General features: G+C 43.6%; 44 protein-coding genes, 1 tRNA gene and 2 pseudogenes (2 of these 47 cut by a window edge). 15 read left to right on the forward strand and 32 right to left on the reverse strand.

Features of this window, described 5'->3' with window-relative positions:
• On the forward strand, positions 1 to 170 hold the end of the coding sequence (locus ACM0OZ_RS13250) for a DnaJ C-terminal domain-containing protein (RefSeq protein WP_414583292.1). It extends 826 nt beyond the left edge of the window; 170 of the gene's 996 nt are visible here — the last part of the coding sequence; its start codon lies beyond the left edge, outside the window; it ends in the stop codon at positions 168 to 170.
• Positions 171 to 400: 230 nt separating this feature from the next.
• Positions 401 to 1,621, forward strand: coding sequence for a hypothetical protein (locus tag ACM0OZ_RS13255; RefSeq protein ID WP_414583293.1), 1,221 nt, complete (start codon positions 401 to 403; stop codon positions 1,619 to 1,621).
• A gap of 407 nt (positions 1,622 to 2,028) precedes the next feature.
• Here the strand turns inward: ACM0OZ_RS13255 and ACM0OZ_RS13260 are convergent, their stop codons facing one another.
• The gene (locus ACM0OZ_RS13260; RefSeq protein WP_414583294.1) at positions 2,029 to 2,565 is read right to left on the reverse strand and encodes a peroxiredoxin family protein; all 537 of its coding nucleotides are present in this window, start codon (positions 2,563 to 2,565) and stop codon (positions 2,029 to 2,031) included.
• 195 nt (positions 2,566 to 2,760) lie between these two features.
• The gene (locus ACM0OZ_RS13265) at positions 2,761 to 3,372 is read right to left on the reverse strand and encodes a peroxiredoxin (RefSeq protein WP_414583295.1); all 612 of its coding nucleotides are present in this window, start codon (positions 3,370 to 3,372) and stop codon (positions 2,761 to 2,763) included.
• Between the two features lie 475 nt (positions 3,373 to 3,847).
• On the opposite strand from ACM0OZ_RS13265, the gene ACM0OZ_RS13270 reads away from it, so the two are divergent.
• Positions 3,848 to 6,028: an amylo-alpha-1,6-glucosidase gene (locus ACM0OZ_RS13270; RefSeq protein ID WP_414583296.1), complete on the forward strand. Its 2,181-nt coding sequence runs from the start codon at positions 3,848 to 3,850 to the stop codon at positions 6,026 to 6,028.
• Between the two features lie 73 nt (positions 6,029 to 6,101).
• Here the strand turns inward: ACM0OZ_RS13270 and ACM0OZ_RS13275 are convergent.
• The 7 genes from ACM0OZ_RS13275 to ACM0OZ_RS13305 form a co-directional block, all read right to left on the reverse strand.
• Positions 6,102 to 6,175: transfer RNA gene (locus ACM0OZ_RS13275), tRNA-Met, on the reverse strand.
• 553 nt (positions 6,176 to 6,728) lie between these two features.
• The gene (locus ACM0OZ_RS13280; protein WP_414583297.1) at positions 6,729 to 9,053 is read right to left on the reverse strand and encodes a peptidoglycan DD-metalloendopeptidase family protein; all 2,325 of its coding nucleotides are present in this window, start codon (positions 9,051 to 9,053) and stop codon (positions 6,729 to 6,731) included.
• A 935-nt stretch (positions 9,054 to 9,988) separates the two neighbouring features.
• Positions 9,989 to 10,444 (reverse strand): tRNA (cytidine(34)-2'-O)-methyltransferase, encoded by a 456-nt coding sequence (locus ACM0OZ_RS13285; protein ID WP_332992620.1) that lies wholly within the window; start codon positions 10,442 to 10,444, stop codon positions 9,989 to 9,991.
• A gap of 266 nt (positions 10,445 to 10,710) precedes the next feature.
• Complete coding sequence (gshA, locus tag ACM0OZ_RS13290) at positions 10,711 to 11,847, reverse strand: glutamate--cysteine ligase (protein WP_414583339.1); 1,137 nt, start codon at positions 11,845 to 11,847, stop codon at positions 10,711 to 10,713.
• A 256-nt stretch (positions 11,848 to 12,103) separates the two neighbouring features.
• Positions 12,104 to 14,017 (reverse strand): hypothetical protein, encoded by a 1,914-nt coding sequence (locus ACM0OZ_RS13295; protein WP_414583298.1) that lies wholly within the window; start codon positions 14,015 to 14,017, stop codon positions 12,104 to 12,106.
• On the reverse strand, positions 13,995 to 18,491 hold the full coding sequence (locus ACM0OZ_RS13300; protein WP_414583299.1) for a translation initiation factor IF-2 N-terminal domain-containing protein: 4,497 nt from the start codon (positions 18,489 to 18,491) through the stop codon (positions 13,995 to 13,997). Before ACM0OZ_RS13300 ends, ACM0OZ_RS13295 begins: the two co-directional genes overlap by 23 nt.
• Positions 18,492 to 18,830: 339 nt before the next feature.
• Entirely contained in the window at positions 18,831 to 19,748 is a 918-nt protein-coding gene (locus ACM0OZ_RS13305) for a histone deacetylase (RefSeq protein WP_414583300.1), read from the reverse strand.
• A 462-nt stretch (positions 19,749 to 20,210) separates the two neighbouring features.
• Here ACM0OZ_RS13305 and ACM0OZ_RS13310 point away from each other — a divergent pair, with 462 nt between their 5' ends.
• Positions 20,211 to 21,251 carry a mechanosensitive ion channel family protein gene (locus ACM0OZ_RS13310; RefSeq protein WP_414583301.1) on the forward strand — a complete coding sequence of 347 codons (1,041 nt, stop codon included), beginning with the start codon at positions 20,211 to 20,213 and terminating at the stop codon, positions 21,249 to 21,251.
• Positions 21,252 to 21,612: 361 nt separating this feature from the next.
• Positions 21,613 to 22,503, forward strand: a complete 891-nt coding sequence (locus ACM0OZ_RS13315; RefSeq protein WP_414583302.1) for an alpha/beta fold hydrolase — start codon at positions 21,613 to 21,615, stop codon at positions 22,501 to 22,503.
• A gap of 78 nt (positions 22,504 to 22,581) precedes the next feature.
• On the opposite strand, the gene ACM0OZ_RS13320 is transcribed toward ACM0OZ_RS13315, so the two are convergent.
• Entirely contained in the window at positions 22,582 to 23,289 is a 708-nt protein-coding gene (locus tag ACM0OZ_RS13320) for a Uma2 family endonuclease (protein WP_414583303.1), read from the reverse strand.
• A 221-nt stretch (positions 23,290 to 23,510) separates the two neighbouring features.
• Here ACM0OZ_RS13320 and uvrA point away from each other — a divergent pair, with 221 nt between their 5' ends.
• Together uvrA and ACM0OZ_RS13330 are read left to right on the forward strand one after the other, a co-directional pair.
• A complete protein-coding gene (uvrA, locus tag ACM0OZ_RS13325; RefSeq protein ID WP_414583340.1) occupies positions 23,511 to 26,411 on the forward strand; it encodes an excinuclease ABC subunit UvrA in 2,901 nt (966 codons plus the stop codon).
• Positions 26,412 to 26,481: 70 nt separating this feature from the next.
• Positions 26,482 to 26,664: pseudogene (locus tag ACM0OZ_RS13330) on the forward strand (ISAs1 family transposase); the annotation flags it as partial.
• Between the two features lie 297 nt (positions 26,665 to 26,961).
• On the opposite strand, the gene ACM0OZ_RS13335 reads toward ACM0OZ_RS13330, so the two are convergent.
• The 3 genes from ACM0OZ_RS13335 to psb34 all read right to left on the reverse strand — a co-directional run bounded on the left by ACM0OZ_RS13335 (position 26,962) and on the right by psb34 (position 29,241).
• The gene (locus tag ACM0OZ_RS13335) at positions 26,962 to 28,347 is read right to left on the reverse strand and encodes a hypothetical protein (protein ID WP_414583304.1); all 1,386 of its coding nucleotides are present in this window, start codon (positions 28,345 to 28,347) and stop codon (positions 26,962 to 26,964) included.
• Between the two features lie 331 nt (positions 28,348 to 28,678).
• Entirely contained in the window at positions 28,679 to 28,873 is a 195-nt protein-coding gene (locus ACM0OZ_RS13340; protein WP_414583305.1) for a hypothetical protein, read from the reverse strand.
• A gap of 197 nt (positions 28,874 to 29,070) precedes the next feature.
• Positions 29,071 to 29,241 (reverse strand): photosystem II assembly protein Psb34, encoded by a 171-nt coding sequence (gene psb34 / locus ACM0OZ_RS13345; protein ID WP_414583306.1) that lies wholly within the window; start codon positions 29,239 to 29,241, stop codon positions 29,071 to 29,073.
• Positions 29,242 to 29,458: 217 nt separating this feature from the next.
• On the opposite strand from psb34, the gene ACM0OZ_RS13350 reads away from it, so the two are divergent.
• Entirely contained in the window at positions 29,459 to 29,620 is a 162-nt protein-coding gene (locus ACM0OZ_RS13350) for a hypothetical protein (protein ID WP_414583307.1), read from the forward strand.
• A 116-nt stretch (positions 29,621 to 29,736) separates the two neighbouring features.
• Complete coding sequence (locus ACM0OZ_RS13355) at positions 29,737 to 31,020, forward strand: sensor histidine kinase (RefSeq protein WP_414583308.1); 1,284 nt, start codon at positions 29,737 to 29,739, stop codon at positions 31,018 to 31,020.
• Here the strand turns inward: ACM0OZ_RS13355 and ACM0OZ_RS13360 are convergent.
• From ACM0OZ_RS13360 to ACM0OZ_RS13370, 3 genes are all read right to left on the reverse strand, one after another.
• Positions 31,013 to 31,717 (reverse strand): diacylglycerol/polyprenol kinase family protein, encoded by a 705-nt coding sequence (locus ACM0OZ_RS13360; protein ID WP_414583309.1) that lies wholly within the window; start codon positions 31,715 to 31,717, stop codon positions 31,013 to 31,015. The genes ACM0OZ_RS13355 and ACM0OZ_RS13360 overlap by 8 nt on opposite strands.
• A 1-nt stretch (position 31,718) precedes the next feature.
• The gene (locus tag ACM0OZ_RS13365) at positions 31,719 to 32,147 is read right to left on the reverse strand and encodes a DUF2358 domain-containing protein (protein WP_414583310.1); all 429 of its coding nucleotides are present in this window, start codon (positions 32,145 to 32,147) and stop codon (positions 31,719 to 31,721) included.
• A gap of 131 nt (positions 32,148 to 32,278) precedes the next feature.
• Positions 32,279 to 33,289, reverse strand: a complete 1,011-nt coding sequence (locus tag ACM0OZ_RS13370) for an AraC family transcriptional regulator (RefSeq protein ID WP_414583311.1) — start codon at positions 33,287 to 33,289, stop codon at positions 32,279 to 32,281.
• Between the two features lie 151 nt (positions 33,290 to 33,440).
• On the opposite strand from ACM0OZ_RS13370, the gene ACM0OZ_RS13375 reads away from it, so the two are divergent.
• Both ACM0OZ_RS13375 and ACM0OZ_RS13380 read left to right on the forward strand, forming a co-directional pair.
• Positions 33,441 to 34,070: a cupin domain-containing protein gene (locus ACM0OZ_RS13375; protein ID WP_414583312.1), complete on the forward strand. Its 630-nt coding sequence runs from the start codon at positions 33,441 to 33,443 to the stop codon at positions 34,068 to 34,070.
• A gap of 269 nt (positions 34,071 to 34,339) precedes the next feature.
• A complete protein-coding gene (locus ACM0OZ_RS13380; RefSeq protein ID WP_414583313.1) occupies positions 34,340 to 35,068 on the forward strand; it encodes a DUF4386 domain-containing protein in 729 nt (242 codons plus the stop codon).
• 609 nt (positions 35,069 to 35,677) lie between these two features.
• Here ACM0OZ_RS13380 and ACM0OZ_RS13385 read toward each other — a convergent pair.
• The 5 genes from ACM0OZ_RS13385 to tnpA form a co-directional block, all read right to left on the reverse strand.
• Positions 35,678 to 36,514, reverse strand: coding sequence for a LamG-like jellyroll fold domain-containing protein (locus tag ACM0OZ_RS13385; RefSeq protein ID WP_414583314.1), 837 nt, complete (start codon positions 36,512 to 36,514; stop codon positions 35,678 to 35,680).
• A 36-nt stretch (positions 36,515 to 36,550) separates the two neighbouring features.
• Entirely contained in the window at positions 36,551 to 37,930 is a 1,380-nt protein-coding gene (locus tag ACM0OZ_RS13390; RefSeq protein WP_414583315.1) for a SagB family peptide dehydrogenase, read from the reverse strand.
• A gap of 398 nt (positions 37,931 to 38,328) precedes the next feature.
• On the reverse strand, positions 38,329 to 38,589 hold the full coding sequence (locus ACM0OZ_RS13395; protein ID WP_414583316.1) for a YcaO-like family protein: 261 nt from the start codon (positions 38,587 to 38,589) through the stop codon (positions 38,329 to 38,331).
• 229 nt (positions 38,590 to 38,818) lie between these two features.
• Positions 38,819 to 39,976 carry a glycoside hydrolase family 10 protein gene (locus tag ACM0OZ_RS13400; protein WP_414583317.1) on the reverse strand — a complete coding sequence of 386 codons (1,158 nt, stop codon included), beginning with the start codon at positions 39,974 to 39,976 and terminating at the stop codon, positions 38,819 to 38,821.
• Positions 39,977 to 40,244: 268 nt separating this feature from the next.
• Positions 40,245 to 40,658 carry an IS200/IS605 family transposase gene (gene tnpA, locus ACM0OZ_RS13405; protein WP_096565616.1) on the reverse strand — a complete coding sequence of 138 codons (414 nt, stop codon included), beginning with the start codon at positions 40,656 to 40,658 and terminating at the stop codon, positions 40,245 to 40,247.
• A 56-nt stretch (positions 40,659 to 40,714) separates the two neighbouring features.
• Between tnpA and ACM0OZ_RS13410 the strand changes: the two genes are divergently transcribed.
• Positions 40,715 to 42,115, forward strand: coding sequence for an RNA-guided endonuclease InsQ/TnpB family protein (locus ACM0OZ_RS13410; protein ID WP_414583318.1), 1,401 nt, complete (start codon positions 40,715 to 40,717; stop codon positions 42,113 to 42,115).
• A 29-nt stretch (positions 42,116 to 42,144) separates the two neighbouring features.
• On the opposite strand, the gene ACM0OZ_RS13415 is transcribed toward ACM0OZ_RS13410, so the two are convergent.
• Complete coding sequence (locus tag ACM0OZ_RS13415) at positions 42,145 to 42,963, reverse strand: DUF1206 domain-containing protein (RefSeq protein WP_414583319.1); 819 nt, start codon at positions 42,961 to 42,963, stop codon at positions 42,145 to 42,147.
• A gap of 207 nt (positions 42,964 to 43,170) precedes the next feature.
• Between ACM0OZ_RS13415 and ACM0OZ_RS13420 the strand changes: the two genes are divergently transcribed.
• Entirely contained in the window at positions 43,171 to 44,034 is an 864-nt protein-coding gene (locus tag ACM0OZ_RS13420; RefSeq protein WP_414583320.1) for an alpha/beta fold hydrolase, read from the forward strand.
• 36 nt (positions 44,035 to 44,070) lie between these two features.
• On the opposite strand, the gene ACM0OZ_RS13425 is transcribed toward ACM0OZ_RS13420, so the two are convergent.
• The 8 genes and pseudogenes from ACM0OZ_RS13425 to mnmA form a co-directional block, all read right to left on the reverse strand.
• A complete protein-coding gene (locus ACM0OZ_RS13425; protein ID WP_414583321.1) occupies positions 44,071 to 44,307 on the reverse strand; it encodes a hypothetical protein in 237 nt (78 codons plus the stop codon).
• Positions 44,282 to 44,440, reverse strand: coding sequence for a hypothetical protein (locus tag ACM0OZ_RS13430; protein WP_414583322.1), 159 nt, complete (start codon positions 44,438 to 44,440; stop codon positions 44,282 to 44,284). Before ACM0OZ_RS13430 ends, ACM0OZ_RS13425 begins: the two co-directional genes overlap by 26 nt.
• 335 nt (positions 44,441 to 44,775) lie before the next feature.
• Positions 44,776 to 44,993: pseudogene (locus ACM0OZ_RS13435) on the reverse strand (zinc ribbon domain-containing protein); the annotation flags it as partial.
• A 353-nt stretch (positions 44,994 to 45,346) separates the two neighbouring features.
• A complete protein-coding gene (locus ACM0OZ_RS13440; RefSeq protein ID WP_414583323.1) occupies positions 45,347 to 45,493 on the reverse strand; it encodes a hypothetical protein in 147 nt (48 codons plus the stop codon).
• 312 nt (positions 45,494 to 45,805) lie between these two features.
• Positions 45,806 to 48,016, reverse strand: coding sequence for a caspase family protein (locus ACM0OZ_RS13445; RefSeq protein WP_414583324.1), 2,211 nt, complete (start codon positions 48,014 to 48,016; stop codon positions 45,806 to 45,808).
• A gap of 100 nt (positions 48,017 to 48,116) precedes the next feature.
• Positions 48,117 to 49,304 carry a sulfate adenylyltransferase gene (gene sat, locus ACM0OZ_RS13450; RefSeq protein ID WP_414583325.1) on the reverse strand — a complete coding sequence of 396 codons (1,188 nt, stop codon included), beginning with the start codon at positions 49,302 to 49,304 and terminating at the stop codon, positions 48,117 to 48,119.
• A 50-nt stretch (positions 49,305 to 49,354) separates the two neighbouring features.
• Positions 49,355 to 49,543: a hypothetical protein gene (locus ACM0OZ_RS13455; RefSeq protein WP_414583326.1), complete on the reverse strand. Its 189-nt coding sequence runs from the start codon at positions 49,541 to 49,543 to the stop codon at positions 49,355 to 49,357.
• A gap of 7 nt (positions 49,544 to 49,550) precedes the next feature.
• A complete protein-coding gene (mnmA, locus tag ACM0OZ_RS13460) occupies positions 49,551 to 50,606 on the reverse strand; it encodes a tRNA 2-thiouridine(34) synthase MnmA (protein WP_414583327.1) in 1,056 nt (351 codons plus the stop codon).
• A gap of 366 nt (positions 50,607 to 50,972) precedes the next feature.
• Here mnmA and ACM0OZ_RS13465 point away from each other — a divergent pair, with 366 nt between their 5' ends.
• Complete coding sequence (locus ACM0OZ_RS13465; RefSeq protein WP_414583328.1) at positions 50,973 to 51,845, forward strand: hypothetical protein; 873 nt, start codon at positions 50,973 to 50,975, stop codon at positions 51,843 to 51,845.
• Between the two features lie 51 nt (positions 51,846 to 51,896).
• On the opposite strand, the gene ACM0OZ_RS13470 is transcribed toward ACM0OZ_RS13465, so the two are convergent.
• Both ACM0OZ_RS13470 and ACM0OZ_RS13475 read right to left on the reverse strand, forming a co-directional pair.
• Complete coding sequence (locus tag ACM0OZ_RS13470; protein WP_414583329.1) at positions 51,897 to 53,561, reverse strand: Dyp-type peroxidase; 1,665 nt, start codon at positions 53,559 to 53,561, stop codon at positions 51,897 to 51,899.
• Positions 53,562 to 53,670: 109 nt separating this feature from the next.
• Positions 53,671 to 54,351 carry a hypothetical protein gene (locus ACM0OZ_RS13475; protein ID WP_414583330.1) on the reverse strand — a complete coding sequence of 227 codons (681 nt, stop codon included), beginning with the start codon at positions 54,349 to 54,351 and terminating at the stop codon, positions 53,671 to 53,673.
• Positions 54,352 to 56,116: 1,765 nt separating this feature from the next.
• On the opposite strand from ACM0OZ_RS13475, the gene ACM0OZ_RS13480 reads away from it, so the two are divergent.
• Positions 56,117 to 57,671: the 5' portion of an NAD(P)H-hydrate dehydratase gene (locus ACM0OZ_RS13480; protein WP_414583331.1), read on the forward strand. The gene runs 59 nt beyond the window's last position; 1,555 of the gene's 1,614 nt are visible here — the first part of the coding sequence; its start codon is at positions 56,117 to 56,119; its stop codon lies off the right edge, out of view.

Genomic DNA, 57,671 nt, shown 5'->3' on the forward strand with positions numbered 1-57,671 from the left:
TACGTGGCAAAGGCTGGCCTCAACCTCGCACTGGACGTGGTGACTTGTTGGCGAAGGTTGCAATTGTACCACCAAAAGACCTCAGTCCACAGGAGCGCGAATACTATGAAAAAATCCGCGCTGCGCGTACTTTCAATCCCCGCAGTCATTTACAGCAGGTGAAGCTTTAAGGATTTTGCATTGAGATTTGTTAGTTGTAGAGACGCGCCCTAACGCGTCTCTAAATTATTATTTATGAGTTTTTAAACTGGGATTAGGGATTAGGGATTAGGGTAAGGTGCGAGTATTGTCCAGTCCCGAGTCCCGAGTCCCCAGTACCTAGTAAAGAGTCAAGCGAGGGGCGTTCCTCCCCCAAGGGATGCGCGAATCTGGTTGGGGACTTCGAGGCGCGGGTGTTAATTTGGCTCCTACTTATGCGGTTTGTTATGCTGTGGCTGAACGGGGAAAAATGGCTAAGAATCATATAGAACTTAGAAGAAAGAGATACTTCAAGCTCAGTTCACAAATTGCTCAGTTGGATAATGCACAATTGCATTCTCTGTTTGATAAGAGTGAGTCGAATGAGTCAAGTACGGGTTGGGGAACAAATCACACCATCGTCCTTGGGCAGTCCAAGGTTTTTGTGAAACGTGTTCCAGTGACGAACATCGAATATGACAACCTGTTCTCCACCAGAAACCTCTATGACCTACCGACTTACTGTAATTACAACTTAGGTTCGACTGGTTTTGGGGTCTTCCGTGAACTCGTGACCCATATCAAGACCACCAACTGGGTATTGGAGGGGGCGATTGCGCAGAGCGCAGTGCCGAAGGCAATCGCCACCTTTCCACTGATGTACCATTATCGGATTATTCCGTTCTCTGGGCGGCGGGCGGAAGTGGATAGGTCGCGTCTAAAAGATTATGTGGAGTACTGGGGTAATAGTGCGAACGCCGGGAATTATGTGGTAGATAGAGCTCACGCCAACTATGAGTTGGTTCTGTTTATCGAGCATATACCGTATGTTCTGGAAACATGGCTGCGGGAAAACCCCAACAAACTTCAGAAACCCCTGGATGAGTTACGCACGACGATTGACTTTTTGAGGACGAAGGGAATCATCCACTTCGATACCCATTTTCGGAACGTCCTCACCGACGGCGAGCAGATATATTTGACTGATTTTGGTTTGGTACTTGACAAGAGTTTTACGTTGACGAAAGATGAAGAGTCTTTCTCTAAGCAGAACACATTTTACGACTACGGAGAAGTCCTGCGGAATCTTGGACACCTTATTGAACCGTCGTATGATTCATGTTCGGAGAACGATAAACGCAGGATAATGGAAAAATATGGCATAAAAGAAGGCTTACAGCCTTATGAACTGCGGTCTATATTACTCGACAACATCGAGCAGATATATGCTGATGAGGTGATGAAGTTAGATGAGTTCTATGTTGCCAGCATCATCAAATACCGCAGCATCATCGCGCTGATGCAAGACTTCTTTTCTGATATGTGGGGAAATAACAACAAGGACACGAAACTTGATCACGCAAAACTACGGCTGCTGCTCAAAGAGACGGGGTTTGTTCCTGATGCTGAATTCCACACACAACAAATAGATTCGCGATTATAACGGTTCTGTTGGCGAATTGCGATTGCCTTCTCCAGGTGCGCTCTGCGCAATCGCCCCAAAGCGGTGGGCACAAAGTGCTATTGCAGGAGCGGAAACCCTTGAAACCTCGTAGCTGATCACGTCGGAAATTGCCGATAAAATCAATCTGCCAACAGAGTCGCATCACTCGCGAATTATATGACAATACGGTTCAGTTAAGGATTTTTAGTGGGATTCGCTTATTTGTAGAGACGCGCCATGGCGCGTCTCTACATTATGTTCGTGATAAGGGATCTGGTCTTATCTGAACCGTATTGAATTATATGAGACTTTTTCTGGTCTTTTTTCAATAGACCTCTTGCAAAAGTCCATTTTTACTACGCTAAATTGATACTTTGAGAGCCGGATTTCGCATTTATGCAAGAGGTCTAATTGAATTGCTCTAGTAACTTCTCTACTCCAGCATTATGGTCAAGGAAGGAAAATAAATGCTTGTAGCGAAGTTTGCCCTGTTTCTCTAACACAAACTGTGCTGGCAAAGGCGCTCCTAATGCTTGCCCGACTTGATAAGTACGAAACACTCGGCAGGTCGGGTCACTCAACAACGGCATTTTTAAGCTCAAATCCCTCATAACGATTTGACTCTGCCGTTCGTCGGTACTCGTTATCATCAAAACTTCTATACCACGATTTTGAAATTGCTCGTAGTTTTCATTTAAGGATTTGATGTGAGGATAGCAAAAGGGGCAATAATTCTTTTCTGTAAAGATACGAGTAAAGGCAAGTAACACTGGTTTTTTGCCTCTATAATCCGATAACTTTACTACGGTTCCGTTGGTGATATCTGGCAGTTGAAAATCTGGTGTTGCATACCCCAATTCCAATGTATTTGATGCTGGTATTGGTAGAAAATTGCGGAAAAATCGTTCATTAAATAAGCCGCTAGAAGCGATTGAAGTAACCATCTGTTTATCCCTGCTATTATATGCTTATAAAAAAACACAGATAAACACGGAGAATAACCAAATAATTAGTAACTTTAACTCGAAATAAATGACGAATTATTAATTACGAATTTGATTTATCTGTGTTTATCTGTGAAGTTTGAGCCAGCTTGTAATAGCGCTTAAGCGCTACTACAAACCTACTACCTTTGAAACCTAAACAGCAGCGAAGTAAACTTTGGACTTCACGGGATCGGGAACCATTGTCTGGTCGCCTGGTTGCCAGCCAGCAGGACAAACTTCGTCCGGATGGGACTGAACGTATTGAATAGCTTGCAAAGTTCGTAGGGTTTCATCAACGTTGCGACCAAAAGCTAGGTTGTTGATGGTGGCGTGCTGTATGACACCCTCTTTGTCAATGAGGAACAGACCGCGTAAAGCAACGCCAGCTGCTGGATCAAGCACGTTGTAAGCTGCGCTGATCTCTTTTTTGATGTCCGAAACTAAGGGGTAGTTGAGGTCGCCCACTCCACCAGACTTGCGATCTGATTGAATCCATGCTAAGTGAGAAAACTCACTGTCAACGGAAACACCGAGGATTTCAGTGTTAATATTCTTAAATTCTTCGTGGCGATCGCTAAAGGCTGTGATTTCAGTGGGACAAACAAAGGTAAAGTCTAGAGGATAGAAAAACAGCACGACATACTTGCCGCGATAGTCGGAAAGTTTAATGGTTTTAAATTCCTGATCTACCACAGCGGTTGCTGTAAAGTCGGGAGCCTGTTGACCTACACGGAGGCATCCTTCTGATGAGTAAGACAGAGGCATTAACCTAATTCTCCTTCAACTTATATCGGTCTAGTAGCGTTGGAGTTCGGGTCAGGTAAATCTCACCCGTCCTCGTCATCACCCTTCGGGTATGCCAGTGGGTACGGCCACGGCTATCGCCGTTAGCGCAGCTCCTCCGGAGGAGGCACGGCACACCTATGGCTGACGCCACGGCTTCGCCGAACGGTGAACGCCAGTCCCCTGGGCGCGGGAAACCCCTTCGGATATGCCAGTGGGTACGGCCACGGCTATCGCCGTTAGCGCAGCTCCTCCGGAGGAGGCACGGCACACCTATGGCTGACGCCACGGCTTCGCCGAACGGTGTTAGCGAAGCTCCTCCCTTAGGAGGCACGCCAGTTGCGGCTCGGTCGGAAACCCTCCTGCAGCATTGGTCTCACCGCCTGCAGGGCTGGACTCACAGTTTAATTACGATCTGTTACGACTATATCATACTCATAACGATTTTGAGTAGCAAATGGTGGATTTAGATACAAGAGAATGGTTACTAACCAATGGCTTAGGAAGTTTTGCCAGTGGTACAGTTTCTGATGTCAGGACTCGCACTTACCACGGGTGGTTGTTTGCGGCGACTAGCCCGCCTTCTGGACGTACTCTGCTGCTTTCGCACTTAGAAGCTAGCCTAGAATTACCAAATCGAGTGATCGCACTAGGAACAAATTTGTGGGGTAGTGGACAGATAGAGCCAAAAGGTTACCAACAGCTGCGCTCTTTTGATATTAACCCAGTTCCAAAATGGATTTGGGGTGAGGATGAGTGGCAGTTGAGTAGGCTTTTAATCATGCCGTATGGGTTGGTGGAGAAAGGACAAGGAGAGGACACTTCCGTGCGGGGGTTCCCCCCGTTGAGGAATGTGTCCGTAGACAAGAAGCTTCCCCCGTTCTCCGCGTCTTCTTTCTGTCATCGGATTTTGGTTCAGTATCGTTATGAAGGTACAGATGCAGCTACCTTGAGGCTGCGATTGCTCATAGGCGATCGCGACTTTCACCATCAACAAAAGGTCCTTCCAGAACTACAATTCTCACAACTGCTGGGACAACAGCAAGTTTGCTTGCAAGCAATAACTTCTCACAACTTTGGAACACCTTGGCACTTGCGCTGGACGCAAGGAGAGTATCAACCAGACACGGTTTGGTACTGGAATTACGGATTAAGAGAAGAAAGTTTGCGGGGGTTGGGCGATCGCGAAGACCTGTATAGCCCTGGTTACATAACACTCACCCTTAAGCCAGGAGACGCAGTGACTCTGGAAGCGCGGGTGGGTTTTCCTAGCGAACTGCAAACTCCCCTAACCTCAGAAACCTTTGCAGAAGTTGTAGAAGCAGAGCAAGAGCGTCTGTCTCAAGTTTTTGGGTGGGGAGTCACGGAGGACATGGGGACAAATCAATTCAAAATTCAAAATTCAAAATTCAAAATTTGGAATTTCCCCTCATCTCCCTCACTCCCTCACTCTCTCACTCCCTCATCCCCCTCATCCCCCCTCTGGCGACGACTCCTGCAAGCAGCGGATCAGTTTGTTGTTTATCGTGCTTCTATTGCTGGTCCGACTGTGATTGCTGGATATCACTGGTTTAATGACTGGGGGCGCGATACCTTGATTGCCTTACCAGGGTTGGCGCTGATCCCGCAGCGCTTTGATTTGGCGAAAGGACTGCTACAAACCTTTGGGCGTTACTGTCGTTATGGTTTAATTCCCAATGCATTTCCTGACATTGGTGGCGAACCGTTTTATAACAGTATTGATGCAGCGCTGTGGTGGTTTGAAACTTTAGGGCTTTACTTAGAAGCCACTCAAGACTGGCAGTTTTTGGCAGAGCAATATCCAGTGGTGCAGCAAATTTACAAAGCTTTTCTTGGAGGCACGCGTTATAATATACACCTTGATGCTACCGATGGGCTCATTGGTTGGTATGCTCCTGGTGTAGCTCTTACCTGGATGGATGCGGTAGTAGAAGGACAGCCTGTGACTCCCCGTCGTGGTAAGCCAGTGGAAATTAACGCTTTGTGGTATTCCGCTTTATGTTGGGCAAGTCGATGGGCAGAAATTTTGAGCGAACAGGAAGTGGTTGCTGATCCAGGGCGTCTTGCTAAGCAGGCTCTGCGCTACGCCCAGCTAGCACAACAAGTGAAAGCTTCTATGCAACAGTTCTGGAATCCTCAACTGGGCTACTTGTACGACACGATTGAACCAGACGACCGTCGAAACTCTCAGATTCGTCCAAATGCAGTTTTGGCACTTTCGCTGTCGCATTGTGCGTTCTCTCAAAAGCAAGGGCAAAATGTTCTTGATCTAGCTCGTTCTTCGTTGCTCACTCCCTTTGGTCTTCGCAGTCTCGCTCCAACAGATCCAGAATATATTGGCAAATATAACGGCAACTCTGAAAAACGCGATCGCGCTTATCACCAAGGTACAGTCTGGAGTTGGTTGATTGGTCCTTTCATCCGCGGTTGGGAACGTTTTTACCCTGAACAACCATTGCCCTTTGATTGGCAACCCTTACTAGAACACTTTCTATCGGATGCCTGTATTGGCTCTATTTCCGAAATTTTTGATGGTGATCAACCCCATACACCTAGAGGGGCTATAGCTCAAGCTTGGTCTGTTGCCGAGGTTATTCGCCACGTAAAAATAAAATAATCAAAAAAGAAGAACGAAGAAAAAACTATCTCTTCAGTCTTCTTTTTTCTTTCTTTATTTTTGATTAGTTAAGTGGCTCAGGTCGGATTCGAACCAACGACCCCAGGCTTATGAGTCCCGTGCTCTAACCTACTGAGCTACTGAGCCAAAGATTTTTTTCGTCTTCCTAATATAGCATACAAAAATTTTGAAGTCAAAATTCAAGAGTCAACGAAGAAGAATTCAGAAATCAGAAGTCAGCAATGCTTGCAGTAGGGACTTATGACCCGCAACCTTATTGTTGACCACCAAATCAAAGATTTGCTGGAGGCACATTGCTCTACTCAACGCCCACGTCGCACACTTGCCCCAACCTGGCTGAGGCAGTGACTGACACCTGAGTTCTTTCTTGGTCAAAAGCCAAAAAAAGCAAAAGAGGGAGTTGCTGCTACATAGAACTTATTTATAGTTATCCAGGACAACTAGTTTGTCTACTTCCTGCTTCTACCAAGAGAGACGGCTCTTACTTGTCCACAGGCCTTACTTCGGAGCTAGCCGCTCCTACATATAAATTGAGAAAATTCTCAATTAATAATCCATGTTAGTCCGCTTGTTTTTCGCGCCTAATGATTAACTTTAAATAAGTATAGCAAAGAAATTGGCGACTTATTCAAGCTCCCTCCAAAGAATAAGCAATCATTGAGTGACAGATAGTCACCGACTACAGACGTGCTACTGCTGGCAGAAAGGCTATTGGGTTAACTGCGCCTTTGCCAGATGGATGGATTTCAAAGTGGGTGTGCGGACCAGTGCTAAAGCCAGTGCTACCCATTAAAGCAATTGTTTGACCTTGCTGTACCTGTTGACCAGCCTGCACCAAAAGCTTGCTATTGTGACCATAGCGAGTCATGCTGCCATCAGGATGGCGGATGTCCACAAGGTTGCCATAGCCACCACTGTTCCAGCCTGCCTTTTCTACGATACCGTCAGCTACTGCGTAAATCGGTGTACCAGTTGAGTTAGCAATGTCAATTCCTTTGTGCATTCTTCCCCAGCGCCAACCATAACCAGAGGTGAGGGTACCCTTTGCAGGCCAAATGTAACCTGTGGACGAGGTAGACGGGGTGGGTGTATTCTCGTCAATGATTTTAGGCAGGTATCTATCCACCGCTGCTAAAGGCGGTAACTGTGGAGAAACAGTTGATCCCTGTAAAGAACCGAGCGAACGCGAGGCGTCACTACCCATTGAAGGCGCTGCTACTGTTTGATTAGGTGGTAGCAGTTCTGGATTCATTGGTTCGTTTGCAGGTCTTTTAGCACGGTATATAGGCTTGCCTGGTTTGGTATTATAGTTGTTGGATCTTATTGGTCTAGGAACGGGTATTTGTATAGCAGCATTGTTCGATCCAGTCACAGGCATCTGCACTGCTGTGTCATTTGGTTTTGGCACAGCAATTGGCACGCCTGCATCATTTTGATTGGAAACAGGAACCGTCACCGAGGTATTATTGGTTTGGGAACCCTCTGGAACAACGATGTTACCAGCCTCTTGAGAGCGGTATTTCTCCCGCAATTTCTCAATTTCCGCTTGTAAGCTGCGCAGACGTTGACTATTTTTTACTTGTTTTGTTGTCGTAGCAGGTGGTTTGTTTGCTAGTTGAATTTCTGTAAAAACTTTTGGCACTGGGGAATCACCACCAACACCATTAGCAGCATAAGATGTGACAGTACCAGAGGTCGTTTGGGAAGTTGTAATAGTATTTTCTGCTGAGTTACCAGTAGTTGCTTCAATGTAAGTTTGAAACTGTTTGTCCGTAAGTACTGGTGTCGGGACAGTCACAGTCCTGTTGTTGGCAATGACTGAGTTGGCACTGATTTCGCCAAGGTTGGTAGTACCACTAGCTACGACAGTTGGCTGGGTAGTACTGCGGTTCTCAGTCACGGGAACGGACAGTTTTTGGTTGATTTGCAGCTGATAGGGATTGCTGAGATTATTCGCCTTGAGTAGTTGTGAGACTGAAATTCCGTAATGGTTGGCGATCGCCGTTAGTGTTTCTCCAGGCTTAACTTCGTGTGTTATCGCAGCTGCCGTTTGTGTGGTCGGCGCTACAACTGCGGCTGTTGCTGGTGCGGCTGTTGGCATTGGTGCTGGTAACACCTGCGCCTCTAACCTTTGCTTTAACTTGGACACAAGCTTTGTTCTGCTGACATCGCTGTTTGTTTCCAGCTGTTGACTAGCAGTGATATTTGTGCTTGTCTTTTGCATTTGTTCCGCCACAGTCATTGGCTGTGCGAACCGAGTCACTGCTTGTTGTGATAAATCTTTGGTTTCCTTAGATTGCCAATCAGCCAGACTCTTTCTTAAAGTGTTCGATTTTTCTTGTAATCTGTTGAGCGCATATTCTTGCTGCGCTTTCAATTGAGCATTGACTTCCGCATCCAGTGTGTTGTTTGCTTCTGCTGTTTTTGGTTCAGCAGACACCGAGGACACGCTTTGCACACCAGCAATACCATCAGCATGAGAGAGTGTTTGTACTCCTAGCTTTTTGGACTGCTGCAGGTTGTTTTTTTTCCAGGCAATGCTTTGTTCCTCTGATCCTTTGGGCGAACTTGGAACTACTACTGGTGCAGAGGCTGGGACAGACATCCTGCTTGCCGCGACTTGCCATTTCGCTCTCAGCCCGGGTAGCTGTGAAATTGCTGTTGGTTCAACTACAGCAGGACTTTCAGGCACACTTACTGATGAAACGGCTGGCAACTTTAGTTTTTTTGTGGAAGTATATTTTACTTCGGCATCAGAAGCAGGAACCGTTGAAGCTGTATTTTGGTTACCCAACGCTTCTGCTGCGGTGGCTTGGTCGCTTTGTCGAGTCACCAAAACGCTGGTTGCTCCCATTGATATTGCCAAGCCAATCATTGCGGCTGTTGTTGGCACCCGGCAAGAGTTAACCCTTGGATTAACGATGTCTATGTGTTCCACCGGAGCATCATCGCCTAGGGCTTTGTCCAACTCAGCTTTTACTTTCTTCTTCAATGCTCGTTTCAAAGACGACCTCCTATGATCACTAGCGCTTAACTGAGCTCATTTTTTCAGTCTGATACTAGTCAATGATTTAGATCACTATCAAGAATAGATCAAGATCACACCTATCAGAGATACTTAGGCAAGATTAACCTGGTTCTCTGATTTAGACAAGTTCACACCATTCAATTCTTAAAAATTAAATTTACGCGTTGACTTGTCCTGTTCACACTTCACACCTTAAGGCACTTACATCAAATAAGTTTTCTTCTTTACAGTTTGCGCCTTGGTCGCTTTAGCAGCCCGACTGACAATCACACTTTTGCCAAGTCTTGTCTTGCTTTCAGCAATCAGATGCTACGACTAAGAGCGAATAGCACTACACCCTGCTGTAGATCTCTTCAAAGTTTTTCTACCCCATCCGTCTTACCCACACGAGACTTTACGTTGATTATTCCCCAAAAAACAACCGTGTTAACTCGCAGTTTCTTCTAGCCAAGATTAAAATGACACCTGGGTTCCAAATAGCTTAAACTCCTGATTTGACTGACTCAGAACGTTTTTGTTCCCCGACTGAGAGAAAATTCAAATTCACGAAAATCTATCATTCAGTTTTGGTTGTTTCTCACATCATCTATAGAAATTTCTTATATCAATATATCTTTAGCCTTCAGTAATTGTCCTTAGATTTTACTATGGGTATCATAAATAGTGTATAAGATAAATCAGTAATCCTGAGAAAACCAAAAAAAAATTTTCGGAATAACCGCAATTATCAAGTCAGAATTTTTATTTCTCATCTCAGTAGATGTACAAAAAAGGCTATAGGGTATAAGGAGGAAGAAGGTCTTCTTCCTTCTGACCAAAGGGGGGGGAAACACCACACGCCTCTTAAAAATTCGTGGTCTACAATTGTGTCTGTGATTAAAACCCCCATTCATCGTCTTCTTCCTTCGAGTTTAATACCCTAATTGACGGCGAGCTTCAAACAGACCTACTGCCACACTCACAGAAAGATTTAAGCTACGAACATTCGGTTCGCTCATGGCAATGTAAAGTGTAGCATCACAAGCTGATATAACCTCAGGTGGCAAGCCAGTCGTTTCACTACCAAATAGTAACCAGTCATCAGGTTGAAACTGAAAATCTACGTGCTTGCAAGTGCCTTTGACACTAAAACCTAACCATCTTCCGCCACGCGCCTGATGTATCAACTTAAAAGCTTCCAAAGATTCGTGATAGTGCAGCTTCACATACGGCCAGTAATCTAAGCCGGCTCTTTTGAGGTAGCGATCGCTAATTTCAAACCCCAAAGGTCCTACTAAATGTAATTCCGTGCTTGTAGCAGCACAAGTGCGAGCAATATTACCTGTATTTGGGGGAATAAGCGGGTTAACTAAAACAACCTGCGGCATTTGCTCTGGAATAAATATGTTTAAATAAGCAATTTATGGCTTTTTTCAAATCTATCTTAAGGGTGAGGTGATTTATAGATTTTCTTAATGTTCTTTGCCTCAAGCCATTGATTAGAAATTTAAAAGAGACATGAAATATATCTCAGAATATCTGAGAGATGCTCTGAGATATGTAACGATTTTTTAAATGCTGTATACTTGCATCACACAACACTTGCGCTTTGCAGAATATGTGTTGTTGCTAAGTGGCAATGAATGACTTGAGATTAAGCAACGAGCGAACACAATTTATCTTCGAGTTCGATTTCGCGTTCTCGTGTTGCACTAATCGCTTGAGTGAGAACGTGTCTTGGACTCAAACCGAGTGCGTGCAGTTGCAGCCACCCTTGAGCTTCATTACCTTCGCGCAGGATTTTTTGCAGTGGTGAAAGGAAACAAGCGAAGCCGTGCTGCTTGGCGATCGCCCAGACATCTTGATATATTTCGGCAATCCAATCTCTCGCTAAAATACTTCTGCCATCTTGCCAATGCCTCAGTTGAGCATCGAGACTAGAAGTCGCCGCTGCAGCTTCGTTAGCATAGGTGAGGGAGACAAGTTCGTCTGGGGAGAACGTACTTTGGGTTAACGGATCGAGGTCAGGATTATCGATAAGTTGCTGAATACGCGCCTCTAATAGGGCTGTTATCGCCAGTAAGGCGATGGGATCTATGACTAAATCACAAATTCGCAGTTCTAGGCGATTTAAGTCATACGGACGGCGATCGCCATTTGGGCGCACTGATACCCAAAGATGACGAACATTTTGCATTGTTCCGGCTGCGAGCTGGCTTTCCACCCAATCAATGTGGTGGGCGTGGCTTTCAAATAACGGCACTTGAGAAGGCGTTTGCGGAAAAACACTCCAGCGTGTGGAATGATAGCCGGTTGCTTTGCCATTGAGGAAGGGGGACGCAGCACTCAAGGCAAGGAACAAAGGTGCTTCTACCCTTATAAGCCGACACGCCCGCATTAAAACTTCTGGATCGCTAATACCGACGTTGATGTGAACGCTGGCTGTCACGACTTTTGTGCCGTATGTTTGCTCAATGTAGGCATGATAAGGGTTTGTTGGATCCGAGCGAAAAAAGCGATCGCTCCCACCTAACGACAGAGTGCTTCCTGGAATCAGTGTGTAATCGCCCAATTGCTGAATAAAGTTTCGCAATTTCAGCCGAGGACGCAGCAAAGCACATAAAAGCTGGTCGTAATTTCGCTCTGGTGCAGTTGTGTATTCTACGTTTCGATTATCTGGCTCCCAGACAAATCCATCCAAAGACGTAACTATCTTGTCGGAGAGTCCGACGATATCACCACTAGGGGTGCCAGTGTACATCTCAATTTCAAAGCCTTTCAATAGCACCAGTCTGTTCTCCTCGGCTCTCCTTACTTCATAGATTGTATCGAAGGCGACGAAATTCTGCTTGTGACGTTAGAGTTAATTAACAGTTGACAAGGGGAGTATGGATGTGCAGTAATAGGGAGATTTTTTTTTGACTCTTGAGTGTTGACTTTTGACTGAAATTAGAGTAATGCTTTTTAATAAGCTGTTCCACATTTAACTTGCATGATTTGGGCGGGCAAGATGCCCACCCCACAAGAATTTGAAAAAATTTAGCTTATCAAGGGATTTTTCCTCTGCGCTTTTGAGGCTGTTTTGGCATATTTTGAGATGGAGTGTGTGCTGCTATAAATAGCTGAGGCGTGTTGAGAGTTGGTTGGGCAATGGCGAGACGCAGAAACTGTACCCACACTTCATCACTGAGTAAGTTTAAAGCTTGCTGAGGATTGTTAGTGGCGATTGCCTCCGGCACTGCGCTCTGCGCAATCGCGCCCATAACTTTACGCCATCCCTGACGCAATGACTCAATAAAAGCTGCTTCTGTGGATACCTCATTGAGCAAAGAAAGTGCAGTTCTAAAACTTGCTGAATCACCTGATACCTTTTTCGACTTTAGCCCTTGAAGTACTACATTCAGCCACACCGGAAGAAGTTCTAGCCAGTTATTTTGCTGTATGGTTGTGAGTGCCATTTCTTCCATACCCAGCGCACCCCACAAGCATAGAGTATCCGCAGCTAGTTCAGTATCACGGTTTTGTAGAGCATTGTTCCACAATTTTTCAGCATGGTTTTTGAAGCGATTAGCGAGAAATTCATAAGCTTCTTGAACTTCATGCAAAATTGTAACTTTATAAACCGATTCGCCTCGTGGTAAATAATCGCCGCCATAAGACAGCCAATTATGAACTCCACAAAGATAGATTTTCCCATCAACTATGACTTCTTTGACATGGGAATTTCCTAACCAAAAAACCTGTATACCTGGCAAGCCATCAGGCGTTTTCACTCCTCGAAGTTTTTCCTCCACTTGTGTTGATATTGGTTTGTCTTCATCTTCTTGTTGCTGGGCAATTCCATGTCCAATCAGAATCCAAACCCCACGATTTACCAATTTTTGCACCAAGTGAAGAAATTGTTCGTCTACAATTGCCTGATTTACCCAAGGAGAATAAATAAGAATCTGGTGCTGTGCCGAATTTAAAACTTCTGAGAAAGCTTGAGGAATTTGTCCATCGCGTAACTGTACAACTGTACCTGACGGGTTGATTTTTTTCTGTTTTCCACTTGCAAGTCTTGCAGTTTCCAGCGCCTTTTGATCAATCTTTTCCAGTCTAGCCTCAAGTTCTGCGTTTTTCTGATTCAAAGTTGCTTTGCGCTCAAAAGTGATAGTTTCGTCTGACAATTCACACAATGCTTGCAAAGAGACTTTCCCTTCAGCTTGGAGTGATTCTAGCCAGTTTGGTTCCGACTTTAAAATTTCCTTTCCCTTCCTGAGTTGGATGTTCAACTTATCTTCAAGTGCATCAAAGACAAGGAAAAGCGATATAGTTTTCCATTTTTTTTTGGTGGGAGCTATTACCTTATAGGAAATGACGATTTTTCCCTCTTCTGGCACATGAAATGCTAAACCTGAAGCCTGAATACTTTGTTGTAATTCTTCAAGCGATAAGGAAAAAATATCAATAATTATATTATCAATGGTGATAAAGTCTGCCAAATTAGGCAAGATAACCAGTTCATCATTAAATGGTTCAGAGGCAAAGGTAAGCTTTTCGCCCAAGGGATCTACAACCGCATAAATTTTTTCAGAGTATGGGGGCTGTGGTACAGTTCCTTTCTCATAAAATAAACGCCCTTCAGGAGTGACTGTAATTGCTGATGTCACTTCGAGAGTTTGTAACTTCTGAAGAGTCGCTATAGTACTTCGGACGAATATAGGATCAAGCCCAAGTATAGATGCTAATTCATCTGCTGTTGGCGGAGAGTCCAATTCAACACCAGCCCGGATGATAAACTCTTCGAGTACATTGAACTGGCGGGATTCCCTGATAGTAACTTCTACATGAGTTTGACACACACTATAACGGAATTGACGCGCTGCTAAAACCGATAAACCAAAGCTCTGTGCTTCAATTTCATTTACCAAATCTCTGAGATTATTATCAATAGGTTTAGCAGAAGACGCGAGAAACATCAACTAAACCTCCATGACGCTCTACAATGTTGGAAACTTCTGAGTACATACTTCCGATTTTGCCTGTTTGACGGGTAAATAAATCGTGACATCCCACAATTATCAGTAGTTCTTGAGCGCGAGAAAAAGCAACGTTAACCCTTTCTGGCTTCTTCGCAAAACCCACATCTCCCTTACTATTGTTACGAACCATACTAACAATTACAACAGGTCTTTCCATACCTTGAAATCGATCAACAGTTCCAGTACGAATTTGCAAAGAAGGATAAAGTTCAGGTTGAAGGCGCTCATCAATTTTTCTAAGTTGAGCGCCATAAAATGTAATCACGGCAATTTCTTTTTTCGGTTCACCATTAGCAACTCTAGCAGCCCAAGTATCCTCCATTTGCTGACACAGACGTTCAATAGCATCAATTTCCTGAATATTAAAGAATGAAGTTCCTTCACGTTGCTCTTTAAAATCATTTTCTGCTGGCATTTTTACCCAAAGAATATGGTGGTCTTTTTGAATTATTTTGCCTGCCAAATTATGTGCGCGTTTCGTGTCAGGTTGTAAAATTCCACATTCTAGTTTACCGTCATAAAACTGATTTATTGCCCCCATGATAAAGGGGTGCATTCGATACTGTGTAGTGAGCATCTGTTTGATGCTTTCATCAGCAGCTTCAAACTGACTTTTGAAAAGTGATTCTTCTAAGAATTGCAGTTCGTCTCGTGTACTACTTATTTCTTGAGCAACTTCTTCTAAAGTGCTAGTATCAAGCATGGGTGGTAATTGTCGATGGTCGCCAACCATGACTAACTTTTTGCCTTTCAAAGCTGGAATGAGTAATTCTGGTGGAGTACACTTACTCACCTCATCAATGATGACGACATCAAAGTTTTTGAATTCTTCAGAAAATTCTCGATTTGCTGCTTGAACACAGGTGATACCGAGGACGTTCGCGTTATCTAGGTAAATTCGCCTCAAATCGTTGCGATCGCCCTCTGAGGGGTTGCGTAGTTTTTCAATCCAATCTTGGACAAAGTTCTGATATCGATTGAGATAAGTTTCTTCATTTTGGAGTTGCTGTTGCCAAGATTCAAAGTGAGTTTTGATAGTGCGTAAAAAGTCTAGATGAAACAAGTCTGTAGGAATTTCCGGTTTAAATTTATCAGGTATTGTTTCCCATGTTTTCTGCCACCAGTTTCGCTCTGATCTTAAATTTTCTGACAACTCTGGTTGTATTTTTTGCTGTACTTCGCGTAGTTTTATTTCTAATTCTTCAAGTTGCTGTCGAGAAATTGTGTTTTCTTCTTTTAGCCGTGAAAGATGCTTATGCAGAGAGTTTTTGATATTTTCCAGTATAGCAAAATGTTCTAATGATGAAATTAAGGTTTCAAGCTGATTGATGCCATTTTCCCAATAATCCACTTGCTTTGAAAATTCTTGGGGTTGTTCCCAAATCTTTGATTGCTTGGCAAGATATTCTTCCGCTAGAATGCGTAATTGAGGAGGTAAGTGTTGCTGCCGAATCAGACCTTGCAGAATATTGATAACTCGTTCAAGTTTCAAACTACCATCTTGTCTGACTCTTTCTACCTGAGATTGATGGGCAGATATTTGCTCTTGGGTAATTCCATTTTTTTGAAGTTCATTGATTTGTATTTGTAAATTTTGAAGTTGTTGTTCGGTTTCCGTTTTGACTTGTAAAACGCATTGACGTGCATTTTTCAGGATGCTATCCAGTAATTCTTGTGTAATACGGGTGAGAGTAGACTCAATGTTATTCAATTCCCATGATGCACCATACTTCTGTTGCATTCTCATCAGAAAAAACTGTGTATTTTCAACCAGCAATTTTCGCTGACTAGGTTTGAGTTCTTGATAGTTATTAAACTGTTGGTAAAGTTCTTGCCATTGGATGCGATCGCTTGTTGACAGCACCATTGGACTTAGGCTCAAACTTTGCTGTAAAAAATAACTAAAATTATACTGTTTACCTCGTCGGTCAATAAAACCGCCGTCTATTTCATAGGCGATCGCCTTTGCTAATAACTCCCACTCTGGTAGCTTAAGTGTGTAACCTTTCGGCACAATTTCTAATTTGAATGTCTTCGCAAACATCAACAAACCTAGTGGTAAGTCCGCTAAATTCTCTGTTAATGGTTGCCTAGATTTCTGACAATCATTTAATACATGATACAGAAGAGAATATGCTGTAGACTTCCATTCCTTAACTGCTGTGATAATATAATCTATTTCCCGTTTGCGGTTTTCCCAACTCCGAATTGTTTGTTGTAAGTTTTGCTGCTTGGTAAGAAATTGCTGATAATCTGTTTGTAGCTGATTTAAATAAGTAGAATTCTGTCTAAATACCTGCACCGACGCCGCAACCTCCGACATGGCTACAGTTGCCTCTTGCGCAGAACTTAATGCTGTTTTAAATTCAGATATATCTGCTATAGTATCACGCAACCAAACCGCCAATCCAAATGCACCACGCTTAGGGCGAACAAAGCCAAGTTCATCAGTATATTTGATGGCTGTACGAACATCTGCCAAAAAGTTTTCTACTGTACTGTTACCTTCTGTGTAGGGTTTAAGAAGTGGCAAAAAATTTGTTACTTCTGGGTCTTCCCAGTTTACGTTCGGTGCAGCATTTAGCAGTTCCTCCAACTTTGCAATGAGGGGTTCGACCTCATTTTTCTCTGCTTCGGTTTTCTTGTAGGCTGTTTCTTGATTTTTGCAGTTTGCCTCTAAGCTTGCTTTGGTCTTGTTGAATTCATTTTGTGTCTGATAAAATTCTTCTTCTGCTTTTACGTATGCTGTGAATCGTTGTGATGATGTCAACAATTGACGCAAAATTTTTACATTTTCAAGGCGTTTAGTGAGATTGTTTTCGCAATCAGTCGCGGTATTTTGTAGCCATGTGCCAATCACTTGGTCTTCTAAAAATGGCTGTCCTTCTTCCCCAACTTTCTCGGGTCGTCCCTTTCGCACAGCCCGAATTACTGGGTTGTGAACTAATCGACTCAGCGCATTATCAACTGCTAAATTTGCTTGAGAGGCAATGAGGGTACGTCCACCCCGAAGAGCAACTTGATAGCAAATCTCGGCAATCACAGTCGTTTTACCTGTCCCTGGCGGACCTTGAATCAGGACAAGATCCTCAGCTGCAAGCACCGTTTCCACTGCTGCTTTCTGACCAGGATTAGCGGAAGATAATAACATATCCTCTGGTCGAAGTTGAACAGTTTTTTGGATAGGTCTTGCCTGGGAAGCCTCGAATAAGAAGTTACCCAAGTAGGGATTTTGGGTGTAACCATTATTCAAGTCGTCTAAAGCTTTTTTCTTGCGCTGAATTTGTTTGATGTCACCAACTGCCTCGAAACACAAAAATCCGGTGGCTGGCAGATGATAACGCCCTGCTGCCATGTATTCAGCTAAGTCGCGTTCTAGCCTTACGCTGATTATGTAACGGTTGGAGTCAACTTCTTCAACAGACCCGAGTTGGCGGCTGTTCTGCCAGTTTTTTCCTGCGGGTGCAGTCTCGAAAAGTTTCAGCTCTTCGTTTCTTGCCCGTTTTGCCCGTTCCCAAAAGTTTTGCACACCCAAAGAATTTTCAGGAGAACCGTCAAGGGTGGCTGAAGCGACATCAATTTCAAAACTGATCCGCCTTCTGGAGCTATAATTATGAGCCAAGTAACGCACACAAAACTGACGTGCCTTAGCAATGTTTTCCTCAATCTGCAAAAACGCTTTCCAAGCTTTGAGCTGATCTTCTGTGGGTACATAGTCACCGCAGGCTGGCGTAGCTGCTATGCGTGCCAATGCCTGTGACGGAATGCCGAGATGATGTTGGTGCTCGGGTAGCAAACACAAGCGACAAGGGACACCATAGCCATCAGCGTGTCCCCGTGAGAGTTGTAGGAACTGAACCGACAGTATCTTTAAACCACCGTATCCATTTTGTTGTACAGCTGCTATGAATCCTAACGTTTTTCCTAGCTTCTTAAGTTTTATGGGTAATTGAACATCCGAGTCTGTTGCGATTGTCAACTCCCAAATTTCTTGTTTTGGCTCTTTTCCAGCGCCCTTGCGACGAACATAAAACAGGCAAGGCTTTCGACCGACACATTCAAACATTAACTCGTTGGCACGCTCTCGCCGCTCCCGAAATTCGGGATATGATTCAAGGGCAGCATCACCTTCAAGATTGCGGAGCAATCGATCAATTGTCGAACCTACTAATACATAGCCCCAATTTTCGGAGTTTGTTTTAATATTTAAGGAATTTGTTTGGGAAGAGGTCGCAACGTTAGCAACTCGTTTCTTTGTCGCTTTACGAATGCGTTCTGCCTCGAATTCAGAGATTGTGCTGCTCTGACTTTTAGCTGCAATGTTAAGTTGGTCGCAAATTGCTAATAGCTTTTTGTTATCCAACTTCAATTCCTTTGATAGTTCGTAAATTCTGACTTTGCCGTTGTTCATCCACTGTTGCCCTTGCCCAGATTTTCTAAGTTTAGTTTTACTTAATAGACTTCTTACAAAAATACGATTTATGAATTTTTGAACCACAGATGGACACTGATGGACACTGATATTTATCTGTGTAGCCTAGGGCACGGCTTACGCCTACATCGGTGTACCCTGCGGGAAGCCCTTCGGGTATGTCCTTCGGACACGCTACGCGTTGGCGGAGCCTGCGCTTTGCGCTTACGCAGTAGCCTAGGTCGGGAAACCCTCCTGCAGCGCTGTCTCACCGCCTCCGGCGTCTACATCGGTGGTTTAATTTCAAAAAAAATGACTGCATGCAAGAGTTCTACTATATCAAAGTCCGTATTGCTGATAAACTTGACTGGCAGCGCGATGCACCAGAGAGTGACGATAAACAAGAGACTTCATATCATCAGCATAACCGCCGCCAATGACGCAACCGACGGGGTATCCGGCGGCAACACAGGTACTCAAAACCTGCATCTCACGACGGAAGATGCCTGTATCGGTTAGGGCTAATTTTCCCAGGCGATCGCCTATATGGGGATCAACACCAGCATCGTAGAAAATGATATCTGGCTTGACATTTGAAAGTAAATGTGGTAAAAAATTTGCTAAAGTTTGCAGATAGGCGTCATCTTCCATTCCCACAGGCAAGGGAACATCCAAATCGCTTTGTTGCTTTGTGCCAGGAAAATTGACTTCGCAGTGCATGGAGAAAGTGAAAACACTGTCGTCGTCTTGGAAGATGAAAGCGGTGCCATCCCCTTGATGGACATCCAAGTCCACAATTAGGATTTTTTGGACAAGTCCGAGTTTTTGTAGGACGCGGGAGGCGATCGCCAAATCATTGAAAATACAAAAACCAGATCCATAACTGGGAAAAGCATGATGAGTACCGCCTGCGGTATTGCAAGCCAAACCGTGCTTTAGTGCGAGTTGCGCGGTGAGAATTGTACCGCCTACAGCTACACAGGTACGATTCACCAGTGCTGGGCTCCAGGGTAATCCAATGCGCCGCTGTGCTTTGGCATCGAGAGTGCCCTCACAGTAAGCTTGAACGTACTCTGGGGTGTGAACTAACTCTATCAACTCTTGTGGTGGGCGTGTAGGCGTGTGAAATTGTTCTTTTTGCGCGACGCCATCTGCTAGTAGCAGTTCGTAGAGTTGCCTAAATTTTGGCATCGGGAAGCGATGACCTTCGGGTAGTGGGGCAACGTAATCAGGATGGTAAACAATTGGCAAGTCCATGTTATTTATTGAACCGCCAAGGTGCCAAGTACGCCAAGAAAGATTTTCTCGTTCCTACTTTTTGCGAACCCGGGAACAAATTAGCCATTTTATACGTCTGTTTAGAGGTTTAACCGACACAGATTCACCCAAGTTTTGTTGAACCACCAAACCAAACAGGGGAGAATAGCAAACAAGCCGAGAGCGCTTTTCACTGAATCATGGAACAGAAAACTATCTGGCAACAAGGATGTTACCCAAAGTTAGAGGGAAAAGTTACCCTAACTCCAGAAAATCTCAAGCAACTGCTTAGAGAATTCTCCAGGTAGAATTTTGTTGAACAGGGCGAAACATCTATGTACAGGTTTTTTATCACTTCGTCGCATTATTGCTTGTAGCTGCGATTCTGGTATCTTTTGCCGTGGAGTCTTATACTAGAAATTCCGTGAATCTCAAATCCAAAATCTAAAATAAAAAATTTTTATGATGCATTGGATTTTGCCAATTGTATTTATCCTGGCAGGCTTGTTTGGTGGAATCATAAGTGAAAAAATTATCTTCACAAGACTGAAAAAATTTGTTGCTAGCAGAAAACTTCCGGGAAGTGAAATTATATTTCGCTCCCTGAACCGTATGCCCTTCTTTTGGTGTCTGCTTGGCGGGTTTTATAGTGCAGTTATTAGTTACCATCCTGAGCCAAATGTTGCGGTATTACTGCAAAAAATTATTACTGGCGCTTTTTTATATACAGTTACTGTCGTCTTTGCCAGACTAACTGCTGGGTTTGTCAATTTATTTTTTCGCAGAACTAATGGTCTTTCGGCATCACTACTTTCTAATGTTGCCAAAACTGCTGTTTTGGTTTTGGGAACATTAATCCTATTGCAGACGCTAGGAATTGAAATTACACCAATACTGACAACGTTGGGAATTGGTGGTATAGCAGTTGGTTTAGCACTTCAAGATACACTAGCAAATTTGTTTTCTGGTTTTTATTTAATTATTTCCAAGCAAGTCAGAACAGGAGATTACGTTAAACTAGCTGATGGAAATCATGAGGGTTACGTTACAGATATAACATGGCGCAATACGACTATAAAAGAGCTTTCTAATAACGTCATAATAGTACCAAATTCTAAGCTAGCTTCCGCTATTTTCACTAACTATCATCTCCCAGTTAAGGAAATCACATTAACGATGACTGTAGGAGTTGGCTACGATAGCGACCTTGAGCAAGTTGAAAGAGTGACTGTAAAGGTTGCTAAGGAGGTTATGCAGGAAATTGCTCCTGAATTAATAGCAAATGAACCCTATATAAGATTTCATGAATTTGCTGATTTTAGTATAAATTTTACGCTTTATATGCGAGTCAATGAATTTTTTGACCAACGCATGGCTAGACATTTATTTATTAAGAAACTGCACAAACGCTATCAGAAAGAAGGAATTAAAATTCCCTTCCCAACCAGAGATATTTATGTGCAACATGATGGAAGCAAAAATGGAGCGATGACGCTGGAATAATTAAGTTGGGACGCATTAAAATACATCCTGTTTTTAACTATCACCACCTCTAGCAAATACCTCAAGTTCTTCTAGAGTCTGACTGACACCAACCTATGACGGCACGTTGCATAAACCGTGGAATAATCTTAATAACTTCTACATTAGGGAATGTAGGACTAGTCTGGGATTCAACATACTTGCCTTCTCGCAGTACATTAATTTTAAGCTTGCCATCTTCGTAGACCCTTCCTTGGGAGAAAGCGTCTTAGGGCAGAGACCTTAACCCGACTGGGACTGGTTCAACAATAGCATTTTGTGCCTAATTCTCTGAAATTAGAGAAAATGACTGTATGAGGACACACTTTAAGAATCTTAATCAATGACTGTAAGTATCCAGCAGCTACCAACGGCTACCTTTGAAAAACTCTTTTGGACTTGGCAAAGTTACAAAATTCAGTACACTGTCATGGGTACTGGACGCCCCCTAGTACTGGTTCACGGTTTTGGTGCTTCCATTGGACATTGGCGGAAAAATATCCCTGTTTTAGCAGCAGCTGGTTATCAGGTCTTTGCTCTTGACCTTTTGGGGTTTGGAGGTTCCGATAAGCCACCGTTAAATTACACTGTGGAAGTGTGGGTGGAACTGCTCAAGGATTTTTGCAAAGCACACATTCAAGAGCCTGCGATATTTATAGGTAACTCCATCGGCGGACTTCTGAGCTTAATGGTGGTGGCGCAACATCCAGAAATATCTGCTGGTGGTGTTTTGATTAACTGTGCTGGTGGTTTGAGTCATCGACCACACGAACTGAACCCGCCGTTACGCATCGCAATGGGAGCTTTTAACTCATTGGTGCGATCGCCCCTTGCAGGAGGATTCGTCTTTAACCGCGTCCGCCAAAAAGCCCAAATTCGCCGTACCCTATACCAGGTTTACCGCAACCGGGAAGCCGTCACTGATGAATTGGTAGATTTACTTTATGCTCCTTCTTGTGACCCAGGAGCGCAACAAGTTTTTGCCTCTATCCTCACTGCGCCTCCTGGTCCTTCTCCAGTGGAACTCTTGCCCAAAGTCGAGCGCCCGTTATTAGTCATTTGGGGTGCTGATGACCCTTGGACACCAATCACCGGGGCAAAAATTTACGAAAAAGCGGGGGAAAATGGGAAAGATATCCAAATTGTCCCAATTCCAGGTGCTGGACACTGTCCCCACGATGAAGTGCCAGATGTTGTAAATCAACAAATTGTAGACTGGCTAGCATCTCGTTAAAAACTGACGATCTTTCCCCCTGACTTTTTAAGGGGGGAAAGAACAAGAAAGAGAAAGCAATTGCCTTTCACCACGTCCTCAAACGTCTGGTTCTACTCCCAGTGATCGCAGTTGAGCTGCCAATCGTTCTGCCCGTTGCCGTTCCTTTGCTGCTAACTCCGAACCCCATAGCAAGAGTTCCCCACGTTCGTCCCACCAACGCAACCAATAACCCGTTCGATTTTCTCGGCTTCCCTGCCATATACCCAAAAACAAGTTCATTTGAGCAATCCAGTAACGGTTATTTTCATCTGGTGTTTGAAGTTGATAGTGCCCAGAATTATCTAGCTGATAGACTTCTAAGACTCCCGTTTCTGGTTCAAAAACGGCGTAGTTGGGAACTTTTAAAACTTGCTCATAATAAAACCATTTCCCAGGTGGATAGGTTGGTTTGCTAGAGTATTCTCCACCTTCAGTGTCCGAAAGAAATTCCATTACGATGACTGGAAAATCGCCTTGGAGTTGTGGAGTATAACTACGCTTAACCTCTTCTCGTGGCACGAGAATAGAAGGTACAAATCCCCAATCAGGAGCTTTAACCACGATTTTGTTATTTAAAGTGGCACAGATGCCGTAGTTAGTTATGGTTAAGGCGTTGGCTGGTAATCTGACCGCCAGTTCTAAGCTTTCTGTTAAAGCCGCAGCTAATAGTGGCTGATTAATGTTATCCACTGGCTCGTCATCTAAAACAAAATCATCTGGTAACTTTTCCCAAGTAATTTCATAAGTGGCTGCACTGGCTAGCATGGTAAGACTGCCTCATCAATGCCATCGATAAACCTAGCATAACTGTGGGTAATCGCCTTCAACTACTTATCTCAGGTCGCCTCTGGGGACAAGGGCAATTCCCCCAACAGCAGAAGGTACAATCACCACCTATAACAGTACGATTGTTCTACTATGGTAAGGGCGACAATGATAATATTAAGAACTGTTTCGCCCCCGCCGCTTTCTCTCAGTTCACCCATATGTCAAATAGCCAGCAGATAGCCGCATCCTTAAATGGACATCTTCCTAACTCCAACAACAACCAAAATACAATCCGCATTCGAGGTGCTAGGCAGCATAATCTCAAGAATATTGATTTAGAACTGCCACGCGATCGCCTGATTGTCTTTACTGGTGTTTCTGGTTCTGGCAAATCTTCCCTAGCATTTGACACCATCTTCGCCGAAGGGCAACGTCGCTACGTAGAATCCCTCAGCGCCTATGCACGGCAATTCTTAGGACAGGTAGAAAAACCTGATGTGGAGGCGATAGAGGGTTTAAGCCCGGCGATTTCCATTGACCAAAAATCTACCTCTCATAACCCCCGTTCTACGGTGGGGACGGTGACGGAGATTTACGATTATATGCGACTGTTGTTTGGACGGGCGGGTGAACCTCATTGTCCGATATGCGATCGCTGTATTGCCCCCCAAACTATCGATCAGATGTGCGATCGCATTCTGGAACTTCCTGATCGCACCCGCTTTCAAATCCTCGCCCCTGTCGTCCGGGGTAAAAAAGGGACTCACAACAAGCTGTTATCAAGTTTAGCTTCTCAAGGTTTTGTGCGTATCCGGGTGGATGGCGAGGTGCGAGAACTCTCTGATGCGATTGAATTAGATAAAAATGTTACGCATACAATCGAAGTGGTGATTGACCGCCTCGTGAAAAAGGCTGGTATGCAGGAGCGTTTGGTCGATTCTCTTGCGACTTGCTTGAAACAATCAAGTGGAATTGCGGTTATTGAAATTATAAAAGATACAAACAATCAAGAGTTACCCGCAGAATTGGTATTTTCCGAGAACTTTGCTTGTCCGGAACACGGGGCGGTTATGGAAGAATTATCGCCGCGCTTGTTTTCGTTTAATTCTCCTTATGGTGCTTGTCCCCACTGTCACGGAATTGGAAGTTTAAGAAGGTTTTCGCCAGAGTTGGTGGTACCTGACCCGAAAGCGCCTGTGTATGCTGCTATTGCTCCTTGGTCGGATAAGGATAATTCATATTATTTGGAATTATTGTACAAGCAGGGGCAAGAGTTTGGGTTTGAGTTGCAGACGCTGTGGAGTCAGTTGACTGAGGAGCAACGAGAGGTCATTTTATATGCAGAGGAACGAACCAAAGAGGCGCAGAAGAAGCAGAAGGAAGGGTTTAAAGGGGTGCTGCCTATGTTGCAAAGGCAGTATGATGGCGGTTCGGAGTTAATTAAGCAAAAGTTAGAACAGTATTTGATTGACCAGCCGTGTCCGGTGTGCGAAGGGAAGCGGTTAAAACCGGAGGCGTTGGCGGTGCGGTTGGGACAGTACCGGATTTTAGATTTGAGTGGTGCTTCGATTCGAGAGTGTCGGGAGAGGATTGATAAGTTAGAGTTGAGCCAACGTCAGTTGCAAATAGGCGATTTGGTACTCAGAGAAATTAGAGCGCGATTGCAATTTCTCTTAGATGTAGGATTAGATTACCTGACGCTTGACCGTCCGGCGATGACGCTTTCGGGTGGAGAAGCGCAACGAATTCGTCTAGCAACTCAAATTGGTTCTGGGTTGACTGGGGTTTTGTATGTCTTGGATGAACCAAGTATTGGTTTGCATCAACGAGATAATGGGCGGTTACTGCAAACTTTAACAAAATTAAGGGATTTGGGTAATACGTTGATTGTGGTAGAGCATGATGAAGAAACCATTCGCGCTGCTGACTACCTTGTCGATATTGGTCCTCATGCGGGTATTCATGGCGGAAATATTGTTGCCCAAGGTGATTTGCAAGCGTTGCTGAAAGCGGAAGAGTCGCTGACGGGTGCATATTTGTCAGGAAGGCAGGTGATTACAACCCCAGCCGCACGCAGAGACGGAAATGGGCGGGGTTTAGTCATCAAAAATGCCCGTCGCAATAACTTAAGAAATATAGATGTAGAAATACCTTTGGGTAAACTTGTTGCTGTCACTGGTGTTTCTGGTTCTGGTAAATCTACCCTGATTAATGAATTACTCTACCCCGCACTGCAACATCAGCTGACGCGCAAAGTTCCTTTTCCTAAAGACATAGATGCAATTGAGGGATTGGATACTGTTGACAAAGCCATTGTCATTGACCAATCACCTATTGGTAGAACACCGCGTTCTAACCCAGCGACTTATACAGGTGTTTTCGATATTATTCGAGAAGTTTTTACAGCAACAATTGAAGCAAAAGCAAGGGGTTATAAAGCAGGGCAATTTTCCTTCAACGTCAAAGGTGGACGCTGCGAAGCTTGCAGTGGACAAGGTGTGAATGTCATTGAAATGAACTTTTTGCCAGATGTTTATGTACAGTGCGAAGTTTGTAAAGGTGCAAGATATAACCGCGAAACGTTGCAGGTGAAGTACAAAGACAAGTCTATTTCTGATGTTCTTAATATGACGGTTGAGGAAGCTTTGGAGTTTTTTACAAACATTCCCAAAGCAGCGACTAAACTGCAAACTTTAGTTGATGTGGGGTTGGGATATATTCAACTTGGACAACCAGCAACAACCTTATCTGGTGGAGAAGCACAACGGATAAAATTAGCAACAGAATTATCACGTCGCGCCACAGGGAAGACACTTTATTTAATAGATGAACCCACGACAGGTTTATCTTTTTATGATGTCCACAAGTTGTTAGATGTGTTGCAACGTTTGGTGGATAAAGGCAATTCAATTTTAGTGATTGAACACAATTTAGATGTGATTCGTTGTGCTGATTGGTTGGTAGATTTGGGACCGGACGGCGGCGACAAAGGGGGAGAGGTGATTGCTGTAGGTACGCCAGAGGAGGTGGCGCAGAGCCCCAGGTCGTATACTGGGCAGTATCTCAAGCAGGTGTTGCAGCAGTATCCAGCAGTACCAGCAGTAGCTGTTGCGAATTAAAATGAAAAATAGGGTGTGTTACGTTTCACTAACGCACCCTAAATCTAAGTTTTAGCCATGGGACAAAGCACAGGTAGACCAAAAATCCAACGAAATTACAGCGATTCCAGAACTAATAAAAGTTTTAGACATCTCTGGTTGTATTGTCACAATTGATGCAATGGGATGCCAAAAGGAGATAATCAAATTAACCACCCAGAAGCAAGGTGATTATATTATCACACTAAAAAAAAATCAAAGTAATATGTATAAAAATGTATAACAGTTATTTCGCTGAGCAATTGCTACAGGTTTTCCAGGATTTAATCAGAGTGACTATCATACTCGTGAAAACAGTCACGGTAGGGTAAGCGTATCTAAATTAGTCTTGACAAAAAGGTTGGTTTCTAAATGAACAAATAATTAAAGTTTTTCGTTTCGTTTGTTTCCCAAGGATCAAAGCGATCGCCTAAAAAATATCAATCAGCAAGTATTATTGCGACTCTTTGAGGGTTTATTGACATTCGCACACGCTTATTAACAAGATACACTTACCCTGCTATATTATTGGTTAATTCTTAACAAGAATGACAGCGTGAGGGTCACTCAAGTTATTTTTATTATCGCCACTTTCAATAAATGTAGGTAAAACGTGAGTAAGGCGACCTGCTTTTTTATTCTTTACATCAATAATTCCTAATCCCGGACAGCTTCCTACCGCTGCATGAGCTACAGATTGAGGCAGAGTACCACGTAAAGCAACATAAATTCTCTTGTCTTTTAAATTTTTTGTAGCTAAATCTGGGGTTGGATCATCTTCAGTTACTGCGTTTAAAGTACTTTTACAGACACCAGAATTTTTCAGACTGTAACTTCCTTGATATTCAAGTTTTTTATCGACTCTAAAAACTTCTACATTGTTACGTACACGGTCAAACTGATGTAAATATTTATCGAAGGTAACTACCATGCCATGAGCATCACGATTGTTACCAGGTAAAATTTTACCGTTGTCAAGGTCAGCCCAAACAGCTATGGGCAAAGGTTGATTAGGCAAATTAAACTCAGGCACCGACAAGTAATCCTGAGTAAACTGGTATACAGTAAATTCACTGTTGTTTGGCGCGGGTGTACCTGTGTTGAGGAACATACTGCCGTTAACAGAATGACCCCCACAACCAGCAGATCGAACCACATTAACATCATACTCCGCTACAATTTGCATCGGCTTAGCATTGATGTCAATTACAAACATACCCCCACCCCCCAATGTCGTGTAGGCGTGTTGGCTGTTATCCGAAATAATGGGGCAAATAACCGTATTATCAAAGCGAATGTTAGCAGCCTGTTTAGATATCCCGTTGGGTGTGATGGTCGATTGTCCGTCTAATACTACACCTGTTTTAGTACAAGAGATATCATCGTAGGGATTTACATCTACGGCAATCGGTTGACTTAATATCCTACCTGTTCCACCAACTAAATCTAAACTTGCATCGGCATTGTATTGAAAGCTTATAACTTTTCCTTCATTGTCTTTGGCTACGTCTACACGTTCAAGCATTTTTCCGCTTTGGTTAGCCAAAAGAATTTTTGACCCATCAGGAGAAACAAAACTCATGTGGTTCTGTCTACCCGTGCTGGTTTGAGTCGTGCGGAATAAACATATAGGATTTTTTGTTTGGCTATCAACTATCCCTAAATGGCCAGAAGCAACGAAATTAAGAGTCACATATTTGTAATCTGGTGCAGGGATAATTCCATGAATTCGGTTGACGTTATCTCCTGTAGTTTGTTGAGCCATAGGAAATAAATCAGTACCCACATCTAAAACTAAAGGATTATTAATAGGTGGATTTTTTTCTAAATCCTTACTGTTATAAATTCTGACCTTGCCACCATAAGAGCCTTTAGGATTTGTAATTGTAATTCCTTGAGTATTTCCTTGGTCACTCATCCAAATCTCATAATTTGAATTCTGAGCATAGCTAATAGTCCCAACAAAAACTAGGCTCAATGTTAAAATGAAGCCTAGTAAAGAGCGAATTAAAAACTTACTACTATTCACGGTTATTTAAAAGCTTAATTTTTTTTCTTAAAATTATAATTAACATACTAATACCGTATTTCTCCATAAATAAAGATAAAAAATTCTATATTTTTAGTATCTTTTATACTTAATAACAAGTTAGAAAAAGAACTAAATACTGATAAACAAAAATAAAAAAGTATTAAATAATACAATATTCTTGATATTTATTATTTCTATCCCAAGGCTAAAAACACTATTAGGCAAGGCTGCGCCAATACCCAAAACCAGTTTCTACAAGCAGAAGCAAACGCCAAAAAACAGCGCATAGCCTTTTGGAACCAAGAAAAACCTGTAACGCTGTGGGATTTTCGGCGATCAGTTCAAAAGCCAAGCAAAATACTACAACAACAGCAATGTGAACCGTCTTACCCAGATTTTTGTATTCCTGCAAACTCTCGCAATTTAAAGTGTTCAGATATTTCTCATCGCAAATTCAAAGTTTTGCCACCCGACACTTACGGATTTGATAGAGATGGGGATGGCATAGGGTGTGAACGGTAGGCAACAAAAAACCCCGGTGAAAGCAACCGAGGGAATCAAGCGATTAGGAGAAGTCTAAATGTCAATTAGCACCAAAATCTAAAAATTTTAGCTAACGCTGAAAGCAACCAAAACTAGAGTAGTGACGATTAAGGAAGCGAACACGCCCTGTACAAGATATTTACGTTGTTCCCAAATCGCAGGGTACTCAGCATAGTACATTTTTGGTTCAGTTGCGTAGTTGTTGAGGATACCGTCTTCATTAACAGTGGTATACATAGCTGTTTTCTCTTTATTTTTTTAACTTATGTAAATATTTGTAACAATATTGTTACAAATAGTCAATATAGCTTGACAACAAAAGGCTGATGGCATTCATAACATCCGCTTATCTGAAAAGGAGATTCTCAAAACTAATAACCATCACACCCGTCATCACGCGCGTTTTCTTGTTTGATTCCAAGCGCAACTGGCATGGAATATTTGGTACTAAACAATGGATGGCAGAAATTGGAACCAGAGGAATGGTTTGGGACATACTCCAGCCCAAGCAGAAGCAGAAATTAACCGCTTAAAAACAATTTTTCCCTTGTTGCTGGATACTGAGGCAATTTACCAAGAATGGGAAAAGCTGGTAGTTGCCTATAAGAATTGTTGAAGTTCATCCCACACAAATCATTTCAATTTAATAAACATCCTCCTTAATACATATTTGTTTCTACCTCTTGCATAATAGTCAGGTATACGAGTGTGCAGGAGGTAGGAGGTTTTGGGATGGATCTTTTTTACAATTTTTTCTCAGAAAATTTTATTCCTCATGGGCATTGTTATTTATGGAAACCAGAGTTGGTTTCGCTGCATATCCTGTCAGATGTCATAATTGCACTTTCTTACTATTCAATACCGCTGACGCTGGTGTATTTTGTCCGCAAGCGGAAAGATGTGCCATTTAGAAACATTTTTCTCTTGTTTGGAGCCTTTATTATTTCCTGTGGCACAACACACATCATGGAAGTGTGGACGCTTTGGCATCCTGTTTATTGGTTATCAGGGGCTATCAAAGCTTTCACAGCTATCATTTCTTTTTATACAGCTCTTACTCTCATCCCTCTAGTTCCTCTAGCACTTGCTCTCCCCAGCCCAGCACAGCTTGAAGCGGCAAATAAAGCTTTGCAAGAGGAAAATATTGAGCGTAAACGAGTTGAGCAAGAGTTGCGAGAGTATAAAGAACGTCTAGAAGAACTCGTAAAGCAACGTACTACTGAACTAGCAAAAGCCAACGAACACCTCCAGCAGGAAATTATTCAACGCCAGCACTCTCAGGACAAGATGGCGCAGTTGCTCAAAAAAGTAGAAAGTGCAAATAAAGAATTAAATGATTTTGCTTATGTGGTTTCCCATGATTTAAAAGCACCACTTCGAGGAATTGGTTCATTGTCAGAGTGGCTATTAGCTGATTACGCTGATAAATTTGACGAACAGGGTAGAGAATTCGTCAATCTCCTGATAAATAGAGTTCAGAAAATGTATAACTTAATTGATGGCATTTTACAATACTCTAGAGTTGGACGCCTTCAAGAGGAGAGTCGCCAAGTCAATTTGAATAAAGTCGTTGCAGATGTTATTGACCTTCTTAGCCCAAGTGAAAATATACAAATACAGATAGTTAATCAATTACCTATTGTTTACTGTCAAAAAACTCGTATAGAACAAGTTTTTCAAAACTTGTTGAGTAATGCCATCAAATTTATTGATAAGCCGCAAGGTCAGATTCTAATCGACTGTACTGAAGATAATTATTATTGGCATTTTAGTGTAGCTGATAACGGTTTAGGAATTGAAAAGCAATATTTTGAAAGAATATTTCAAATCTTCCAAAAATTATCTAACAATAAAGACTCTGACAGTACGGGCATTGGTTTAGCTTTAGTAAAAAAGATTGTAGAAATGTATGATGGCAAGGTTTGGGTGGAATCAGAAATTGGTCATGGTAGCACGTTCTTTTTTACTTTAAAAAAGCAGGTACAAATCAAGCGTACTGAGGATTTCATTAAATAAAATTTGCCGCCAGAATTACCGCTGTTGGAATCAGGATATTATCAACCTCTTTCGGGCTACATCCTTCAACAAGTGTAGCGATAAATGCCAGCAATAAAATTCGGCTAATATTTAGTTGACTTGGGATGATAAGCCAAACAAAAAAGACGCTGGCGGCGAAAGCGAAAACAAACATCGAGAGGCTTCCTTCCACACTTTTCGTGCTGAGAATTTGGTATTTAAGCTTGCCATATTGAGAGCCAATTATCGGTGCAACACCATCGCCCCAGCCGAGAGTTGTCATTGCGACAATTCCAGGAAAACTTTTATACAATAACGTGCCGCAAATAGTTGCCACAATCACGAAATAAAGCGGACCTTTGAGGAGTTCACGCCTATCACCCGTACGGGTCATGATATTAACAGCTTCATCGTCTGGTTTGGCAAACAGCCCTTTTTGTACGAGGAGGACTACCCAGACAACAAAAATCGTCACATTTAAGTACTTCGACCAATGTAAATCGCTGTACAGAGGCAAAAAGCCAATGAGCGATCCAGCACCAATATGCGTAATTTTACGGCTAATATCTTGCGGTAGCCCAAATTTAGTTACACATAAATTCAACAGTGCTACCAGCCCAAACACATAAACAAAAGTCAGCGCTGTTGCTATTAAATTTCCTAAAAACGGGTTAATACCTAAAGCGAAAGACAACATATCAACTTTCTCCACCCTTACGGAAGAACTGCTGTAAAATTTCCCCTGGTTTACGATCCCAAGTGTCGATATGCTCGTAGATTAAACCATTTTTGTTGAGTTTGTATGTCGAGTAGCCGTTGAAAAATATCTTAGCTTTCCAAGGAACGCGCAAAACACCGCGAACTGTCCACTTTGCCAAAATGATGTCCTCGGCTGACTGATTGACATCATGTAAATCAAAGTAAATTTCTGTAAAAAATAATCGAGCATGAAATCGTAAAGTCCAAAAGATAATGCGATAGTTAAATTTTGTTTTAAACTTATTGACAGGGTCTTGAAAGTAGATATCCTGCGTGTAAATGTCGTAGGAAATATCTTTCTCAAAAAGTGTTGGCAAATCTTTTTTGAGAGTTTCAATGTTCCGTTCGACTTGCGATTGATATTCCACGCGATCGCTCCTAAAAAATGAGTTCTGTTACTGTTACAGCGTTTCCAAAGCCAGTAAGGTACACCAAAGAAATAATGAACCACAGATGGACACAGATGGACACAGATAAATAAGTTCTATTACTGTGGAAGTCATCTGTATGCCCGTGGCGTTTTTCCTGTCCATCGCTTAAAGGCACGGTGGAACGCACTTGGTTCGGAAAAACCCAGCAAAAAAGCTATATCATGAATTGGGGTATCAGCTTTTTTCAAATATCTTAGAGCTAACTCTTTGCGCGTCTCATCCAAAAGTTGCTGATACGAAGTCCCCTCTGCTTGCAGTTCTCGTTGCAGGTTCCGAACACTGATAGCTAAAGTGCGAGCGATCGCCTCAATAGAAGGAACTTCTCCCTTCAAACCATGCGTAACTGCCCGAACAACTTGGTTCGTGTACGTATCTTCTTGGCTCAGTTCGTTGAGCATTACTTCAGCATGTTGCTCAAACATCGACAAAAGCGATGGATTGGCAGATAAAATAGTCCAATCCAAACAGCCAGCATCGAAGATAAGCCGATTTGTTGGTTGAGAAAAGTGTACAGGTGCGTGAAAGATCCGCTGGTGTTCAGAAATATCCGTTGGACGTGGATGTTGAAACCAAACTGCATCAGGAATTAGTGAGTTACCCGTCAGCGTTTTTGTTGTCGTTAGTAGGGCTGAAAACGTAGACTCGATGGGCTGTCGAGGTTCTTCTAGCAAGTAGTTTTTCAGGTGACTTACGATATCACAGTCGCACAACACCTGCCCTTGTGAAATTGAGAAGTGGATATAAGCCCCCTGACTGAACAGACGTGTGTAGCGCGAGAGGTTTTCCAGCACCTGTCTAAAACTCTGACAATTGAAAAGCACATAGCCCACAATCCCAATCATCGCCACATTGAAGGTTTCCCCTATATGTAAACCGATGTTGTCATCGCCTGTCAGCTTGACCACTTCGTGCCACATAGCTCGATTAATTTCGCCTGTAACGCGGCTATCGGGCACCTCCAGCATTTTAGGGTCAATACCAATGGCAGCACACAGGCTTTTGGGATCTATGCCTTTATAAGTTGCTGCATATTGAACAGTGCTGCGAACGAGAGAAACGGAGAAAGTCGCTTCTTTCATGGATATTCAAGCAGAGTTTTCCAAAACGGCGTGATGAGTCAATTCCTTGGCGCAATATGTCAATTCAACATCTAACTAGACAGCTTACCTTTTAATTGTTGGTCAAAACGCGCTGTACATCAAACAACTTAAACAAAGGAGCTTTCCCAAAATGACATCAACAAAACTAGGCTTTGATTCCAACACGTCGTTCACCGCAATCTCAAATCAGTCACTACCCGAACAAATTGAAAACCCCGTGACAGGCGATCGCATGACAATCCTTTGCTCGACTCACGATAGCAACGGGAATTCTTTTAAGGCTCAGTTCAACCTTCCACCCGGATCAAACGGCAGTCCCCTACATTATCACAATCATCTCACAGAAACGTTTGAGGTCTTAAGCGGCTCGCTCGAAATGGAAGTGGGTGGCAAAGGAAACATTAAGATACTCCGACCAGGAGAAATTGTGTACGTTCCTGCTGGTACGCCTCATAGTTTCCGCAATACCTCTGACGAGTGGGTAACATTCGTATCCGAAGTACGTCCAGCAGGAGAGTTTGAGCAGTTTATTAGAGCAATGTACGGTCTGGCGATTGATGCAAAAGTGAACAAACAGGGGATGCCCACAAATCCTTTGCAACTCGCCTTAGTCATTCAGAAAGCTGACCTCGTATTTGTTGGTTTGCCGTTGTTCGTCCAAAAGCTGATTATCGGAACGTTAGCTGGGATTGGTCGCCTTTTGGGAGTGGAGCGATCGCTAGTCAAATATTGGAAAGAAGTTGAGCAAAAAGAGGCTTGAGCAAGCTTCTAGCAAACCTTTCCAGCACAAGGTTGCTGCCTTGCCAGTAAAGCCCAATTGTAAAGCCACCATCTGGTTACTTCTTATTAATAGGACTTACGCAAAAACCTCTCAAACTCTTATTTCTCTGTGTCCTCTGCTGCGTCCTCTGCGGTTTGTCTTCCGTAACTTTTGCGTAAGTCCTAATTAAAAAACAGTGAACAGTTAAGTTTTGTTTTTAGTACAGGGCGCGAAACGCTAAATATCAAACAGTCGAGGGAAATAATAAAATGAGTCGCTTACAACTTTCTAGAACAACGGGTGTCCTGTTTATTGTCTTCTCCATTCTGCTCAATATACCGTACTTGCTGCTGATTCAGAATTTTGAGTACGACGATATATTACGCAAACCTACAGCTTACGTCTTAACTCAGTTCCATGCAGGCGGGACTAGACTCATCTTAACTTGGTTTGTTTTTGGTCTGACGGCATTGCTGTTTATCCCAGTCAGTGCGCTACTCCAGAAAGTACTGGGACGCGAAGATACCCCGTATCTTACCGCCGCTACCCTATCAGGAGTGGTTTCCGGTGCGCTACAGTCGGTTGGGCTAATGCGCTGGGTGTTTGTGATCCCTGTCTTGGCTAAGTTATATGTCGATCCAGATGCTAGTCAAGTAACCCGCGAGTCGGTTGCAGTCGTCTACCAAGCAGTTCATCAATATGGCGGCGTTGTCATCGGCGAACAAATCGGGCAACTTCTGCTTGCTTTCTGGACGTTAGGAGTTGGTATGGCAATGCTCAAATCTCCCCTTTTCAAACCTTGGGTTGGCTGGATGGGTTTAGCAACGGTACCCTTTTTGATTTTTGGACAAAGCGAGTTACTTGCAACGGTTATTCCATCCACTCCTACATGGGAAGTCACTCCCGTTGGTTTCATCATCTGGGAAATCTGGCTGGTTGTCATCGGGGTATTCCTGATAAAAGCAGCCAAGAAACGGGTAGCTGTAAATCTTCAATGATTTCAGGTATGGGTTCGTAATATCATATCCGGATTAACACTTATAAAAAGCGAAGAACCTCACCCGCCTCCCTTCCCATTAGTGTCAACAATCACGTTCAAACTTTTATTCCACGTTGATTTACCCCACCCCCAACCCCTCCCCTTGGTAAGGGGAGGGGAGGTTTTGGCGCAAGACAAACGCACGTACGAAATAATAGGCTTTTTAAGCCTCTCCCCGCTTCGGGGAGAGGTTTGGAGAGGGGTCAAATCAGGATATATCGAACTCACGTTGCGGTAATTCATATCATGTCCGCTCAATTACTGACAAATCCTGGAAAACCCCACCCCGCCAAAGCGTAGCTTTGGCTCCCCTCCCCGCAAGCGGGGAGGGGTTAGGGGTGGGGTTCTATAATTATGGGTAATTTGCCGGACATCATATCATCGGTGTGCATCTGTCCCTTCGCTTCGCTCGAGGGCAAGGTTAATCTGTGGTTCAACTTCATTCAAATGAGAATTGCTAGTTCACATTCCCCATTTATTCAAGAAGTCGGGAATTTGTTGTTCACAAATCATTCAGAATTGACCATCGCTTCTTTATCAATTTTCCATCACCGATCGCTGTCTGTTTCTAACTCCAAATTCGACCACGACGAAAGGGCTTATCTGGCTCAGTTTTCTCAGCTTGGGCTTTGAGCATTTCTTGCCACCAAAATCCATAATCTTCAAGCCCGGTGGCTAACAAGTGGCGTTCAACCTCTTTGCTTGTAGAAGAATCAGTGGTTTCAGATGCTGGCGTTGGTGTAACAGGTGCTTGTATTGGCAACTCAGATTGTGCCCAAGTGGCATTCCCAGAGATAGTGCCGTGATTATTATTGCTAGTTTTATCGTGGACTGTATTGCCAGTGCCTTCATCTAAGAGCCAGTAGGCTACTAACCCTGGTTCATTACCCACTAGACGGTGAGATTTATTAGCTTGAATTTCTTCTTTTGAGCGAATTGAATTCCAGATGCGGAGTTCAGCAATTGAACCGTGCCAATATTCGCCATTTTGATTCTTACCAATATAAGCAGAGTCGCTGCTATTGTTAGCTGGCTGAGTTCCAGCGACAGTCTGCAACAGTTCGCCGTTTAGATAAAAATGGGCGTGGTTGTTGTTATCTAAAACAACTGCTAAATGATACCAAGTATCTATCGCAAGCTGGGCTTGGGTTGTGTCGTAATCTCGTTTCTTTAAAGTGGTAAATCGAATTTGGCTACCGTTTAAACCAAAGGCATAAGCTGGAAATTTGGCAAATATTCTTTGAACACCACTCAATTTTTTAGTTTTTACCCAAGCTTCGATAGTAAACTTGTTTGGTAAATTAAAAGTGTTATTGTGCTTGATTTCTACAAAATCATCTTGTCCATCAAAATCTAGTACTGTGGGCAGGGCTGGGGTCTGGTTTTTTTGAGAATTTTTAGCCATAGTTTCAACAACTCTTCAATTTCAATCGTTTCATCATTACTGTTTGACTGTACCTAACATAAACTCTCCAACAGAAGATTCTTCGTAGTAATCTATTCCTGTTGCTTTAGCAAACAAATCGGAATTGCCACTCCCCAAAGCACAGGGAGCTAATTTCATTGCTGTTGTCACTAAATAAAAACTTTGATACAAAACACCAACGTGCTTTAAAATTGCCGCGTAAGCCATGGATTGATACTTCCAAAAAAATCTGCAAAATCTAGCAGTAATTATTACTAAAATTTGCGGAATGACTTGCTTTGCACAAGCGTGATAAGCATCTGTAAATAAAGCTTCGATTGCTGGGTTCCATTCAGAAACTAGCTCTAGTTCATGAGAACCAGGTCGATAATGATATACCGCTGCTTCTAGTCCCTCACAGTAGTTAACTATTGGATATATCTCTAATTCATAAATAGCACCTGCTCCTGGATAGGGACGGCGGCTCAATTGTCCCTTTTCTTTTAAGTCAATTATTTCTTTTACCCTAGCACAGCGATAGAGCAATTCTCCTAATTGTACTAGGGTAATTGGGTTTTCGTCATACTCTCGAATTGACTTTCTCGATTCTAAGGCTTGAGTTAAAGAAATATCAGTTTTAGCTAAATCTTCTAGGTTAGGTTTATATAATTGAATTACCTTATCACTTATGGGTGGTTTGATTACGGGTAGAGGTTCAATTTTTTCCAAAAAGCGGTAGGTTGCCCCTATCGGTTTACTATGTCTTCCTTTACGACTGCGACTGTGAAAGAGGAGGTCATGAAATTCCCATTGCATGATATGAGAATTTTCTGTCTCTAAGGATAACATTTGAGTGGCTAATAGTAGACTAAGAAATTGTTGCCCTAGTTCTTCTGTGATGTCGGCAATTCCCTCTACTAATGTGGCGCTAGTTTGAGGCTGAGATAATTTAGTAATCAGGGCTGCTGCTCGCCAATCTAATAAAATTATTTTAGCTTGAGATTGGGGAGATTCTAAAATCATTTCTCCGTCTACTTTATGCAAATAAGCAAAGCGAGATAGAGTAAATGATTGTTGTTGCCAATCAATTTCTGGACAGTGAAATTGATAATCTCCTGTCAGAGGGATGGCGGTAGCAAGCGGTAAAACTGAATGACAAATCCAGCCAAAATAAGTAAGTTTTTCTAAGTAGGTATCAAATTTATTTCTCTCCTCAACGCCATCAGTTTCTACAACTATCTGTCTAAGTTGAGAGAGAGTAGTAGGGGAATGCTTAAGATGATGTAAAGCAGTTTGTAATCCAAGTTTAGGGTGAGAAAAGGTTAAATTACAAAAATTAGATTGCAGGAGGATTCGCTCATCTTCTGGAATTAAGGCGATTCCTTTTCCCAAAGAAAGGGTAAAAAATGAATTCATAGTACTGGCAAAAATGTAAGATTGAGTAGGAAATACACGTAGGGTGCGTTATGCCTTTGGCTAATGCACCATCCGGCGGTTTTGGTGCCTTGCGCTGCGCGACAACACTACATATACTTAGTGGCTAATGCACCATCCGGCGGTTTTGGTGCCTTGCGCTGCGCGATAACACTACATATACTTAGTGGCTAATGCACCATCTGGCGGTTTTGGTGCGTTACGCTGCGCGACAACACTACATATACTTAGTGGCTAATGCACCATCCGGCGGTTTTGGTGCGTTACGCTGCGCGATAACACTACATATACTTAGTGGCTAATGCACCATCCGGCGGTTTTGGTGCGTTGCGCTGCGCGACAACACACCCTACAATCTTGAGAGTAGCGATCGCGTTAATTTACACAAATGGCATTGGGATCGGATTTAGCTGTTCTTCTGTTAATGGTGCAGGAAACTTGCCCATTTTTGCAGGGACATCATAAAGTCGTCCTGGCGCAAGTCTCCACCAGAAATGTCGCAATCCTGGTACAATTACCTTGACGACACTTAAGCCGATATCTGGGCGAGTTTGATTCAGTACCAAAGTTTCCAATCCAGCATTTTTGGCAATTTCTACACAAGTCATGACATCTTCATATTTGAATTCAAAAAAGGTCACAATAATCTAAGAAATAAAATTCGGTTAGCTTGTTTATCGCGTGAAGATCCCCCCAACCCCCCGATAAATTGGGGGGCTATTTCCCTTCTTTACCCCCTTTTTAAGGAGGTCGCCGTTAGGCGGGGGGATCTTATCCAAACCGTATTGGGAGTGAGGGAGGGAGAGAGGGAAGTGTTTCTTGCATTCATAACGGGTGGTGCGCCGCCCGTGGGGCGCTTTCAAGGCAAATTTATGAAAAAAGATTTCTAAAAAAGCTCATAAACTGCTGCCAAAGAGAAGATGATGCCTTCTTGCTGACTCTAACTTGATTTAGCTCTGATAGAGAAGGAAATGCAGCAGACTGGGCATAAGGACCTTTTCGCAACGCCTGGGCTAAGGCGTTATTGTCTTCTCGCAAACCTTCATAGAAAAAGAAAACTTCCCCAGAAATACCACAAGGACGGTTATATTCAATAGCTTGCAACAAGTACTCTGGACTTATCCGGTAAGAACCAACTTTCATCAGAATTCCTGGTGCCAATTTCGACAGTGTAGCATCTGTAAATTGCTCGTGGACCAGCTTATCAACAATACCTTTGTAACTGAGGAAATCACGGCGATAGATTTGCGGATGGATAATATCTACCAGCCCTCGTTGCAGCCAAGTGGGTGAATCTTGCAGGTACTCCTTATATGCCCAATCATGAATATTAGGGGCAATTGATATCAGCAGGTTGGAATTAATAGCTTTGACTTCCTGATAGAGACGGGCAAGGAATTCTGTGAGAATATCAGCACGCCACTGCAACCATCGCCCGTCCTTGAAGTTTTTTGGCGGAGATTCACCAAACTGCTGACGGTAGCGTTCCACAGTTCCTGAGTCATAGCCACCTTCGCTTGGTAATGCAGGCAAGCGGTCATCAGCTTGGATGCCGTCCACATCATAATTTTGTACGACTTCCAATATGAGATTTAACATGAAACTTTGGACTTCCGGGTCAAGGGCATTCAGCCATTCAAACCCGTTTTTCTTCAGCAAGTTACCCTTACTGTCACGGGCAGTCCATTCAGGTTTTTTTGCCAGCAGTGGTCCACCATTCAAATTGTAGGAACTGGCGAATCCGTATTCAAACCAAGGAATGACTTTTAGCCCAACCCGCCGCGCCTCAATCACCAGTTCTGCCAAAGGATCGCGCCCAACAAATTGCGGGTTAATTTCTATATCAAAGGTTTGCCGCATTAATTGACTGGGATACATTGTCGCCCCCCTATTCCAAACAACAGGGAAGACCACATTAAATCCCGTCTCGGCGAGGAAGTCCATCGCTGCCGCAATATTTTGCCGAGAATCGAAAAGTTTGCTATCGGTGGTGGTTAGCCAGACGCCGCGTATTTCTACTTTTGCCATGCGCCTTTTAATAATGTGTTCGGGGTATTCAATAAACTTTCCTGGGATTGGGGATTGGGGATTGGGGATTAGGGATTAGGAAGAAAAGTTAAAAGTTAAAAGTTAAAAGAAATATTGAATTGTTCTTTCTTTTTACTTTTTCCTTGGTTCTTTTTACTTTATTTCCCAGTCCCCAGTCCCCAATCCCCGTTCATTTTTCTACCAAGTATATGCTGAGAGCCTCTAGCCGGGGGATGAAAGCTGACGGCTGCTTAAAAGCCGCCAGTGTTTACTTAGAACGCTGGTCTTCAATGTATCGCTTAACCACTTCAGTGCTGACTTGACCAGTTGAAGCAACAAAGTAGCTAGGACTCCAAAGGCAAGGCATTTTTTTAAGTTCTGGAAACTCCTGTCTCAGGTGATGAGACGCTCTCCCTTTAATCCATCGGGCAATATCAGAAGGTGATTCATGAGGCGGGACATTCAGGAAGCAGTGTACCTGGTCGGGCATAATTTCAAGTGCTATGAGTTTCCATCCATGTTCGGTCACTAGTTCAAAGATAATTTCCTGGAGCCTAGTAGCCACTTGATTGACCAGTACTGCTTTGCGGCGTTTTGGGCAAAATACAAAGTGATAATTCAAAGATGATATAGAACCTTCAGCGCGTCGGTACTCATAATCTTTAGGTGAAAGTTTAGACATCTTCCGGAATCTTTTAGTTATAATATGTATTTAATACTATAGCTAAATACATATATTTGTACAAAACACAACAGATTAGACTGACTGACGCTATCAATGATGAAACTAACAATTTCTTGATTTTGCTTTGTGAACAAGCAAGCAAGCTTTCAAATGAGGTTGTTTATTCAATAAGACAGAAGCATTTTGAGACTTGCGAGCGTGTTGAATTCTTCGATAAGGATGGTTTTTACCGTTCTGGGTTCAAGCTCAAGAAGATTAGTGTTGATAGTTATGCTTCATTGTGCAAAGAATTTGCAGCAAGCCAACACTATCAAATCCTGGGAGGACAACAAGCGCAACAAACAATTAAGTCAGTCATTGAAAGTTTTCGCTCTTACAATGAACTGCTGCCATTGTTCTTTAATGGAGAACTGAAGGCTAGACCGCGTATTCCTGGTTATCGCAAAGATGGATTAACTGTCGTCACATTTCCTGTTCAAGCCGTGAAACTAGACATAGAAACAGGGATGTGTCGTTTAGCAATTTCACGGGAGTTATCCAAGGATAAGGATATCTTAAGCGATGTTTGGATTCCTGGAGGATACGGATTTAAGCCTCATCAACTGGTCGAGGTTCGTATACTACCGCGTAACCGTGAGCTATATGCTGAGTACGTTTACAAGTCTGGAAACGAGGGCGTAAGCTGCTTGCTAGGACTAGATTACGAAGAAGCGCTGGGGATAGATCCAGGAACTAACAATTGGTTAACTTGTGTTTCAACACTGGGTAAATCTTTGATCATTGATGGCAGGCAACTCAAATCCCTTAACACCAATTACAACCGCAAGGTCAAAAAGATTAAAACAGGAAAGCCACAGGGATTTTGGAGTGAAGAACTAGCCAGTCTTGCAGAACTGCGTAACCGTCAGATGCGGGACGCTATTAATAAGACCGCTAGATTCATTGTCAACTATTGCCTTAACCATAAAATTGGTAACGTGGTGTTTGGTTGGGGTCAGGGAGTTAAAGACAAAATAACTCTAGGGAGACGCAATAATCAAAATTTTGTACAAATTCCGACTTCTAAACTTAAAGAGCGTATTCGACAACTGTGTGAAGAAATCGGGATTCAGTTTACTGAAACCGAGGAGAGTTACACCAGTAAGACGAGCTTTTTAGATGGTGATTTCTTGCCAAAATTTAACGGTGAAAAACCCGGAAGCTGGAAACCATCAGGTAAGCGAGTTAAGCGTGGAATGTACAAGACCAAGAATAATTTGGTTATCAATGCTGATTGCAATGGTGCAGCCAACATCCTAGTCAAAGTAAAAACACAGTTAGGCTTATGTCTAGCCAAGGTAATAAGGGAAGTTTTGACCCTTCCCAAACGGTATAACGTATTCAGCTCACTGAAGAAAATATATCGTAAACGTAGCGAAGCAGGGCTTTTAGCCTGCTTCGCTACATCAGTTTAGAATCCTCTTGGCTTTAGCCGGAGGAGAGGTCAACTTCCTATGACTATCCGACTATACCGCGCCTGAATCACCATGTAACCACCGTAAGCAACTAAACCCAGCGCCACAATACCCAAAAGCCAAGGACCATAAGGTTGTTGCGCGATCGCCTGTAACGCCTCACCTAAACCTCCCGCTTGGCTGGCGTCAGACTGAGTTGCTGCTTGAATCAAAAACCAACCAATAATACAGAAAACTATCCCTCGGGCTACCAAACCAAATCTGGAAATACCCATTACCAATTTGCGTTCAGAATCGTCCAATTCATACAAATCTAATTTTCTACGAAACTTCCCACTAAAAGCTTCATAAAACTCATAAAAACCCAAACCAATAGTAAACGCTCCAACCGCCCCAACTAACCATTGACCAAAGGGCTGAGAAAGTAATCGGGCTGTCCAATCTTGTCTAGAATTACTATTACCACCACCGTCCGAACCGAGGATAATTTGGACAGCGCTTAAAGCTATACCAGCGTAGATTAAACCATTGATTGCATAACCAACTCGCTGTGCCAAACCTTTGGCATCTGTGCCTTTATGTTCTGGGTCTTTGATTGCTTGCACAAAACGAAAAATCACGTATCCAATTAACCCAATAGCCACCAAAGCTAGCAAAAACTCTCCAAATGGCTGATTGACAATTTCTTGGAGAGCGCCTTCTGTATCAGTCGTTTTACCACCACTACCAAAAGCTGCTTGTGCTGCCAGTAGTCCAACAACACTGTAAACTACTCCTTTGGATATATAACCAAATCTAGCTAATCGCTCCACCCACAAAGAAGGATGTTGTGTTATTTGCTGTGTCATAATATTTCAGTTTAATTATGGATAAGTATTTAGCAAAAATCACCCATAATATACATCTACCAAAGGAATAATTTTAAATATAATATGAAGATTTGTTGAGTAATTTGTTCCTTCTCAAGTTAGTTTTGAATCTCAACAATTTTCGATAAAAGTTAATATTAATACTTGTATTTAAAGCCCAATTATCTACCTTTAAGAGTATAAATTATGTCAGTAGTAGAAGGTTCATGGCAGCACCAATACATCACGACAAACGGAGTGAAATTGCATTACGTCACTCAGGGAGAAGGTCCTCTCATGGTGATGCTGCACGGATTCCCTGAGTTTTGGTATTCGTGGCGGCATCAAATACCAGAATTTGCCAAAAACTATAAAGTTGTTGCCCTTGACTTGCGTGGCTACAACGACAGCGATAAGCCAAAAAACCAATCAGCTTATGTGATGGATGAATTTGTCAGAGACGTTGAAGGGGTCATTAAGGGATTAGGATACGAAAAAAGTATTTTGGTGGGACATGATTGGGGTGGTTTGATAGCTTGGAATTTCGCTTACTCTCACCCTGAAATGGTAGAGCGTTTAATTGTACTGAATCTCCCTCATCCCGCCAAATTTGCCGAAGGCTTACGCACTCCTCAACAGTTGCTACGCAGCTCGTATATGTTCTTATTTCAATTACCAGCAATACCAGAATTTCTCATACAATCCTTTGATTATCAACCAGTTGAAACTGCTTTCAAAGGTATGGCGGTTAACAAGAGCGCTATCACCCAAGCGGATATTGAAGCTTACAAAGATGCTGCATCCAAACGGGGTGCCCTTACAGCAATGTTGAACTATTACCGCAACATTTTTCAACAGAGAATGATAAATCAAAAGTGGGGTGTTTTGGAAGTGCCAACGTTGATGATTTGGGGAGAAAAAGATACCGCGCTTGGCAAGGAATTAAGCTACGGCACAGAGGCTTATGTCAAAGATTTTCAAATTAAATATATTGCCAACTGTAGCCATTGGGTACAGCAGGAGGAGCCTCAATTAGTCAATCAGTACATACGAGAGTTTTTGGGGCGTTAATTTCTTAGTGATTTTTCAAAGATGCCATTTATGGCGCTATAGATGTGAGTGAAATTGAGTTATGCACTTTGGGGCGATCGCATGACTGAGGACACTGAGTCGCTTTGCGACACGCACTCGCGTGAGTCCCTCTGGGACACGCTGCTTTGTGCCTCCCGGAGCGAGGAGCTTACGCGCCGAGAGTGCCTGCGCTTTGCGCTTACGTGCCACATCGCGCAATGTCACAGAAGGATGGACAGCGGGTTGGTTAATCGGTTGTGTTGCTGAGTACATCTAGCAACCTGCCGTAAGTGATGAGTGCGATCACTATGATCGCACCAACTCCAACTCGTGCGACTTCTAGATATCTATGCTTTCTTGTTTGAGTTACGACGCGAATTTTGAAATTGGTTAGTGTTGGAACCATTTTTCTCCTCCGAAAAAACATTTTCAAAAAAGTCCTAATAGATACATGCTCTAGAAAGACTACTTAATAGACCATATACCGCTTCATCGAATCCGGAAAAATCTGCCAGCCCTATTCTTCCGAAGACACTTAGCTTGATTCATATTTAGGGGCAAAGACAAAATAAAATGCAGATTCTTCTCCTGGCTCAGACGGACTCGCGTTCGTGGTTGATTCTTGGTATCGATGATTTCAAAGAAGCTCACTGCCCTTTGGGCAATCGTAGTAATTGACACTCCCCGGCGTAAACGCACGGGGATTCTACACTCTACGTCGTAACTTGCTCGCTTCTGGGTTTCCCCAATTAGCGTAGTGGTTCCGACTCCTGTAGCGTTACTTCGGGATTGCCCAACACTCACGCTTGTCGCGCAAGATTCAGAATATTTATCGCCGCATTCACATCTCTTTGTAGCTCGCATCCACAACTACATTTATGGGTACGAGTTGAGAGAGATTTTTTCACAATTGCACCGCAATCCGAACACTTTTGAGATGTCATTCTAGGATTGACGGAACCATGTCTAGTTTGGTAGAGGAATGGATTGACTCGTTACCCAACCCGGAGATAGCTCATTCCTCAAACATCTCTTCTTCTGTAGACCTGCGGTCAACTTAAGAGAAGAGATGCTTTCGTCACTCGCCGCCTTATATCCCCGCCCTAAAAGGGACGGGGATATAAGGCGCTTTCCGATAAGAAGGTAGGTTGAAAACCCTCGTGCTTGCACCAAGGATGAAAACCACTTTAAGGCAGGGTTTACCGTTTTATTCAAGTCAGAATGCTTTATTAAGAAGGCAGAAGTACGAAGGCAGAAGGCAGAAGGCGTCCCCACGAATGAATTCGGGGGATTTAATAAAGTTGCTACGCGTTTATTTTTCTCCATAAATAAATTCAGGGGCTTTAAACCTTATGGCAGAGAACAGAGGACTTATTTTTGTATCAAAGCTTACCTTCTTTCCTTCTGCCCTCTGCCCTCTGCCCTCTGCCTTTCTTCGGTAAGAAGAATCAATATCCACCGTTCTTCCAACCGAAAAATAAAACCCCCTTCCATGAAGTTAAGGGGGCAAAAAACGCTGTTGTAGATCTTCGGCAGACCAATGATTATTAGGTGCAGACGATATTGACTTATGCAGCAAGGGGGATCGCCCAAGGGGCAGTGCCGAACGCGAGTGCGTCTTTTGCTACACAGTTTTTGTGTAACTTGGAAATTAGTGTGTAAAATTTATTACAAAATCGGAGTGAAAAAGCACATCATCAGCAATGACTACAAATCTGTACTTCATCCAAATGAAAACCGCCATAAACAAATAACACCCTGTCTTCCAATCTCACACCACCTGATAGACAAAACTCAGACTTGCCCAATTATTCACATCTAACACATATGAGTCAGCCGCTGTGCCGTTCATATCCTTGACTGCACTGGCATTATGCAAATCTTGTAAAACGGCTTGTGCGACTTCTAAAGGGCTAATCAAAGGCTGTATGCGCTGTTGTTCTGCTTTGGGATGCTTAGCAGCTTCTAAAGCAGACAGAGATTGAGTAAAAGGTGCAGTACTAAAGATAAGTTGGGTTTCACTCAAGGAAGTTGGTCCTTGCACCACCCATTCAAAACCAGTAGTCGTTTGTGGTATCGTGAGCGTCTCCCCTGGAGAAATGACCATATCTTTGAGTACTGGTTTGATTTCCGATGAGTCTGATTCACTACTTTTGTACCAGGGAACCAGAGCGATCGCACTCCGACTGCTATTTAATCCCAACAGCATCAGATAAACAGGGCGATCGCTCATATTTTCCACTCGATACTGTATCTTACTACCGACACTTACAGTAGGAATACCACCGAGTTCAGGATTGAATGGTTTCTTGCTTGATGTTTCAGTGCTTTGGGTTCGCAGTGTTTCTCGTTGTATCACCGCCCGAGGCGTGAGGGTGCCAATGATTTCTAATGTTGCCTTGATTCCCAAGCGGGAGGATCCTGTATTCTCTGTGAGTCGCCATAATTTTGCCGCCAGCAAGGTTTGTAGTTTTGGTGCTAACCGCTGCGCGGCTACTTTGACTGCGTCTCCCGCTTCCCCTTCAGTATTAGGAATGAGTTCGCTACCAAGAGAAAATAAACCGTAACGACTGAGAGACACAACCGTAGGGTTAGTGGCTGCTAAATCTTTATTCTTCGCTTCTGGTAGTTTCCCAAACACGTAATCTGCTGGCTGTTCTCCCGCTACTACGCTTGACACATGGGCGATTGTTGCAAAGGCACTTGTTGCATCTACGCGCTCAATTCTTTCTAGTCCAGTATCAAGAGCAACCGTTAAACCTATATTCCGAGGAATAACTCGCACAGCTTCCTGAACAAGTTGCCCGACTTGTGGGGAAGTCGTACCCTCAAGATTGGAAATTAGCGCTTTTGCTGTTAACCCTGCACGTGATCGGAACTGTAGAGACGCGCTACCTCTCGTCTCTACATTTAACCCTTCTTTTGTCACCAGAGTCAGTCGGGAATTCACTCCGTAGTATTCCAGGACTTGTGGAGGGAGTCCTCCCAGCCACAGTAAAACTGTTTTCCCGTCGTCCTCAATTCCTGTGACGACTCCTTCTGCCGCAGAAGTACTGTTTGGCAGCAAAATATCTGCTATCGGCGTCCGAAAAAGCTGATTTTTCTTATCTAGCAATAGTGCTGGCTGCTGTTTCGTACTTCCCAACTGCTGGACAGAAGCACCCACATGAGAAAGACAGACTTGAATTGTCGTTGCTGGTGTGGCTTCCCACAAGTACTGCGTTAAGGTGTAGGTAAATAATCCAGCACTAAAACCAGACAACTGCTCCTCCCTTGCCAATTGCTTGGGATCAGAAGTTGCTGATAGCACAATAACTGGCTCTTTTGTGGCAACCTGCTCCTGTAGCTTACGTTGCAACTCAAGTTCTTCTGCTGACAGGATAGCTTGTTCTGGTACTGGACGGCTGCGAATTCGTAGACTCGTTGGCGGCAAGGTGGAACGTGTGTAGTAGCTCGTATCCAATACTGCTGTTACGTGATTCGTGGCTAGCGATCGCAACATCAGCAGTAGCGTTTCTTCCAATATATAGTTGACATTATTTGCTTGTGAGCGTTCAATGCCATTAACTGGAACTAGAGCGTTTTGTGTTTCTTGCATTTCCAACTTGGCACGGCTACCATAGCCACTGTAGTGAAACACGACCACATCGTCAGGTCTAGCTTGTTTCACCAGATGCTCGAAAAAAGCCGTCTCGATAGATTCCCTCGTCGCTTTTTCATTTGTTAATGAAATAATGTCTGAGGGTTGGAAACCAAAGCGGTGAATCAAAAGTTCCCTTTGCAGATCCACATCAGTTAGACAACCGAGCAGACCTGGTTGTTCTGGGTACTGATTAATACCTACTAATAAAGCCAATTTACGTGGTATGGGTTGTGCCAAAGCTTGGTAATAGCGATTTCCAAGGGTCAACCACTCAGCCTGCGCTGCACCCAATACCGTAAGTATAGAGCCAAGCCTTTGTAAAAATGTTCGCCGCTTCATAGTTAGCTAACAGCCCTCAGTCCATCAGCTATAGCTTATAGGGCTGAGGTCTGTAGTGTAAAGTAACGTTTTATACTTTATTTTTTGCCTTGAATGTGCTTTAAATATCGTAAGTATGGACTGGTATTTGCATTGCCCGTGCCAATTCTGCCGCCACCTCTGGACGGGAAAATTCTGGTGGAGGTAACTCACCTCGGCGCAGCATTTCCCGCACCTTTGTTCCCGAAAGATGAATGCGCTCTTCCGGAAGACTAGGACTTGTTTTACTCGTTGCCATTTGATGGGTACGCGTGCAGTAAAAGGCGTGTTCAAACATCATCGGCACAATGCCCAGTTCTTCAGGCTTAAATTCATCAAAGATATGCTGAGCATCATAAGTGCCGTAGTAATTACCTACTCCAGCGTGATCTCGTCCGACGATAAAGTGAGTACAACCGTAGTTCTTGCGAATCAGAGCGTGGAAAATTGCCTCCCGAGGACCAGCATAACGCATAGCCGAGGGATTAATTGCTAAAAGGACGCGGTTATGGGGGTAGTATTTCTCCATCAAAATTTCGTAACAGCGCATCCGCACATCTGCGGGGATGTCATCTTCTTTCGTCGCTCCAACCAATGGGTGCAAAAATAGACCATCCACAATTTCCAAAGCGCACTTTTGGATATATTCATGAGCGCGGTGGATGGGGTTGCGAGTTTGGAACCCAACAATAGTTTTCCAGCCCATTTCCTGAAACAACTGCCGAGACTCGACGGGATCAACTTGGTATTTTGGAAATAGAGGATGAGGCTCGCGTTCTAATAACCACACATCACCTGCTAAATTTACAGAACCTTGATTGTAGAGTACCTTTACACCAGGATGGTTTGAATCATTGGTTCGATAAACATGAATAGCTTCACGGATCTTGTCGTAGTGGTATTTTTCTGTAAGTTCCAATACCCCGATATATTGACCAGCACGATTATCTAAACGAATCAAACCACCTTCTTGCAAGGGGGCGGCGACTTCTTCACTAACCGAGAGTGTAACCGGTATTGACCAAACCGTTCCGTTCGCTAGCCGCATTTCTGTAACAACACGGTTGTAGTCCTCCTGATTCATAAAACCACTCAGTGGACTAAAACCACCAATTGCAATCATTTGCAAATCTGATACCGCCCGATCATCAAGTTGCACTCGCGGTAGAAAGTCGGCTTTTGAGAGAAATACTTGTTTTTGGTCAGGTGTAGCGATGCGATTCACCAATTGCCCACCATGAGGGGCTATACTGTCAAAATTATAACTCAAGGTAGTCCTTTGTTTGCGATAACTACATTTTTTTTAAAGCTATGTATAACTTACCAAACCGTAGGCACGTATAGAGCAAAGATTATAGTTATTCGCAAATAGAAAGTAGGAAAAGATGAGGGGGATGAGGGGGATGAGGGGGATGAGGGGGATGAGGGGGATGAGGGAGAGATTCCAACTTTTGAATTTTGAATTGATTTGTCCCCTTGCTCTCCTACTCCTGATTCCCCATACCTCATTCATCATCTAGCTAAATTGTTCAATGATCCCGCCACCCAACACTTTGTCGCCGTCGTACCAAACTGCAGCTTGTCCGGGGGTAATGCTAAACTGAGGTTCATCAAATACTACGCGGACACGGGAGTTTTCCAAGGGAATGACTGTTACTGGTACAGGAGTTGAACGGTAGCGAATTTGAACTTCAGTGCGAATTGGGGTTGATGGTTCGGACATAGATACCCAATTGACACGTCCTACAGTGCATTCGGGTTGAGTTGCTTTGGTGCGATCGCCCACAATCACTCTATTGTTCACTGCATCCAATTCAATCACATACAACGGTTCAGCAGCGGCGACCCCCAAGCCTTTACGTTGCCCTATCGTGTAATGATGGACACCATCGTGTTGACCGAGCACTTTGCCTGTGGGATCAACGATATCGCCTTTTTTGGGCGCAAGATATTTATCAAGAAACGCTCGCATTGAACCGTTGCTTTCCACTAAGCATAAGTCCTGGCTTTCTGGCTTATCTGCTGTTTTCAAACCGTGTTCTGTGGCAAGACGACGAGTGTCAGTTTTTTGAAGTTCTCCTAGAGGGAATACGGTGCCTGCTAGTAAATCTTGCGACAAGTCATAGAGAAAGTAGGACTGATCCTTATTGCGGTCAAGTGCTCGTAATAACTGGTAACGTCCAGTTGCTTGATCATACTGAATGCGGGCATAATGACCGGTGGCAATGCGATCGCATTCTAAATTTTCGCGAGCATACTGCAACATCGGACCAAATTTCACAGTTTTATTGCACTGCGAGCAAGGCAAAGGAGTGATCCCAGTGCTGTAACCGGCTACCAGGTAATCAACGATATTGGTCTGAAAGACATCGCGAATATCAACAATATGATGGGGAATGCCCAGTTGTTCGCAAATTCTAGCCGCGTCAATCATACCTTCAGAGCAGCATTGACCTTTCCCTTTCATCAGCCAAAGGGTCAGACCAATAACTTCATAACCTTGATCGTGCAAAATGGCTGCTGCGGTGGAACTGTCTACGCCACCAGAAAGACCAACGACTACTTTGTTCATCTCCAAAAGAATTGCTAGGCTACTGGTTCTAGCTTAACACTGTCAACCAAAGGCTTATCATAAGGCACAAAGCTAAACAGTGAAATATTGCTGATAAAGGTTTTACTTACCTAAAGAGTGAAAATCCCCCATTCTCAGATTCCCGATTTCTTTAAAGAAGTCGGGAATCTTAATTGTTCACAAATGATTTAGGATTGCTATATTAAATTTGTTATTCCTACTTCATTGTTTATTCCTTCTTAAGTTTTGCTACTACTAAGCTGTCAAGATTAAAAGAACTGCATACAGTCAACAGTTAGAATACTTGAGCGCACGACGCTGATTTCTTCTTTTTTAATTTTGAATGTCGTACCTTATGAATTGCTTATGTCTGGTGCAATACCTTGTCAATTTATAGCATCTACCAGTTTCAGCCGATTATCAACACTAAATCCTTTACGGTTCCATATTTTCTTTTTTCGACTACACTCCATCTTGCTTCTAGTGCTGGGAGGATGTTTGCTGTTTATTGCCGACTCCACCCAAGCATATGCCCAAATCAAAACAAGTGAGGTTTTGCTGACTCAAAGGGTGTATCAAGACTTACCGCCACCTCCCAATGTCCCAGTGGTTCCTTATGGTCAAGAGCCATTACCGCAGGTGCCGACAGGAGAGCCATTTTCCACAGACGCCCAAAATACTATAGAATTCCGAGCACCGTCAAATCAATATAATCAAAACTTTGGGCGCTACCAGGTCTACGTTTATGGCAGTAATTTGCGGCGACAACTGCCAGATGTACGTGACATCGTACCAGATGCCTTCATAAAACGGTTAGGAAGACGTGATGTCATTCAGGCAGGAGTTTTTCGCAGCGAATCAGGTGCCCGAGCGAGAGTTAGACAGTTGCAATCCAGGGGTATAGGTAACACACGAATCGCCAGCAACAACGGACAAGACATACCCAATTATCCTGATACAGGAGATTATAACGGGTATCCTGGAGGCGATTATGGCGGGAAAAGGTCTAACAATTATTACGTTGTGATTCCTGCCAAGTCGGAAGAGTTACCCTACTATAGGTACGAAATCAAACGCTATGTAAGACGACCAGATGTAGCCGTTATCCCCAGAGATGAACCGCGAGGACCACACGTAGCAGTTGGACCATTTGCCAAACGTTGGCTGGCAGAAGAGTGGAACAACTATCTGCGGCGAGATTCAAGATTTGGTAATGCCAGGGTTTACTACGGAAGGTAAAAAAGATCGGGGGACGTACCGTTTTTGTCCGGGCATTCATCCCACGCTCCCCTACGGGTGAACCGTGGGATGAATGCCCGAATTAGCTAAAACGTCTTTCAATGCACTGATTGAAGGTGCAAAAAAGTAGCCCCCTCCAGTCGGAATCACCCAGTCTTGCATGAGCTTAATGGTTTCAGTTGAATTATCACTACCAGTAAGTTTTAATGAACGTGCGCGGCTACCTGCATTCTCTTGCTGACCGATAATTGGATCGGGTCCAGCACCGGGAGGAGGTAGATTATCTCTGTTCGCCCAACGGCGCATCAAAAACTCAAACTGCTCCTCAATTGATGCTTGGTAAGAAACAAACATCAGCCCTCGTTCTTCTTGTAGTTCTTCTATAGTGGGGTTTGCTGGATCTTTTATGGGAGATCCAAAAGCAATACCACGGCGGAGAACTAATCGAGTGAAAGTATCATTTGCTCCTCCTGTATCTGTAGCTGAGTCACGAGGATTGATTTTGCGAATGTGAGCGAAGTATGGACAAACTAGACCAGAAGAATCACTGCGAGCCTGAGGAAAATTATCACCTGGATAACTAGGTATTGGCACCAAGGAAACTGATTGAGAGGGAGTGACGTAAGAAAAATGATTATTCGCTAAGCTATCTTTTGCTAGGTCTTCGTTGTCACTGTTGGGCGATCGCATCAGGGGAGCACCACTGGGCCAACGTCCAACTAGTAGTGTGGCGAAGCGTTCGGGAGTCATGCCATTGAAACCAGGTTTTTGCGATAGTTCTGCTGCCTTGGTGTTAACAAAATTCCAGAAAGCCGGAACATCTTGACGCAACCGTCGCACAACCAAGTAAGAACCATTGTTTGCCCAAGCAGGACAGAGCGTGGCAGCAGGTAGAGGAGTTGTTGGCTCGTCGTGCTTCTGCTGTTTGTAACCAAAGACAAATTGACCGGGCCAAATTAAAGGTTGACCAGGTTTAGCAAATTGCTCAAACAGTTGGTCTTTTGGATCAAGCAGCCGTGGGGTGAGGAAATCTTCTGCTGAGTCGGAAACTAACCCCCGAATACCAGGGTGAGAAATTCCATCTTTGAATCCGAAATGCTCGTGTCCTGGTTTGTCAGGTCGAGTTATGCCGTGCTGTTCGTAGATGATTTCTAAGGCACTTTTGCCATCAACTTCACCTGTAGGTTTCGGCAAAGCTTGAATCTGTGCCTTGATGCGATTTAGTTCTGTATTGAGAGTTGTGATATCGTCACTGGCAACTATCAGCAGAATATCTGGGTATTTCTCTGGATTGTTGCCTCCTACCACCCAATTGTTAGGATGCCCATCTGAGCTAATATCTGCTGGATCGCCAAGGAATCCTGCTCGCCTGGGCATTCCTATCTTAAAGGCAGTGTCTTGAAATTTATTTACCTCATCTTGTGATGTGAGTTTTTTGATTCCCTCGCTGGTGAAAGCGATGTTCATCCAAGTAGCTATCATCCCTCTTGGATCTTCCCCCCTACGAGCACGCAAGGCACGAAACATTCTGTTGAATGCAAGCACTTCTGCAACATTAGCAATCGAGGGGATAATGCTGCGCAGCCAAGTTTTGCTGATATCTCGGTCGTGAATCTTAAGAAACAGGAAAGTTTGGAAGTCCTTGTTAAAGCCTGCCAGAATATTTCCCTGAATATCGTTAACTGCAAGTACCTCTTCCTGCAGTGGTTCCGCCATAAATTATGTTCTCCTTTATCAACAGACGAAATGTAAAGATGGTGTGTTAGGTTTGTCGCTAACACACCCATCAACCGTCTCAAAGAGGGTATGTTCTAGCCATTACGCTTTACTGGCTACTTAAGAGCGATCGCTCCTTCAGTTCCTCTGTTGCATCAAAAGAAGACAGACGGGTAGCTAATGGGGCGATTGTACCGATAGCAGATAATTGAAGGGTCGCCTCTTCGCACCCAAGGGGTTGATTCTGAATCTCACCCTTACGGCAAGCAATACCAGTCAGCTTCACTGTGATATGTTCTGCAATTTGTCCACCGAACTCGATGGGTTCTCCACCAATCAGAATGTCACTCACAGTAAATCCCTCTTCTGGTGGAACCTCGTAGGCTGCACGCAGAATCCTGCCTGTGGAGCCGCGTAAAATCTGCCAGTAGCTAGAATCCACAGGAGTGACTCCATCTGGCTTTGTCCAACCACTTATATCTAAACTGTCTATGTAAAGTCCAACTGGATTGGCAAGGGTAATCGAGTGTCCATCCCGTGCCAATGAATTGACAATTGCTCCAATGGTGGGATCGCTAGCTCTACCAGGTGCGCCAAAGCGAGCACAACGAATCAGTTCATCAGCGTCTGTCAACAGGCGTCCATTTTTCTGGCGCAAAATTGTAGCAAAGGCGGCAATGTTGATCTCAGCACTTAAGGTGTTATTGCGCTGATTCAGATGCATTGCTCCATCTGTTGTATTCCACTTATTCAGGGACTTATACTGACCGTTTTCAAACAGGTCATCCAACTGCACTTCCGGACTAATGTACTTTCTGTAAAGCTCAAGAAGCTTTTGCCTATCTCCTGTTGCACCCGCTGTTTTAGGACCGTTATAGTTGATGGGGTAACCATGTGCTAGTGCTTCCCAATATTCAGGACCTTCACAGGTAAAGGTGACGCGGACAATCTTACCTTGCTCACGGGTGACGTGCCATTCTAAGTATTCGTCCTGTGGACGCTCACCTCCAGGCAGAAGCGTGTCAGCTTCCTCCCAAGCCGCGCGATCGTCTCCTGGATGCTTTCGCGAAATCAGTGCCGGAAATCCAATCCAGGTAATATCTGCTTCTGCGAAAGGCTCAGTAGTTTCTGTTTGTGTGGGATTGTAAAATTGGCTTTTACCAGTGTTTACAAGTGATTCTATAACCTCCTTAATATTATCATCGAATCTATTGCTGATGAACTCACTCCAGGCTTCTCGCTGCTTAGGAATTCAGTCAAAGTCATCAATATTGGCAGGGGGCTCAAAGCGCTCTAACTTCATAAAATTAAATACTTCTTTCTAAGTGTGTTCACGTACTACTTCTGCTTGGTACCATTCTATTCCGGAAATGCCCAAGGCTTTTGGAAGATAATAAAACTTAGGCATTGACAGAATTGTGATTATGCATATGTACCTTTAGCTGTTGAGTGGACGAAAGTTAAGCTCTTTAAGGCAACTTTTCTACATTCTTAATAAATGAGAGCCAAATCTACTTATGCACCTAGTGCTTTGTCGCATTAATTCTAGTGGTTGTATATGGCGGTTTGCAACCCGGAGTAAGGTATGGAAAGAAATAATGAACCACAGATGGACAATAAATAAAAGTTTTTCCTCTGTCTTCCCACGCCACTTCAAAAAGGGCGGGGGGAACCCCCGCACTCTTTGTGGCTCCCCAATGCATCGGGGGGAATTCGGGGGGTGGACACGAGATTTATAATTACTTCATTCAATTGAGTTGCGCTATAAGTTCGTAGTCAGATGTCATTTATAAAGTAAAAATAAAATTTTTGTAGGGGAGCCAGTGCGTTGCGGTGAATTCAGCGCTGCAGGCGGGTTTCCCACGCCCAGGCGACTGGTGTTCGCCGTCAGGCGTGCCGCAGGCATACCCGAAGGGAGGTTCCCCCGAGTGTGCAAACTGGCGTTGTGTTAGGCGCACCATGCTCGATATAATCTATAGCGAAAAACATGTTCAAAGCGCAAGGGCGCACCGCCATATAACATGGTGCGCCCTTGCTAAAGCCGTAACGTACCGTACTTAAAGCTTATTTGTAAACTGCGTAAGTCCTAGAAAAAATTAAATTCCTGATTGTTGAGGATTTTAATATTCGCGGCATGACAGCACGGTATAAGGTAAAGAAGTGCGAAAATTTCAATCAAGTTTTACCGAAAAATTGGGTTTAAAGCCCCGTCCTAGAAGGAGGGCTTTTTTCAATAGGGAACAAAAACGCCATGTCGTGCGACAATAGATATAGCGGTAATGCGCACATAAAAAAGACGAAGTAGGTAAGCGTGGACAACTCCTGAGCCACCAAGCCTGGTAGTATAAATCCGCGCATCTTGTACAAATGTGGGAGTAAAAGCACTCGTATTGAATAAACCTTTTCAAACGCGGTCGGGCAGTCCTTGCGAAAAGTGGACGTGTCCAAACGGGGATATTTGAATGCTCGCATTTGGGTATCTAGAGAGGACGGTTGAAGCAAGAATCCTCACGCATGACGGCTGAGGAGTGTCAAAGAACTCGTACTTGATGCTGATGCAGAACAGGCAAGAGTTGATTTCACAAGTGGTAGTGACCGCACAGCAGATGCGTGATATTGAAGCGCGTATATTTGCAGGGGGAATGCCTGTAGCGGCTTTGATGGAAAAAGTGGCAGGACTCATTGCCCGTCGCATTCAGGATATCTACCCCCTTTTTTGGGGACAAGAGGGACAAGGTGACAAAGGGAAAGCTTCCTTATCCTCCTCATTTCTTTCCCTGAAAAAAGGTGGATTTCGCGTAGGAATTCTCGTTGGTCCCGGTCACAATGGCGGTGATGCTTTGGTCGTTGCCCGAGAGTTATACTTTCGGGGTTATGAAGTTTTCATATATTGTCCTTTCTCTAAACTCAAGGAATTAACTTCGCAGCATTTGCAGTATGCTAAGAGTCTGGGTTTACCGTGTTATGAGACAATTGAACCACTGCAAGATTGTGATTTGTTGATTGATGGGTTGTTTGGATTTGGCTTAGAAAGAACGCTCACAGATCCAGTTGCAACGGCTATCAATCAGCTCAATGAATGGAAGAAACCAATTATTAGTATCGATTTGCCTTCGGGGTTGCACACAGATACAGGTGAGGTGTTGGGAACTGCGGTGCGTGCTACCCACACCTTATGCTTGGGTTTGTGGAAGCTTGGTTTATTGCAAGACCATGCTCTTGATTATGTCGGCAAAGCCGAGTTAATCGATTTTGATATTCCCTTGGCTGATATACAAGCTGTACTAGAAAATTCACCAAGCATTAAACGTATCACAAAAACAACTGCACTCTCGACTCTGCCTCTACCTCGTCCACCAGTCACCCACAAGTACAAGGAAGGACATTTACTGCTAATTTGTGGGTCGCGTCGGTATTCCGGAGGGGCAATATTAACCGGGTTGGGCGCGCGAGCAAGTGGTGTGGGAATGCTCTCGATCGCTGTGCCAGAATCACTGAAATCTATAATGGTGGCACAGTTGCCAGAAGCGCTGATTATCGGGTGTCCAGAAACAGATTCTGGGGCGATCGCCCAACTGCAACTTCCACCAAAAACAGATCTAAGTTCATTTAGTGCGATCGCCTGCGGTCCCGGTTTAACACAAGACGCCAGCCCAATTTTACAACAAGTGTTAGATAGCACCAACTCCTTAGTTCTGGATGCTGATGGCTTGAATATTCTAGCTCAAATGGGAACTCTAACCACGTTACAAAAAAGACAATCACCCACTGTACTTACACCGCATACTGGTGAATTTAAGCGGTTATTTCCTGAGATTCCTGATGCCAGCAAGGACAGAATCAAGGCGACGCGGGAAGCTGCGGCGCAAAGTGGCGCAGTGGTGTTATTGAAAGGGGCAAGGACTGTTATTGCCAACTCCCAAGGTACCGTTTGGATTAATCCCGAAAGTACCCCAGCTTTGGCGCGTGGTGGCAGTGGAGATGTCTTAACTGGGCTTATGGGTGGATTGTTGGCGCAAGCTTCTTCTAAAAAGATTTCTGTAGAGGAGATAGTGGCAACTGCTGCTTGGTGGCACTCTCAAGCAGCAATTTTAGCAGCACAAGATCGGA

This window comes from Scytonema sp. PCC 10023, assembly GCF_963920835.1.
Lineage (GTDB): Bacteria > Cyanobacteriota > Cyanobacteriia > Cyanobacteriales > Nostocaceae > Kalymmatonema.

Bases quoted from the DNA above. Each gene is read 5' to 3' on its own strand.
- ACM0OZ_RS13305 (WP_414583300.1), bottom strand. From the start codon at position 19,748: ATGGACTTGCCAATTGTTTACCATCCTGATTACGTTGCCCCACTACCC.
- ACM0OZ_RS13390 (WP_414583315.1), bottom strand. From the start codon at position 37,930: ATGAATTCATTTTTTACCCTTTCTTTGGGAAAAGGAATCGCCTTAATT.
- ACM0OZ_RS13430 (WP_414583322.1), bottom strand. From the start codon at position 44,440: ATGGTTCCAACACTAACCAATTTCAAAATTCGCGTCGTAACTCAAACA.
- ACM0OZ_RS13350 (WP_414583307.1), top strand. From the start codon at position 29,459: ATGGATGGCAGAAATTGGAACCAGAGGAATGGTTTGGGACATACTCCA.
- uvrA (WP_414583340.1), top strand. From the start codon at position 23,511: ATGTCAAATAGCCAGCAGATAGCCGCATCCTTAAATGGACATCTTCCT.
- ACM0OZ_RS13260 (WP_414583294.1), bottom strand. From the start codon at position 2,565: ATGGTTACTTCAATCGCTTCTAGCGGCTTATTTAATGAACGATTTTTC.
- ACM0OZ_RS13420 (WP_414583320.1), top strand. From the start codon at position 43,171: ATGTCAGTAGTAGAAGGTTCATGGCAGCACCAATACATCACGACAAAC.
- ACM0OZ_RS13375 (WP_414583312.1), top strand. From the start codon at position 33,441: ATGACATCAACAAAACTAGGCTTTGATTCCAACACGTCGTTCACCGCA.
- ACM0OZ_RS13370 (WP_414583311.1), bottom strand. From the start codon at position 33,289: ATGAAAGAAGCGACTTTCTCCGTTTCTCTCGTTCGCAGCACTGTTCAA.
- ACM0OZ_RS13380 (WP_414583313.1), top strand. From the start codon at position 34,340: ATGAGTCGCTTACAACTTTCTAGAACAACGGGTGTCCTGTTTATTGTC.
- ACM0OZ_RS13385 (WP_414583314.1), bottom strand. From the start codon at position 36,514: ATGGCTAAAAATTCTCAAAAAAACCAGACCCCAGCCCTGCCCACAGTA.
- ACM0OZ_RS13415 (WP_414583319.1), bottom strand. From the start codon at position 42,963: ATGACACAGCAAATAACACAACATCCTTCTTTGTGGGTGGAGCGATTA.
- ACM0OZ_RS13455 (WP_414583326.1), bottom strand. From the start codon at position 49,543: ATGAGGTATGGGGAATCAGGAGTAGGAGAGCAAGGGGACAAATCAATT.
- ACM0OZ_RS13320 (WP_414583303.1), bottom strand. From the start codon at position 23,289: ATGCTAGCCAGTGCAGCCACTTATGAAATTACTTGGGAAAAGTTACCA.
- ACM0OZ_RS13310 (WP_414583301.1), top strand. From the start codon at position 20,211: ATGATGCATTGGATTTTGCCAATTGTATTTATCCTGGCAGGCTTGTTT.
- ACM0OZ_RS13400 (WP_414583317.1), bottom strand. From the start codon at position 39,976: ATGGCAAAAGTAGAAATACGCGGCGTCTGGCTAACCACCACCGATAGC.
- ACM0OZ_RS13300 (WP_414583299.1), bottom strand. From the start codon at position 18,491: ATGAACAACGGCAAAGTCAGAATTTACGAACTATCAAAGGAATTGAAG.
- ACM0OZ_RS13425 (WP_414583321.1), bottom strand. From the start codon at position 44,307: ATGTACTCAGCAACACAACCGATTAACCAACCCGCTGTCCATCCTTCT.
- ACM0OZ_RS13360 (WP_414583309.1), bottom strand. From the start codon at position 31,717: ATGTTGTCTTTCGCTTTAGGTATTAACCCGTTTTTAGGAAATTTAATA.
- ACM0OZ_RS13335 (WP_414583304.1), bottom strand. From the start codon at position 28,347: ATGAGTGACCAAGGAAATACTCAAGGAATTACAATTACAAATCCTAAA.
- ACM0OZ_RS13265 (WP_414583295.1), bottom strand. From the start codon at position 3,372: ATGCCTCTGTCTTACTCATCAGAAGGATGCCTCCGTGTAGGTCAACAG.
- tnpA (WP_096565616.1), bottom strand. From the start codon at position 40,658: ATGTCTAAACTTTCACCTAAAGATTATGAGTACCGACGCGCTGAAGGT.
- ACM0OZ_RS13355 (WP_414583308.1), top strand. From the start codon at position 29,737: ATGGATCTTTTTTACAATTTTTTCTCAGAAAATTTTATTCCTCATGGG.
- psb34 (WP_414583306.1), bottom strand. From the start codon at position 29,241: ATGTATACCACTGTTAATGAAGACGGTATCCTCAACAACTACGCAACT.
- ACM0OZ_RS13445 (WP_414583324.1), bottom strand. From the start codon at position 48,016: ATGAAGCGGCGAACATTTTTACAAAGGCTTGGCTCTATACTTACGGTA.
- mnmA (WP_414583327.1), bottom strand. From the start codon at position 50,606: ATGAACAAAGTAGTCGTTGGTCTTTCTGGTGGCGTAGACAGTTCCACC.
- ACM0OZ_RS13465 (WP_414583328.1), top strand. From the start codon at position 50,973: ATGTCTGGTGCAATACCTTGTCAATTTATAGCATCTACCAGTTTCAGC.
- ACM0OZ_RS13470 (WP_414583329.1), bottom strand. From the start codon at position 53,561: ATGGCGGAACCACTGCAGGAAGAGGTACTTGCAGTTAACGATATTCAG.
- ACM0OZ_RS13270 (WP_414583296.1), top strand. From the start codon at position 3,848: ATGGTGGATTTAGATACAAGAGAATGGTTACTAACCAATGGCTTAGGA.
- ACM0OZ_RS13285 (WP_332992620.1), bottom strand. From the start codon at position 10,444: ATGCCGCAGGTTGTTTTAGTTAACCCGCTTATTCCCCCAAATACAGGT.
- ACM0OZ_RS13295 (WP_414583298.1), bottom strand. From the start codon at position 14,017: ATGTTTCTCGCGTCTTCTGCTAAACCTATTGATAATAATCTCAGAGAT.
- ACM0OZ_RS13315 (WP_414583302.1), top strand. From the start codon at position 21,613: ATGACTGTAAGTATCCAGCAGCTACCAACGGCTACCTTTGAAAAACTC.